This window comes from Methylomonas koyamae (assembly GCF_001644025.1).
Taxonomy (GTDB): Bacteria; Pseudomonadota; Gammaproteobacteria; order Methylococcales; family Methylomonadaceae; genus Methylomonas; species Methylomonas koyamae_A.
This window is the reverse complement of the sequence record NZ_LUUK01000189.1, coordinates 1-56,654: the sequence shown is the minus strand read 5'-3', so window position 1 is coordinate 56,654 and position 56,654 is coordinate 1. Positions and strand designations below refer to the sequence as shown.

Below are 56,654 nucleotides of genomic sequence, written 5' to 3'. Positions count from 1 at the left end.
GCTTTTTTGGTACCCACGAACAATATGGTACCTTTATTAGCGGTCATTTGACCTAAATAGTTCATCGCATCGTTGAACAACGGCAAGGTGTGTTCCAGATTGATGATATGAATTTTGTTACGAGCTCCAAACAAATATGAAGCCATTTTGGGGTTCCAGTAACGGGTTTGGTGACCGAAGTGCACACCCGCTTCCAGCATTTGACGCATTGACACTGCTGCCATTTACTTCTCCTAAAATTGCCGAATAATTCGGCGTTGGGTTACGCCTCCACTGATCCCGACCGGTGACCCGACTTTTCTAAAAAGGCGAGCACCCCACCGATCGTGTCGATAAGTGTGAGTATTGGTTACTTGGTGAACTTACCTTTATACCATGATCGCGTTTTCCCAACAAGCTTAAACCTGCTAGACTGCGCTGCCTTAGCGGCGCACTCCGCGATGCGATCCAGCGCAGCTCCTTGTTTTTTCAACCATTACAACCCTCGAATGACTATCAGCATTAAGAACGCCGACGAAATCGCCAAAATGCGCGTGGCCGGAAAATTAGCCGCCGAAGTACTGGAAATGATTGCACCGCATGTCGTTGCCGGCGTGACCACCGAAGCACTCGATAAAATTTGCCATGATTACATCGTGGACGTTCAACACGCCGTACCGGCACCACTGAATTATCGCGGCTTTCCGAAATCGATCTGCACGTCGGTCAATCACCAAATCTGCCACGGCATTCCGAGCGAAAAGAAACTAAAAAACGGTGACATCGTCAATGTCGATATCACGGTCATCAAGGATGGCTACCATGGCGACACCAGCAAAATGTTTTGCATCGGCGATGTCAGCCCGCACGCCAAGCGCCTGGTGGACGTCACGCGCGAATGCCTGATGCTGGGGATTGCCGAAGTCCGCCCCGGCAAGCATTTTGGAGACATTGGGCATTCGATTCAAAAACATGCGGAGGCCCATCGTTATTCGGTGGTCAGAGAGTTCTGCGGGCACGGCATCGGCAAACAATTTCACGAAGAACCCCACGTCATGCATTTCGGTAAGCAGGGCGAAGGTGCGATGTTCGAGCCAGGCATGATTTTCACGATAGAGCCGATGATCAACCTCGGCAAGCGCCACATGAAAATCCTCGGTGACGGCTGGACCGCAGTCACCAAGGATCACAGCCTTTCAGCACAATGGGAACACACGATTCTGGTCACCGAAACCGGCCACGAAATACTCACCCTGAGGCAAGAAGAGCTGTGAAAGGCATGTGGTTTTCCGAAAACGACTTTCTGAGTTGTTTCGGCGAAGAGAATCCGGTTGCCTCGTTCAAAAGCGCCATCGCCAAGGAAAACGCACATTTAAAGCTTCGCTTCAATCCCGACAAAGCAACCACCGGACTACTGACCGAGAAAGCCCATTTCATCGACAACTTGCTGCAAGCCTGCTGGAAGCACTTCATGGGAGCTTGCGATACTCACCACGGCTTGGTGGCGACCGGCGGTTACGGGCGCGGCGAACTGTTCCCCTACTCAGACATCGATATATTGGTACTACTGGACCCTGCTTGTGCCGAAGATTATCGGGAAGCCGTCGCCGGGTTTGCCAACTTCCTTTGGGACATTGGCCTAAAACCCGGACTAAGCACCCGCAGCGTTGCCGAATGTCTACAAGCCGCGGCAGCCGACCAAACCGTGTTTACCAGCTTGCTGGAGATGCGTCTGATCGCTGGCAGCACAACGTTATTCGAAACCTTGAAACAGCAAGTAAATTCCGACACGCTCTGGCCGTCCGAAAAATTCTTTCCGGCCAAACTCAGCGAACAAGAACGCCGCTACGCCAAGTTTCACGACACCGCTTACAATCTTGAACCCAACATCAAGGAAGGCCCCGGAGGCCTGCGGGATCTGCAAGTCATCAGTTGGGTATTCAAACACCACTACAAAGCCGCGTCGCTACGCGAACTCATCAAATACGGCTTTCTACCCAAATCCGAATACGACAATCTGATCACTGCCCGCGACATACTCTGGCGTTTACGATTTGCGTTGCACAACCTGACCGGCCGCTGCGAAGACCGTTTGCTGTTCGATTATCAACGCGAGCTCGCCGCCCAACTCGGCTATTTCGACGCGAACGACCAGCCGGATGTCGAGCAATTCATGCAATTTTTCTTCAAGACCGTCGTCGATATCGAGCGACTCAACGAAATGCTGTTGCAATTGCTCAACGAAAAACTGATCAGCAACAAGGAAAGCTTGAATCCGATCCCGATTACCGCGAATTTTTCGTCGATCGACGGCTACCTGGAGGCCTCCAACAAAGATGTTTTTCAAAAACAACCGCTGGCGTTACTGGAAATATTCTTGATTTTGCAACAATCGCCGTCGCTAAAAGGTATCCGCGCCAGCACGATACGGTTAATCCGAAAAAGCTTGCCCTTGATCGACGAAGAATTCCGGCAAAACAAGCGCGCCAACCGTTTGTTTATGGACATACTGCGACAACCGCGCGGCATCACCCACCAGCTCAAGCGTATGAACCGCTATGGGATACTGGCGGCCTACTTGCCGGACTTCGCCAATATTGTTGCCCGCATGCAGTACGACTTGTTTCATATCTACACGGTCGACGAGCATACGCTGTTCGTGATTCGTAACCTGCGCCGCTTTTCGCTGGCCAAGCACAACAAGGAATTACCGTTTTGCAACAATATTTTCCTGCTGATTTCCAAGCCGGAAATTTTGTATATCGCCGCGTTGTTTCACGACATCGCCAAAGGTCGCGGCGGAGACCATTCGACATTGGGCGAAACCATCGCCCGCCAGTTTTGCCAACAGCACGAGCTGCCCAGCTCAGACACCAAGATCATCACTTGGCTGGTTCGCAACCATTTGCTGATGTCCATGACCGCGCAGCGCAAGGACATCAGCGATCCCGACATCATTCACGACTTCGCGCTGCATGTCGGCAGCATCGAATACCTGAACTACCTGTATCTGCTGACCGTGGCCGACATTAGGGCGACCAATCCCAGCCTTTGGAATGCCTGGAAAGACGCGTTACTAAAAGAACTGTATATTTCGACACATCAGGCGCTGCATCGCGGTCTGCTCAATCCGATGGCCAGATCGGAACGCCTCGAGGAAAACCGCAAGGAAGCCCGAGAGGAATTGATAAAGCTCGGTTTATCGCCGACATCGATAGAACGTTCTTGGCAACACGTCAGCGACGATTATTTTTTACGATACTCCGGCGACGAAATCGCTTGGCATACGGTCGCGATTGCTGCCTGCCACGACCACGAATTGCCCCTGGTGCTGTTGCGCCCGCAAACCCTGCGCGGCAGCGCGGAAATCTTCGTGTACGCCCGCAACGAAGTTCAGATTTTTTCGATCTGCACCGCGACGCTCGATCAATTAGGCCTCACCATCCTCGACGCGCGGATCATCACAACCGCCGACCAATACGTCCTGAACAGCTTTCAAGTCCTGGAACAGTCCGGCAAACCGATTACCGATTTGCACCGGGAGGTGCATATCTGCACATCATTACGTCACGGACTGCTAACCAAGACCGTCAAATCATCTAAAAACATCCACAAGCAATCGCGGCAAGCCAAGCACTTCCCAATCAAAACCACGCTGACCTATCTGGAAAATCCGTCGCATAAGCATACGATACTGGAATTGGTGACAACCGACAGAGCCGGTTTGCTATCGACCATCGGCCGCGCCTTTACCGAACAAAACATCCAGCTGCACGACGCGAAAATCACCACAATAGGCAGCCGAGCCGAGGATATGTTTTACATTAGCGCACTGGACGGCACGCCCATTACCGATCAGCACCAGCGACAAGCGTTGCGCGATACCATACTGCAACTACTGAGCGGCTAAATGCGCTAACCCAATAACAAACGTTCGCCGCGAGCCAATTTTGGCAGCCGACCATCCAATCCCATCGCCGCCCTCATCACCTTATTCCGAGCCGGAGAGATACGTTGCGCCAACCCGAGGCCCAAATTACGTAAAACCTTTAAAGGCAAGATGTCGTTGCTAAACGATTGATAAAACACATCCATCACCGTCATCATTTTCAGATTTTCGTTACGGCGCATCCGTTCATAGCGCTGCAATACGGCCGAATCGCCGATCGCCTTGCCCTGTTTGCCGGCTTCGATCAGCACTTCGGCCAGCGCGGCGGCATCCAACAAACCGATATTGACGCCTTGACCCGCCAGGGGATTGATCATGTGCGCGGCATCGCCCACCAAGGCGACGCCTTGCTTGAAGTAATGCTGTGCATGTTGGCGCCGTAACGGAAAACTGGCGACACCCAACACTCGCTGGATTTCCCCGAGACAATCCGGGAAGGCACCCGTCAGTTCGCGCTTCAACTCTTCGACGGGCAATGCCTGCAAACGCTTAACTTCGTCGGGCGAGTTATACCAAACCAGAGAAGCAAAATGGCCGGTCAGGGGCAGGAACGCTTGCGGTCCGGACGGGACAAAGCGTTGCCAGGTGATATCTTGTTGGGGATATTGAGTCTCGACGTAGATCACCAGCGCATGCTGGTTATAATCCCAACTGGTGACCCCAAGCCCAACCGCTTGCCTAACCCTGGAATGACCTCCATCGGCCCCGACCAACATGTTTGTGGCGATTTTGGTGCCATCGGCCAACGTCAATTCCGTCCGGCCTGCTAGATAGTCGATAGCCTCGATCGAACACGGCGCGAGCAGCTCGATATTGGCGAAACCCGGCAAGCGCTCCAGCAAGGCCAACTGGGTGACGCGATTTTCGACAATGTAACCCAACTCCGACGCATTGATATCCTTACTGTTGAAGGTGGTGTCGCCCGCTGTTTCCCAAACGCGCATGCGCTGAAAAGGGCAGCATCGCTTGGACTCGATACCCTGCCAAGCGCCCACCATCTCGAGTATGGTTTTGGACGCAATACTCAACGCAGACACTCTTAAATCGTGCGGTTGTTCCGGCGCAAACGGTTCCGGCAAACGGTTTTCGAGCAGAGCCACCTTCAAGGCGCTACCGCCCAGACAGCAGGCGACCGCCGCACCCACCATTCCGCCACCCACAATTACTACATCGTATTGTTGTTTCATCATTTTTTATAGTGTGTTGCCGTTTATGCAATGGATTTGAAGCCGGCTTGGCCGGCCCCAGGAATGACAGGCTCTAGCGCGCATGGTATCATTGGAAAGTTTCACCAACCGAAAGCCACCTTGGCCAACGAGAACTGGTTGCGACGACTAGCGCAAAGCGAACTTCTCAAATATAGTGACTCTATCACGCGGTCGATTTAAAAACCATAAACCTGCCGGCAGGCCACTTCGGGTGGTTCATTAATCAGGAAGACAGGATCTGGATAGCTATGAATACACACGCCCAGAAAAACAACACATTCATGCTCTACGACGCGGACTTATCGCAAGACAGTTGCGGCGTGGGCTTCATCACGCGCAAGGATAGCAAACAGACTCACGAGTTATTGCTGAAGTCGCACGAGGCCTTATGCACGATCCCGCATCGCGGCGGCATGAGCGCCGAGGGCATCGGCGACGGCGCCGGCGTGAATATCGACCTGTCTTTGAAGTTTTTCCGCAAGGTCACCGGCGATGCAACGCTGGAACTGGGTCAATTCGGCGTCGCCAACTTCTTCTTCCCGGAAGATCACGCCCATTACGATTCCGAAGCACAAAAACTGGTCGAAGAACATCTGAAGGAATTCGATCTGCCGGTCATCAAGTGGCGTGAGGTGCCGGTCGACCATTCGGTCTTGAATACAGCCTCTGTCAAGGCTCAACTACCGATCAAACAACTGATTTTCGGCCGCCCCGCATCGTTGAAGGATGCTAGCCACGAGCTGTTCGAAAAACATATTCAGCAAGCGCTCCTGACCATCGAAGTTGACGGTTTCGGCCGCCCGGAATTGCGCGGATTTTATCCGTTGTCGATGAGTTCGCGCACCCAGGTTTATAAAGGCCGTCTGAATTCGTTTGAAGTTATCCCATACTTTATCGACCTATACGACGCCGACCACGAAATCAGCACGCTGTTTTTCCACACCCGCTTTTCGACCAATACCGCGCCGGCGACGATGATGGCCCAGCCGTTCCGCTACATGGCCCACAACGGCGAGTTGAATACCGACAAGAAAAACCGTCTCAGTGAAAACGCCATTGCCCGGCAAAATAACAAACACATCGTATTTCCGTGCGGCCAGTCCGATTCCGGCCGCCTCGACCAAACCCTGACTCGCCGCATCAACGAAGACGAACTCGACATCGTCACCGCGATTCTGGCGATGATGCCGCCAGCCTGGGAAAACGACCCTACTTTGTCCGATGACGTGCGCGCGATGCTGGAATATTTCAGCTTGTACGAAGAGAAAAACGACGGTCCGGCGGCACTGATCTTCAATGACGGCGTCCGTGTCGGCGCTCGCCTCGACCGTCTCGGGCTACGCCCGTTACGTTCGGTGGAAACCCAAGAATATTTGGCGGTGATGTCGGAGGCCGGTCAGATCGATTTCCCGCCGGAACAAGTTCTGCGCCGCGGCCGGATCGAAGCCGGCGGGATGCTGTATTTCGATCACGGCACCGGCGAGTCGTACAACAGCCATCAGGTCATGGAACGCCTGGCGAAACAGAAAGATTACAAAGCCCTGTTGGCCCAGCGGTGCGCTCACATGAACGAACTGCCGAAAGTCGAATTGTCCGAAATCGGCAACGACCACGAACTAAACATTGATCAACGCCATACCGCCTATTCGCTGAATCAGGAAAGCTTCAAATTCCTGCTTGATCCGATACTGCAAACCGGTTTGGAAAAAGTGTCCGCGATGGGTTACGGCCTGACTCCGAACGCGCTCAGCGCGGCCGAAGGCGGCATGTCGCGCTATTTTAGCCAACGTTTCGCCCAGGTCACCAACCCACCGTTGGATTCGTTGCGCGAGAGCGACGGTATGACCCTGCGCGTCGCGCTGGGTGCGAAACCTACCTTCGCGCCGCCGACCAGCAAGCAATTGATGGTCGACTCGCCGATCCTGCAACGCACCCAGCTTGAGCAAATCCGTCGGCAAAACCAAGTTAAAACCGTCACCCTGGACGCGCTGTACACCCCGAATTTCGACGATGCCGCCCAAAACGAGCTGGCTCTGGAACAAGCCCTGCTCGCGGTGTGCGAACAAGTGGAACAGGCCGCGCGCAACCATACCGGCATCATCATCCTTAGCGATGCCAATATCGGCAAAACCAAGGCAGCGATCCCAGCCCTGCTAATGATCGCCGCCGCCAATCAGCATCTGGTCAAACAAGGCTTGCGCTTCAACTCGTCTATCGTCATGGAAACCGGCCAAGCCGCCAGCCCGCACGACGTCGCGACGATCTTGGGCTTCGGCGCGTCGGCGATTTGTCCGCTCAGCGTGCATAACCGGGTGATGACCGAATACGGCGACGAGGCGGGCCGCAAGAAAGCCTTGTACAACTTCCAGAAAGGCGTCGAAAAATCGCTGATGAAAACCATGGGCAAGTTCGGATTGTGCACCGTGGAAAGCTACATTGGCGGCGAGTTCTTCGAATCCAACTATCTGGACACCGACGAGCCGAAACTGAACGCCTACTTCCCCAACATCAACTCGTCGGTCGGCGGCGTGCGCTACGCCGACATCGCCGCCAGCAACACCGAATGGCACCACAAGGCGCTGTCGGTGCAAGGCGAGAACGACATTCCGTTCCTGGGCCTGTTCAAGGAACGTCAGGATGGTGCCGGCCACACCTTCGGCAATACCGCGGTACGCGAATACATCGCGATGACCGACGAACCTATTTTATATATAGCGCGGGAGCAGGCTAACGAAGCGAGCGACACCGCTTACCGCGATTTCGGCTACGATAAACGCACGCCGGAGCAGATCGACGCCTTCGGCATTACCCCTGCGTATCGCAGCTTCGCTCGCAATTTGACGCTGGAACGCGCCAATCGCCCCGCCGCGTTGCGCGATGTGATGGAGTTTCCGGTCGACATCAGCGCCGCCGACACCCAAGCCGAATTCGATCGCCTATTGGGCAGCCAAAATCTGCTTGGCAACAACAATTTTCTGGTTCGGGGCCTGAAAGTCAACCAAATAGATAATTCGGTTTTCAATGTTAATTTTACTGAAAATAGCAGTAAAGCCCGTCTGGAACCGCTAGCGGCACATCTGAAAGCCCGTTTCTCCAGCCAGGATTTCAGCATCAATATCGAAACGGATACGCTAAAAGTAGTGGTCAACGATGGCGACAGTTCGATCTACCGCTATTTGAGTAACGTCCGCACTGCCCGCGAGCGTCTGGATTTGAGTCAAGTCCAACCGGCTCACGAAATTACTCCGACGTTCGCCTCCGGCGCGATGAGTCACGGCGCCTTGCTGGCCGAAGCTCACGAAGCCGTCGCCCAAGGCACCAATATCGCCGGCGCCATGAGCAACTCCGGCGAAGGCGGCGAACATTCCAGCCGCTTCGGCACCCTCCGTTCCAGCAAAATCAAACAGTTTGCGTCCGGCCGCTTTGGCGTCTGGGCCGGCTATCTGGCCGACCCTAATCTGGAAGAAATCGAAATCAAGATCGGCCAGGGGGCCAAACCAGGCGAAGGCGGTCAATTGCCCGCGCCGAAAGTGTCGGTCGAAATCGCCGCACTGCGCGGCGGCACCCCCAAAGTCGAGTTGGTCAGCCCGCCACCCCACCACGACACCTACTCCATCGAAGACTTGGGCCAATTGATTCACGACGCCAAAGCCGCTCGCGTCCGCGTGGTCGTTAAACTGGTGTCGTCGGAAGGCATAGGCACTATCGCGGTCGGCGTCGCCAAAGCCGGTGCCGACGTCATCAACGTCGCCGGCAATACTGGCGGCACCGGCGCGGCGGCGGTCACCAGCCTGAAAAACACCGGCCGTTCGCCGGAAATCGGCATTGCCGAAGTGCATCAAGCGCTGGCCGTCAACGGCCTGCGCGATAAAGTGATCTTGCGTTGTAGCGCCGCCCACCAAAATGGCGCCGATGTGGTCAAATCCGCGATTCTCGGCGGCGACTCCTTCGAGTTCGGCACGACCGCGCTGATGATGTTGCGCTGTGTGATGGCGAAAAACTGCAACATTCGCTGCCCGGCCGGCCTGACTACCGCGCACGAAGAATTCAAGGGCGATCCGCGCGTGTTGGCGCAATTCTTTATGAATTTGGCCCATGAAGTCCGCGAGATCCTCGCCGACCTGGGTTACACCAGCTTGAAAGAAATTCGCGGTAAAACCGAATTGCTGCATTTGATCGACCATCCCAGCATGGTCGGCCAAATTCATTTGCAGAAGTTACTGGCCGAAGTACGGGAAGTCAAAATTGCCCAACCGGTCTATCTGGAAAAAGACTTTGCCATCGACGACCGAATTTTCCCGCAAGTCAAAACCGCGTTGTTCCAGCAAGGACTGAAACAAATCGTCATCGAAGGAGACGAGTTCAAACTCAACAACCGCAATAAAACCGTCGGTGGCCAAACCGCGATCGACCTGGAGCGCTTTTTGGCCTACGAAATGAGCGCCGAGCAAGTCGCCGCCTCCAAAATCGTTTACACCAACCAGCACGGCCGCCGCTATCTAGCTGACGACACGATCATCGTCCGTACCCACGGCTCCGCGGGCCAAAGCTATGCGGCCTTTAATAACGACGGCATGCGAATGGAACACACCGGCACCTGCAACGACGGTGTTGGTAAAACCGCGTGCGGCGGAGTTATCGTCATCAAATCGCCCGGTGGCGGGTCTAAGCTGCCCGGCGAAAACGTGCTGATCGGCAATTTCGCGTTATTCGGCGCATCCGGCGGCAAAACCTTCATCAACGGCGAGGCCGGCGACCGCTTCGCGGTGCGCAACTCCGGTGCGATGGCCGTCGTCGAAGGCGTCGGCGACTTCGCTTGCGAATACATGATCAATGGCGCGGTGTTGAATTTAGGCGGCTTCGGCAAAGGTTTCTGCACCGGCATGTCCGGCGGCAATGCCTACCAATACGACCCGGAAAATCGTCTGGAAGACCTGTACGACGCCACGTCCGTGTCTATCCACGGCCTCACCGACGGCAGTGAACTCGCGGCCAGCCATGAACAGTTCGTTCTGTACATGCTGGAACAACATATCGAACACACCGGTTCGGAAAAAGCGAAAACGATTTTGAACAATTGGGCAGACGAGCGCCAGCACTTCAAATTCGCGCTGCCGTTGTGGTTGAATCGCACCCAAACTGCTGAGTTTCTCAGTAAATCGATGGATCGCAAGGCCATGATCGAGGAATTATCGGTCGCCCTCGCCCAGCAGCAAATCGAGCAAATCAAACAGGCTTATACCCGTGATAAAGCCCTGTTCGATGGTGCGATTCCCGCTTACGGCGAAACCGACGGCGAATTGACCTTGAAATTGATCAATAGCTACGCTGTCATCGACAAGGCGCAACAAATCGCCCGCGACCAGCTCCAAAAAGCAGGGCAAACCGCCACGCCGGCACAGGTCGATCAACAGGCCCGCAAGCTGGTGATGGAACGGCCACGCAAGTTACAAGACGCGCTGATCAAAAATATCCGCGAGGCCTATAGTCAATACGACGACGGTCAATTAGCGGCATTGATGGCGGCAAAGCGCCTGAACGATTACAAGACCACGCTGATGCTGCGCGATGTACAAAGCATCTACTCGATCGGTTCGACTGCCTGGATCATCGAGCAAGACCGTGTCAATCGCGCGGCATTGGTCAACTTACCTTCGGTCGACAAAAACCTGGCCAGCCTGGAAAGCCTGACCATCGTCCAAAACATGCTGGAATGCGAGGCAGCGTAACCGAAATCGAAGTGGACCAGGTTAACCTAGGCCGCAGTCCGGCTATCTCGCCTTTGCGCCGGGTAGCGTTCCCCTCGATCCAAGCTACGTTGATTTATATAGAGACCGGACCGGCGCAAGCCGGTCCCAAGTTGGTAGAGAAATGAAATCACCTTTTATCCCTGAAAACGCCCCCTACTCCGACTCACAACGTGCCTGGCTCAGCGGTTTTTTCGCCGGCATGCACAGCCATATGCTTCACAGCGCCGGCAGCGTCAATTCCGCCAACGCCCGCAACTTACATATTCTGTTCGGCAGCCAGACCGGCAATTCCGAATCCCTGGCTCACGACGCCGCCGCCCGCGCCAAAAGCCACGGTTTGGTTCCCATCGTTAAAGGCATGGACGAAATCGAAATCGGTCAACTAGCAAATATCGAATACCTATTGATCATCACCAGCACCTATGGCGAAGGCGCCATGCCAGACAACGCCGAAATGCTCTGGGAAGCCGCCAGCGGCGACAGCGCCCCTCGCCTGGAAAAACTCAATTACGCGGTATTGGCGCTGGGCGATACCAGCTACGATTTGTTTTGCCAAGCCGGCAAGGACTGGGACGAACGCCTGCAAGCCTTGGGAGCCAACCGCTTGTTCGAGCGGGTCGATTGCGATGTCGATTTCGAAGCGCCCGCCGAACAATGGCTTAGCGAAGTGATTCCGTTGATGGCCGACGGCGCCGAAACCGTCGCGGTTGTCGATACCGAGGCTCAGCCAAGCAAATCTCAATACAACCGCAAAAATCCATTCCCGGCCAAACTGTTGGTCAATCGCTTGTTAACCGCCGGCGACTCGTCCAAGGAAACCCGCCACTACGAAATATCGATCGCCGGTTCCGGCCTGAATTACGAGGCGGGCGACGCAATGTGCGTGGTACCGACCAACTGCCCGCTACTGGTGGCCGATCTGGTCAAGGCCCTGGGTTGCAGCGGCGCCGAGGAAGAACCGGTAAACAGCGAACTGATGACGCTTTCGGAAGCATTGCGCACTCACTTCGAGATCAAAACGCCAAGCAAGGAGTTGATCGAGGAAATCGCCAAACGCTCTGGCGATCAGGAACTCAACGCGCTGCTGCAAGCCGGCGACAAGGACAAACTCGCCGATTACCTGTGGGGTCGCGACACGCTGGATCTGCTGATGCAGTTCCCAGGCGTCGAATTTTCCGCCGCTGAATTTCTGCGTCTGCTAAAGCCGTTGCAACATCGAGCCTACTCGATCTCGTCGAGCAGCAAGCAACATCCCGATGCCGTCCACCTGACCGTCGCCAGTGTGCGCTACGACGCCCACGGCCGGCATCACAAGGGCGTCTGTTCCACCTATCTGGCCGATTTAGTCGATGAAACCACCGATGTGCGGATTTTTTTCACGCCGAACAACAATTTCCGAGTTCCGAGCGACGACAATTTGCCGATGATCATGGTCGGTCCCGGCACCGGCATTGCCCCGTTCCGCGCCTTCTTGCAAGAACGCCAAGCCCGCAAGGCCAGCGGCAAGAACTGGCTGTTTTTCGGCGACCGTAACGCCGCGACGGATTTCATTTACCGCAACGAAATCGAGGCGATGCAAAGCAACGGTCTGCTGACCAAGCTGGATCTGGCCTTTTCCCGCGATCAGGCGGAAAAGATTTACGTCCAGGATCGCATGAAGGAACACGGTGCCGAGTTGTTCGCCTGGTTGGAACAAGGCGGTTATTTCTTCGTGTGTGGCGACGCCTATCGAATGGCCAAGGACGTCGATCAAGCCTTGCACGACGTGATCCGCGAACACGGTAAAATGACATTGGTCGAAGCCGTGGAATACGTCAACCAATTGAAAAAAGACAAACGCTACGTCCGCGACGTTTATTGACAACATGGGCGAGCTGCCGGTTAGAAACCGACAACTCGCCGGTCCAGTTCCTCGAGCCGCCAGCAACGCCGATTCCATTCGAGTCTGGCTAAACCTAGCCGTTGGCAATGCGGCGATTTTCCGCCGGTTTTGGCCGAAACATCCTTCCTCCGCCCGACAAAATCCCGTTCGATCGACCCCGTATTCGGCTAAAATCGCCGGCTGATCCCGGCGCATCCGTGCCGGATACCATCAATTTGATAGGACGGCTAGCGTGGCCCATTCTGCTTACAATTTGAACTTGACATCCGGCCAGGTCGATCTCAGTCACGGCGGTGGCGGCCGGGCAATGGCGCAATTGATCGATGCCTTGTTTATCAAGCATTTCGACAACGACTTATTGAAGCGCCGCAACGACCAGGCTGTTTTTCAGGTCCCGGCCGGCCGGCTGGCGATCAGCACCGACGGCCACGTGATCTCGCCGCTGTTCTTCCCAGGCGGCGACATCGGCGCGCTCGCGGTGCATGGCACGCTGAACGATGTCGCAATGTCGGGTGCCCGGCCCTTGTATTTGGCGGCCGGGTTTATTCTGGAGGAAGGCCTGGCGCTGGCCGATCTGGACCGTATCGTCGCCAGCATGGCCGCCGCCGCCAAAGCCGCCGGCACTCCGGTGGTGACAGGCGACACCAAGGTCGTCGAGCGCGGTAAGGGCGACGGCGTATTCATCACCACGACCGGCGTCGGCATCGTGCCGGACGGCGTTGATATCGCCGGTGACCGCGCCGAGCCCGGCTGCGCGGTGTTGGTCAGCGGCAGCATCGGCGACCACGGCGTGGCGATCATGGCCGGCCGCGAGAATCTGCAATTCGGGACCAGCATCGTTTCGGATTCGGCCGCGCTGCACGGCTTGGTAGCGGATATGGTGGCCGCGGCGCCGACCCGGATACGCTGCTTGCGCGATCCGACCCGCGGCGGCTTGGCCACCGCACTGAACGAACTGGCCGAGCAATCCGGCGTCGGCATCGTCGTCGACGAAAACCGCATCCCTATTAAGGCCCAAGTCAGAGCGGCTTGCGAGATTCTCGGCCTCGATCCGCTTTACGTCGCCAACGAAGGCAAGCTGGTCTGTATTTGCGAAGCCGACGCCGCCGAAACCTTACTGAACACGATGCACAACCATCCGTTGGGTCGGGATGCCTCGATCATCGGTACCGTCGTCGCCGATCAACACCATTTCGTGCAAATGACCACCGGCTTCGGCGGCCGCCGTATCGTGGATTGGCCCGCCGGCGAACAACTGCCGCGCATTTGCTGATGCCCGGCCTGGCGATCCGGGCGCGCGGCGTGGTGCAGGGCGTCGGTTTTCGACCGACGATCTGGCATCTGGCCAAAACATACCATTTGACCGGTTCGGTCTGGAACGATCAGGAAGGCGTGATGATTCACGCCTACGGCCCTGCAAGCGTGTTGGCGGAGTTCGCGGAGGCGATTCCCAAGCACCTGCCGCCGCTGGCCCGATTGGACGCGCTGGAAAGCGCCGAACTGCTCGGCAGCGCGCCGGACGAGTTCCTCATCGTCGCCAGCGCCGGCGGCCGCGCGGCCGATACCGTCATCGCGGCCGATGCCGCCACTTGCCCGGCTTGTCTGGCAGACATTGCCGATCCCGGCAACCGCCGCTATCGCTATCCTTTCACCAACTGCACGCATTGCGGTCCGCGTTTATCCATCGTCCGCCGCGTACCTTACGACAGGCGCCATACCAGCATGGCCGGTTTCGCGATGTGCCCGGAATGCCTAAGCGAATATCAAGACCCGGCCGACCGGCGCTTTCACGCTCAAGCCAATTGCTGTCCGGTATGCGGCCCCAGATTATGGCTGGAAGACGGCAAAGGCCTCCTCCCCGGAGATCCTATCGATCAGGCCGCCGCCGCGATCCGCGCCGGACGGATCGTCGCGATCAAAGGCTTGGGCGGATTTCATTTGGCTTGCGATGCCGCCAATGCCGAGACGGTGCGCCGATTACGCCAGCGCAAGCGCCGCTACGCTAAGCCGTTTGCGTTGATGGCCGGTAGTGAGACGATGTTGCGCCGCTACGCCGAGTGTTCCTCATTGGAAAGCGCCGCGCTGCAATCCCCGGCCGCGCCCATCATGGTGCTAACGGCAGCCGGCGCCGGGCTGGCACCTGAACTCGCCCCCGGCGACGATAAACTGGGCTTCTTGCTGCCCTACACGCCACTACATCATTTGTTGATGGCCGTGCTGAACACGCCCATCGTGCTGACGTCCGGTAATGTTAGCGACGAACCGCAATGCATAGACAACGCGGCGGCCCGCGCCGAATTAACCGACATCGCCGACCTGTGGCTGATGCACGACCGCGATATCGTGAATCGCTTGGATGATTCGGTGGCGCGGCTAGTGGACGGCGAAATTCGCTTGTTGCGGCGGGCGCGCGGCTACAGCCCGCAAGCGTTGATTCTTCCCGTCGGCTTCGAGCAGGCGGACGGCGTTCTGGCAATGGGCGCCGAATTGAAAAACAGTTTTTGCCTGATTCGGCGGGGTCAAGCCATCGTCTCGCAGCATATCGGCGATCTGGAAAATACGGCGGCGCAGCGTGATTACCGGCAAACGATTGATCTATACCGGCAGCTGCACGGCTGCACGCCGACACGGATCGCGATCGACCGCCATCCCGGCTATCTGTCCAGTGCTCACGGCCGAGAGCTTGCCGCCGCGCTACCCGCCGAGCTGAACGAAGTCCAGCATCACCACGCCCATCTGGCCGCTTGTCTGGCCGAGCACGCCGCGCCATTGACCGGGCCGCCGGTGCTGGCGGCGATATTCGACGGCCTGGGTCTGGGTGACGAAGGCAGTCTATGGGGCGGCGAATTTTTCTGGGGAGGCTACCGGACTTGCCGGCGTCTCGCGCATTTTGAAGCGATCGCCCTGCCCGGCGGCACGCAGGCGATTCGGGAACCGTGGCGAAACGCATACGCTCAGCTCGCGCACTATTTCGCTTGGCCCGACCTGATCGCCGAATACGGCGGTCTGGATATCGTGCAATTGCTGAATCGCAAGCCGTTGGCAACTTTGGACGCGATGATCGCAAAAGGCTTGAACTCGCCACCGGCTTCATCGTGCGGGCGATGGTTCGACGCGTTTGCAGCCGCACTTGGCCTTCACGCCGAGTTCGCCGATTACGAGGGCCAAGCGGCAATCGCATTGGAGACCTTGGCCGGCCCGGCATTTTTCGGCGAGCGAGCTTATCCGGATGCTTGGACTTTGGCCCAAACCGGCGAGAGTCGGGTACTCAGTTGGCGCGGGTTGTGGCTGGCGGTACTAACCGATTTACGCGACGGTACCGATCTAGCCCGCGTGGCGGCCCGCATTCATCACACATTGATCGACGCCGCATCGGCAATCTTATCTACGTTGGCAACAACCCACCCGGCGGATACCGTGGTGCTGAGCGGCGGCGTGTTTCAGAATCGTTTGCTATTGGAAGGTCTATCGGCGAAGTTGAGAACCGCCGGCTTTCAGGTGTTGGCACCGCGCGCCTATCCGGCCAACGACGGTGGTCTAGCGCTGGGTCAGGCGGTCATCGCGGCGGCGGCGGCAGCGCGATGACCCGAACGAAGGCTCAAGTATTCAACGTCTCCATCAAATCGATCATGAACTCCATGTCTTCGTCCTCCAGAGCTTGCCAACCGGAAAATCCTAGGCTTTCCAGTACGCCGGGGCCCTTGTCTTCCTCGGCCATCCGCACCAACAGATCGCGAATCTCCTGGCGCCGCTCGGCCAGACGCGGGCCAACCAGCAGTGCGTGGTTGATGACGCTGATCTGACTACGCACCAACACCCGTAGTTGTTTTTTGATCATGCCGGATAAGTTGTCGAAGGCTTCGGCCAAGAAAATGCCGACATCGGCTTCGCCCTTTAGCAGGTGCTTGGCGACCAACACGTAATTGTCGGATAGCAATGCTTGAATGTTGCCGCGGTCCAGATCGGCCGGTTCCAACATGATCATGCCCATCAACCGCACGTCCGGATCTTCGGTGTGGGCGACGCGGATACCCGGCGTCAGATCCGCTACGTCCTGAATCGGGCTGTCGGCGTTGACCGCGATCACCGCCTCATCCGACAAGCCCACCGGCTTGACCAGGGGTAGAAAGCCTTTCTCCCGGACCAGCATCGCCGCGTCGAACGGATTGGCATAGATCAAGTCCACCCCATCGGCCGCGATAGCTTGGTGCAAGCGATGATAATGGTCGTACATCTCCAAATGGATCGCGGCGGCGGTGTGTTTTTGCAGCCACGTATTGAAGATATACCATCCGGACAAACGATCCGGCGCAAAATCGGGACTAACGGTAAACAAATAAGTCATAACGCGTTCCCCTGCTCAGATTAGCGTCGAATAGAGTTGGATGCTGTCTTCGATCTTGCGGCGCGAGGGCTTACGCCTGACCGAGGTATACCCGACCACCTGACCGTTGCGGACGTTGGGAATGACGGTCGCCTTAACCCAATAATAGCCGCCGTCCTTGCGCAAATTCTTCACGTAACCCTGCCATTTTTCGCCGCGCCCGACGGTGTCCCACAAGTCCTTAAACGCGGCGGCGGGCATATCGGGATGTCTTAGCACACTGTGCGGCATCCCGATCAACTCTTGCACGGCGTAGCCTGACATGTCGATAAAGGCTTGGTTGGCGTGGCGAATGATGCCGTCCGGCGTCGTCGTCGAAACAATCAGTTTGCCGTCCGGATACGGGGTTTCCAGTTCGGTATACAGTACTTTACGGCTGCTTCCGTCAAAATAGGTCAGCGTCGTCTCCTTGAAGTCGCCTACGATATCCTCGGGCTTCATATCAGCAATCATGATGCGCTCCACTAGCGTTTGAGGGAATTACAACATTTCGGCGATGCTCTCGGCCGCCCGTTTGACGTCCAGAAATATCAAACCCAACTTGGCGTTAGGCTTGGCCAGCACCGTCAAAACCGCCTCGCGCCCGGCGTAAGTCATTAGCACGTAGCCCTTGTCGCCCTTAATCAACACTTGCTCCAGGCCGCCGCGACTCAACTCCTGCGCGGTGCGGTCACCCAACGACAACATCGCCGCGCTCATGGCGCCAACCCGGTCCTCGTCCATGCTGGCAGGCAATACCGAGGCCATCATCAAACCATCGGTGGAGATCACTCCGGACGCTTCGATGTCCGCCGAAGTGCCGTTCAGCTCGGTCAAGACCGAGGTCAACATGTCTGCTCTCATAGTGTGGTTTCCTCTGTTTTCAGGTGATAAATTAAAACCGCCGGTTTGCCGCCGGTCATTTCAGATAGCGAGTAATCAATGCCCACGCCAACGAGACGAACTCGGCGTGATTGAAATGCGGCACGCCGCTGATCGCCAACACAAAGCGGTGCTTGCCGACGAACATCGGCCAAAAGCCAATTTGGCTATTCCCGAACGGATCGACGATCGCCAAGGCGTGGCTGGCGATTCCCAGGTTATTAACCAGTAGACCGGACCGGCGCTTATGCACTGTCGCCAATTCCGCGCTCAGTGCCGATAACTCTTCGGCGACCTCATGCGCGAATCCGCTGCAAGCCAAGTAAAAACCTTGATCGTCGGCGAGCAAGACTTTTCCGGACTCGGCGATCAAGCCCAACATCGCCGGCAGAATATCCTCCAAAGCCCCTTGCGGCGCCGTTATCGGCGCGTCCAGACCTTGAACCCAACCAAGTTTTTGGCAATACGACAACAATTGCATGGCTTTTTCGGTTTCGTCGGTTTCCATCAAGGCCATTAAGCGACCTTCGGTCAATTCCGGCGTTTGTTCCAGCTTCAACAACTGATTCAGAAAGCGACGCGGCTTATCTTCGGCGGGACTGGCGATCGCGTAATAAGCGCCGGCGGGCGTCGGATATAAATACAAACCTTGTTTTAGTTCGTAACCGGCCATGACTTCAGCCCACCAAACCAGGATCGAGCGAGTACAACAAGGACTGGACCAACAGCGAGACATCGGCCCGCTCGCGAGCGTCGACGGCAAATACCGGCGGATTCAAACCCAAGGTTTGCAACTGTCGATGGTAGTCGTCTATCGCCGGCGTGCTGCTCAAATCCATTTGGGTGACGCCTATGGCCACGCCGGTGGTATCGATAAATTTACCGAAGGCATCCAGAAAGAATTTCATGTCTTGAAACGGATCGGCCCTGGTGTTGTCGAGCAGCAAGACCAAGCCGATACCGCCGACGGTCAGAATCTCCCACATGAAATCGAAGCGCTCTTGGCCCGGTGTTCCGTACAAGTGGATCTTTTCGCCGCCGGGTAAATTCATCACGCCGTAATCCATGGCCACGGTCGTCGATTCCTTGCGGTTCTTAGTCATATCGCTAGCGGCGGCATCGGTCTTGACCGGCGGCAGATCGCTGATCGAATGTATAGCGGTAGTCTTGCCGGCACCGACTGGGCCGGTGAATATGATTTTGTATTGACTCATCGTGGTTCCTTATCGTTATTGCTCGCCGCGCAACTTCCCAAGAATCTTGCTCAACAGACCTTGGTTTTTGGCCGGTCTTGGGGCCGGTTGGGCGACCACCGCGTCGGCTTGGCGTTCGGATTGGCGCAACAAGCCCAGCGTATGACAGGCACTGACGAACACAAAGACGTATTGCATCTTGATCCGCAGCACTTCGGCGATTTCCAACGGCGTGCGCGGTTGCTGAATCAACAAGGCCGCGATCCGCAAAGCTTCCGGGGTAATCACCAAGCGGGTAAAGTTAGGCCAGCGGTCCAGATATACCGGCTTGTAAATATCGATTCCGATCGGAAATCGGCCCTTGGAGGTCCAAATCGCCAGTTTCCAAAGAAAAGCCGACATGTCCTGATGTTTTTCAGCGTCGCGGGGCGCCGGGTCGGTCAAATCGAATACCGACAATGTCATGTTCCCCGCCGAGGCCCGGTTCAGCACCACCCCGGCGAATGCCCGCAATTGCTTGTCATCGGCATCCAACCAGATTTCCTCGGACTCGGGAAAAATCAACAACGGCTTCCAGATCGAGTTCAGCCGTAGTGCCTTATGCTGCAAGCGGGCGGTCTTGAATGCCGATTGCACAAAGCCCAGGAAATAATGTCTCGGATCAAAATACGCGGTGCGCCATTGAGCAGGGTCGTCGAAATCGATATCGGCCAATGTGCCGAGGAAGGTGCGGAACCCGCTATCGCTCAGTTGCGCCGCAGTCCGGTGTTTGCTGGATTTCAATCGCTCCGGGCGAGGTTGTCCGGACGATACCGATTCAGACGCATGCTCGGCTTCCGATCCGCGGCTGGCGGGGTGACGGAGTTTTTCGGCGACCTTTCGAGCCGCCAAAACATCCCGCACTTGCGCGAACACCGACAGCATTTGTTGAGCATTGACCGGCTTCTTAACGAAAAACGCGTTTTCAACCCGCAGGTCATAGAGCGACAACAATACTAACGGTCTACCAGGATTGGCGGCGCGCCGGGCTTTAATGATATCGGCCGCCTTGGCGTGGTCGGCATCGATCAGGTCCAGATCCGCTTCGTCTTCGTTGACGACGACCGCTACTCCGCGGCAAGGTCCTTTCAAATACATGGCCATGGTTTTGCCGGTCCGGCCGTCCATCGCGAATAACGCGGCCCGCAAGGCCGGGGGCACGTGAAGTGTCATGAGCTGATTCCGTCAAAGTAAACCGCAACTTGGCGCCAGCCGTCCACAAGAGCCACGCCGGCGTCGCTCAATGCTCGGTATTGCCGGCGAAAGCGTTCAGCATTTTTGGTAGAGCGATATAACTCCAACAGCGAGTTCTGCAAGTCCTCGCGTTCGGGTTGTTGAATCAATCCGGTTTCCAACGCCTCGATCGCCTGGCTCAATTGGCTGTACTCGATGAAATCGTTAGCCAGTGCCAGATAGTCGTATTGAGTGTCGGTTCTCCGGACCTGTTGAACCAAGTCCGAGCTTCCCAACATACCGTCGGTAAATAACGTGTAACGATTCGCCACGCGCGTACCGGGCTTGAGTAAAGCCGCCGCTTGGGCGGCACTCAATTTACCGCGACAGGCGGCGAGCAATCGGGCGCGTAACGCGGAACCGCGTCCGCCCAAGATAATCGTTAAATCGAGCAATGCGGCAAATAGCTGCTCGGATAAGTCGCTACGGTAACAGCGATAAATACGCCGCAAATGGCCAAGCAGATCGGCGGGTTGTTTGCGGACCGCGAAGACCAGGACATTCAAGGCCTGCTCGCCGTCCGGATCGATGCCAAACGCCGCCAAGCGAGCATCGGACCAGAACTCGGACTCCGCCGCTATGACCGTCCGAGCGGTTTCTAAACCAAAATCGCTTTGAAGCATTGCCACCCTCCGAACCAAGACCGTTCGAAAGGGTAGCAGCGAATCAGATAATTACCGCGATTTAACTAAGGATTTGCCGGCGCGCGTCACAAATTGCCTGACGCACCGTCTCCGGTGCCGTACCGCCAATATGCTTGCGCAAAGCCACCGACCCTTCTAAGCCGAGGATATCGAACACATCTTCCGCAATGGTTGCCGAGAAACTTTGCAATTCGGTCAGGGTTAATTCCGACAAATCCCGACCGGTCCGCAAACCCAGGCGAACCGCCAAACCGACCACTTCGTGCGCATCGCGGAACGCCATGCCCTTACGGACCAAGTAGTCGGCTAAATCGGTCGCAGTCGCAAACCCGCGTTTGGCGGACTGATACATGTTTTCACGCTTGGCCTGGACGCGCGGCATCATGTCGGCAAAAGCCCGTAGACTGTTGACGACGGTATCGACGGTATCGAATAACGGCTCCTTGTCTTCCTGATTGTCCTTGTTGTAGGCCAGGGGTTGGCTTTTCATCAACATCAGCAAGGCCATTAAATGCCCGGCCACCCGGCCGGACTTGCCGCGCACCAACTCCGGTACGTCCGGGTTTTTCTTCTGCGGCATGATCGACGACCCCGTGCAAAAGGCGTCCGGAATATCGATGAAGTCGAACTGAGCACTAGCCCAAAGTACCAGCTCTTCGGAAAACCTGGACAAATGCAACATCACTAGGCTGGCGGCGGCGGTAAACTCGATCGCGAAATCGCGATCGCTAACCGAATCCAGCGAATTGTTGGACGGCCGGGAAAAACCCAGTAATTCCGCAGTCAAGAAACGATCCAGCGGATAACTGGTACCGGCCAGCGCCGCCGCTCCCAGCGGCATCACATTGATGCGCTTGCGGCAATCCTGGAAGCGCTCGGCGTCGCGGCTCAGCATCTCGAACCAGGCCATCAAATGGTGGCCGAAGGTCACTGGCTGGGCCACCTGCAAATGGGTGAAACCGGGCATGATCGTCGCGGCCTCACGTTCTGCCAGATCCAGCAACGCGGTTTGCAGACGCCGCAATTGCCCCAGAATGACGTCGACTTCGTCGCGCAAATACAAACGAATGTCGGTGGCGACCTGATCGTTACGCGAACGTCCGGTGTGCAGTTTTTTGCCGGCGATACCGATCAGGTCGGTCAAGCGCGCTTCGATATTCATGTGAACATCTTCCTGCTTTATCGACCAGACGAACTCGCCGCGTTCGATTTCACCGCGAATTTGCGCCAGCCCACTACGGATGTCGGCCAGCTCCTGTTCGGTCAAAATCCCAATCTTATGGAGCATCGTCGCGTGCGCCAACGAACCCTGAATATCCTGCAGGGCCATGCGTTGATCGAAACCGACCGAGGCGGTGAATTCCTCGACGAAGGCGTCGGTGGCTTCGGCGAAGCGGGCGCTGGAGAGTTTTTCGGAGTTTACATTTGACATAGGCAACGGTCGCAAGCGGCAAAAAACGCCGATTATACCGTCGACGACCGGAATCAAGATTAGGATTTGCGATATTCAGCCGGCCCTGCTTCGGGCATAATCGGCTAAAACCGACACTCAGGAGATCAACAATGACATTCAAATCAGCCATGTTGGCCGGTGCGTTAACCCTACTCGTCGGTTGCGGCCACGGTTACGAAGGCGAATACCGGGCCGAAGGCGGCTCGGAAAACCAGTTCATCGACGCCGTCGCGAAAATCATTGGCGACCAAACCTTGGTCATTGGCAAAAACTACCTGGATTCCAACGGCGAACGCACCGAATTCGCCGAAATTTTCGTTCGCGAATCAGGCAGTCAGTCGTATTTGGTATTCAAGAAAGCCGACGGCTCGGAAGATGCCTGGAAAATCGTCGACCAAGACACATTGGAACGTGGCGGCGGCTTGGTATCGATCAGGATGAAACGGGTTAAATCCTGAGATGATCACCAATTCAGATTTTACCGCTACGTTCCAATTTGGTCTGGCAGGGCAAACAATAACGACAGGCAATCGCGCTCCGGCGCGCCTCGGGGATGGGTTCGCCGCATTCGTCGCAATGCGTCGCCGACTCCCCGGCATACATCGAGCGGCGAGTTTGTTCGACGAATAATTCAGTCATTTGATCCAAGCGTTCGACAATGGCGTCGGTACCGCCGGCCCATGCGGTGGACATACGGGTAATCCTGTGAAAAATTGGAAAAGTCGCTGGCGCCGCTCAAGCCGGAACGGGGAGGTCTAAAGACGGAACGGCTTTGATGGCGGCGGCTAATATATCCTCCGCCGACCCGCTCAGCAAGCGACAGGCGAATTCGACAGCCAGCGCCAGGTTTTGCGCGGCGTCAGGGCTGAGCACCTCGCCGAGCTCGAACGACAAGCCGGCGATGCCCAATAAGAAAGCTGGCGGCGGCTCGCCGTACAGCGCTTGATAAACGTCCAGCAAGGCCGCCGGACTCATCGCATGGCTGGTGTAACTCCGGTCGCGTAGCGGCGCCAGCCGGCCGAATTGGTAGGGCGCCAGAACCTTGACCGACGCATCGACGAATATCGCCACACGCCGCCCCTGTAAATCCAGCGCGTGCTCGATTTGCAACTGAAAATCGACGATGAATTCGACGGTGTTGGTGCCGACTTGGTTTTCCAGAGCCTCCAATAGTAGAGGTCCGAGGGCATCGTCACCTCGGCTCGGGTTGCCGTAAGCAAACACCAGAACTGGTTTGAGCGCCGTCATCAGGCCAAACCGTGCTCGAATTCACCGTCACTATGCCGAATCAACCGATCAATCACTTGGCCTTCGGCATCCACCAATTCGAGTTGCAACGGCATTTTGCCAACCGCATGGGTGGCGCAAGACAAGCAAGGATCGTAGGCGCGTATCGCCACTTCCAGACTGTTCAGCAACGGCTCGGTCAACTCGCGCCCGGACAGGTATTCAGCCGCGACCTGACGTACCGACTCGTTCATGCCCATATTGTTACTGGTCGTCGAAACGATCAAGTTAGCCTTGGTGACGATGTCGTTGTCATCGATCTGATAGTGGTGAAACAGGGTACCGCGCGGCGCTTCGATCACGCCGATACCTTCGTAACGCTTTTCGCCTTGAACCAGCAAATGACTACTCATCACGTCGGAATCGCGCAACAAAATCTTAATACCTTCGGCGCAATGCAATAATTCGATCAACCGCGCCCAATGGAAAGCCAAGGTGCTGTGCACCATGGCCTCCCCACCGTGTTGCTTGAACTCGACCCGCGCTGCTTCGGCCAGCGGCGTATCGATGAAATCGCAGTTGTTGACCCGAGCCAAGGGTCCCACCCGATACCAACCGTCGGCCTTGCCCAATGCGGTCAGATACGGGAATTTCATGTAACTCCAGGAGCGCACCTCTTCATGGATCAAATCGGTGTAAGCGCAATAATCGTAGTGGTCGACTATCGTCGCGCCGCTGTCGGTTTTAGCGCGAATCCCACCGTGATAAAGCTCCATCGCACCGTTCGGCTTGATCAAGCCCAGATAATTGCTGCGTATCGTCGCAAACTCGTCGTAATACGGCAGGTTGGCGGTATGCACCGATTTGATCAAGGCCACCGCCGATTCGGCCCAAGCCAGCACCTGATCGATATCCTGCAACAAATAATCCCGCTCGTCTCGGCTCAAAGCCTTGTTCATGCCGCCGGGTATCGCGCCGGTACCGTGCACCCTTTTTCCGGACACCATCCGTATGACTTCCTGACCGTACTTGCGCAGCTTCACGCCTTGCAGACCGATCTCGGGGTATTCCGCCAGCACCGCGATGACGTTGCGCTTGGCGATGTCGCTATCGAAACCAAACAGCAAGTCCGGGCTGGAAAGATGAAAAAAGTGCAGAGCATGAGATTGTAAAACCTGACCGAAATGCAGCAGACGGCGCAATTTGTCGGCGGCCGGCGTTAAGTCGGCAGGATCGACACCCACCAATTGATCGATGGCCTTGGCCGCCGCCAGATGGTGACTAACCGGGCAAATGCCGCAGAGCCGTTGCACCAACACCGGCAACTCCCAATACGGCCGGCCCTGAATGAATTTTTCGAAGCCGCGAAATTCGACGATGTGCAGCCGGGCTTGCTGGACCCGATTCTCGGCGTCCAGCAACAACGTAACTTTTCCATGACCCTCGACGCGAGAGACGGGATCGACCACGACCCGTTTCAAGCCGGTGGGATTGACGGCGGTTTCAAGATGCTCGTACATAAATATTCTCTCTTTAACGGGACGGCGGGCCGCGCTCGACGTCATTTACTCGGACCGACGCCAAACGGGCGCGCCGCTCAATCGTAATGCACCAATTCGTAAGGCAGGCTGGGTTCGCGGCCCTCGACCAACGCGGTCAGAAAGGTCCAGAACACGTCGGCGGACGGCGGGCAACCGGGCAGGAAATAGTCGATTTTGACAATTTCGTGGATTGGGTGCACCTGGTTCAGTAACAACGGCAATTCCGGATCGCTGGGAATTTGCGGATTTTCAACGCCGATGCCGTCTCGATACGCTTCCAGCAAACAATCTTCCAGATCGATGTGGTTGCGCATCGCCGGTAAGCCGCCGTTGATCGCACAAGCGCCAACCGCCACCAGGATCTTGCAGTTCTTCCGAAATTCGCGCAATACATGCACGTTTTCCGAATTGCAGACGCCGCCTTCGATCAAACCGATGTCGCAGGGACCGCAGTGCTCGATGTCGGTGATCGGCGAACGGTCGAATTCGGCGACTTCGGCCAAGGTCAACAGGCGTTCGTCGATGTCCAGAAACGACATGTGGCAACCGAAGCAACCCGCCAACGAGGTGGTCGCGACCTTAATTTTATTGCTCATGACTTCCCTCCGCGAACAGCGCCACTTCGCTGATTTGGCGATGATCGTAAATACGTTGCCCGATGGGGACTTGATAACCGGTGCGCTTGATCAACAACGCCCCGGTCGGGCACACGTGCACCGCGCTGTCGTCGATGCTGACGTCACTGTCCTTCAACAGCCCGCTGACCGAATTGACAACCAAACGCTTATTGATGCCGCGACCGGCGATCGCAAACACGTTTTTGCCGTCTTTTTCCTTACTCGCCCGCACGCAGAGATTGCAAAAAATGCACCGGTTGTGATCGATCAAAATGTTCGGATGCGAAGCATCCATTTCCCGGTGCGCGAAAAAGTGCGGGAAGTGGTTGTCCGTCATATTCAAATAGTAAGCGACGCCCTGTAATTGGCAGTTACCGGTTTTCTCGCAAGACGGACACAGGTGGTTGCCCTCGACGAACAGCATCTGCGTGATGCGGCGGCGGTCTTGCTGCAGCTCGGCGCTATTGTTTATCACGGTTTGGCCGTCAACGGCCGGAAAGGTGCAAGCCGAGCAGTTCCGACCGTTGACGTTGACCGTGCATAATTTGCAACTGCCGTGGGGCGTGTAGCCGGGCTTGTGGCAGAGATGCGGAATGTAGATGCCAGCCGCGGTGGCGGCTTCGATGATGGTTTGTCCTGCTTGGAACGGGACGATTTGCCCGTCGATGGTGATGGTACCTGTCATGCTCAATCCTCCAGTTGCGACAAATGCGCGGCCGCGTCGTCGCGATGCGCCATGCGGCGGGCAATCGCCAACGCGCCGTCCAAATCGAACCCAGGTTCGTAACTGATCTGCTTCAATTGTTTTTCGTAGACGTCGGGGTAGCGCTCCAATGTGCTCAAGATCGGGTTGGCCGCGGTTTGTCCCAGGCCACAATGGCTGTGGTGTTTCACTAACTGACAAAGATTTTCCAGCTCGACGATATCGCCGGCCGAACCATGACCGTCGACGATTTTATCCAACTGCTTTTTCAACAACGAGGTCCCAACCCGGCATGGCGTGCAAAATCCGCAACTCTCGTGGGCGAAGAAATGGGTGAAATTTTGAACGATCCTTAGGATGTCCCGACTGCAGTTAAAGACAATGAAGGAACCGCCGGTGGCTAGATCTTCAAAGGCTAAGGCCCGGTCCAGTTCCCGATTGGAAATGAACGTACCCGATGGTCCGCCGATCTGAACTCCCAATACTTCAACGGCGCCGCAGTCTTCCAGCACCTGGCGAATACGAGTACCGAACGGGTACTCGTAGATGCCCGGCCGTGCACAATCGCCGCTAATGCTGAGAATCTTGGTGCCGGCGGATTTTTCGGTTCCGACCGCGGCAAACCAAGCGCCGCCGCGTACGGCTATGTGAGCGGCGGCCAAAAAGGTTTCGACGTTATTGACGATCGTCGGTTTATTCAAATAGCCGCTGGTCACCGGATAAGGCGGCCGATTGCGGGGTATGCCGGGCTTACCTTCCAACGATTCGATCAGCGCCGATTCCTCGCCACAAATATACGCGCCAGCGCCGAGACGGATTTCGATATCGAAGTTCAATCCCAGGCCGAGGATATTCTCGCCCAGCAAGCCGGCGGCGCGGCGCTCGGTCAATACCCCCTGCAATTGTTCGTGCAGATGCAAATATTCGCCACGCAGGTACAAAAACCCTTGTTGGGCGCCAATCAGCGCTGCCGCCAGCGTCATACCTTCGAAAACTTGACCGGCATAGCTGTTTAGCAACACCCGGTCTTTGAAGGTACCGGGCTCTCCCTCGTCGGCGTTGCAGACCACGAAACGGGTGTCGGCCGGCTCATCGGCGCAAAACCGCCATTTCACCGCCGTTTTGAAGCCCGCGCCACCGCGGCCGCGCAGACCGGAGCGGTCGAGTTCCTCCAACGTTTCCGGCAGACCGCGCTCAAACGCCGCCCGCAACGCATCGCCAGCGACCAAGGGTTCGCTAAGCAATAGGCCAGGTCTATGAATGTTATCGGCGACCGCAAACAATGTCGCCGGCCACTGCGACAGCGGCGTTTGCTGATTCACCAACTCGACGATTTCCTCGAGCCGAGCTATATCCAGGCTCGTTAAAGCCAATCCGTTGACCAAGCCGGCCGGCCCTTGATCGCACATACCGGTACACGAAGTACGATTTAAACTCACCAAGCCATCCGCCCGGACCTGACCGACCTGAACCGCCAAACGCTCGGCAAGATAATCCAACACAAACTGGTTACCCAACATCCGATCGGTGATCGAATCGCTGATTAACAAGTCATAACGACCTTGCGGGGTCATATGCAAGAAGCTGTAAAACTCGACGACACCGAGAATTTGCGTACGCGGAATAGACAAGCCTTCCGCCAGCAATTCGATGGCTTCCTCGGGAATATGCTGGTAGCGGGCTTGGACGGCTCTTAGGATTTGCAGCAGATTAACCGCTTGAGCATCGGCTTCCGCCAGCACGGTCTGAATAAACGTCTTCATCGTTTCGCACCGTTTGGTTGAGCAAGAAATTTAGCAACTGCCCGGAAAACGCCAGGACCAAGGCTTTCGAAACATGAAACTACCTGGCGAAACTAAGCAATCAATCTGCGTTAATACTAGACAATTTGTGAGGACTATTCGGCAAATTTTTCAAAACGACCGGCGTTTTACTCCAAAACGTCCCGCAAACCCAAGTAAACCCATCGGTCTCGACCTTTCAAGGAGCTCACCAATCCAATTTGATCAGGCCAGGGACACCAGCATACGAAATCTACCGAGCGGCAAGGGTATTTTCATCTGAAATTCGACAAGCCGTTAACCGGCTTCGGTGGATTGACTTACGGAACGCCGAACAACACAAAGCTGACCTGCCGCCCCCTAGGTCGGCCAGGCCAGACGTAAATTGGTGCGAACTTGACGTGCCAAACCATTCGTCACAAATCCGGTCCAAAAAAACCGGGCGAACTGCAAAGTAACAAACAGTGGGAGAACTGCTCCGGATCCCGGAGCGAAGCACTAAAACATCAACACTAAGGCCGCTGTTACAGCAAATCCTTAACGCATTGCCGAGCGAAGGTTCGAATCGGCATGGATTCGCTTAAATATTGGTTGTACAAACTGTTGATCGCCAACGGGTTTAGATACACGTAGACACCGCATCCGGTCATCGACACAAATTGATGACTTAGCATTTCGATGAAATCAGTCCGGGTATCGCCAAACTCGAGATTATCGTTTGAAAAAGTTTCCATGACATTCACCCCTGGGTTTATAGAATTCCTTGAATATCCAGCAGATGTCGCGCCAAGTATTTCATCATTTCCATTCAACAAGTTAGAATCCATGGTCATGCTATGCGCCGCGTTGTCGGACATGTTTGTCAGTTTCGAGTCAGTATTGTCAGCGCGAACAGGTAGCGGCAACTCGGTTTGGATTGGCGCTACGATGCCGCGACTAGATTTCGGCGATCAGTCTACAAGGCCATTATGACAAACCGATTTCAACCGGATCCTTATGATTCCTGGCAAGCCGATGGAAATGACGATCTTACAATGCCTCTCCCCGATTTGCCTGCGCGGCGGACGCCAAGCCCAACACCTGCCGATATACCTCGATTCCACAAACACGAATTCCGGGAGTACAATCAAAAAAACTGAGTCTTGGTTGTGATTCACATCAAGGAAATTGTATGAAAAAACATCGATCACTCGATCTCGACGGCTTGGACGGCATTCTTCGTCCCGCCGCCGAATCGCGCCCGCCGGCGAGCCGGACCTGGGTCGTTTGGAGCTTGCTGTTGTTAGTGATCGCGGCAATCGGCGTGTACTGGATACGCAACCATCCGCTGCCGAAGTTGGAATGGCCGCAGACGCCAGACCGTTCCAGCAATGCCGCTCCGGCTCAACCTGTTCCGCCCCCTCCGCCAACCGAGCAGGCGGAAGTCGTTGCCAAGCAGCAGCCGACCAATGACGCCGCGCCAACGGCACCGGCGGCGAGCAAGACGGAATCGGTCGCCGCCTCACCAGCCCCGGTCGCCGAAGCGCAAACCGAGCTAAAGCTGCCAACCGAACCCACCGCCGCCGGCCCGGCGCCAGCCAACACCGATCCTGTTTACACGGTGTATTTCAAGTTCAATTCCACTAAGCCGATTCGGCTGTCCGGGGCCGAGAAAAACCGTCTGCTCGAACAAGTCAAACAATGCGGCCAGGGTATCCGAATCGTCGGGCATACCTGCAATCTGGGCAACGACGCGTCCAACCGCCAACTCGGCCAAGCGCGCGCGGAAGCCCTACAAAAGTGGCTGACCGCACAAGGTATTGCCGCGCCCATCGAAACCGCCACGGAAGGTTGGAACAGACCGGCGGCTTCCAACGACACGCCGGACGGCCAAAAGTTGAACCGGCGCGCCGAAGTACACTGTTTGACGCCCTAAACGCACCCCCAAGAGGACAAGGCATGCTAACCAATAACAAAACCGACTACCAACTGGCGCAACAACAAATTCTCGAGGGTATTTTGTCCGGGGAATTCGGCATCGAAAACCGCAACGATCTCGGTCCGCTCATCCCGATTCGCCTGTTTCAGGTGTTGCGGATGGTGGCACTGGGCTCCAACGTCGAGGACATCCTCGGCCAGGGCGCACCGTCGCTGGTATACCACTCCGGACAAAGCCTCGGCAGTACGCTGGGCCAAATCGTCGCGGCCAACGTCGACAAGGATCTGGAAACCTATGTCGGCAAGATCCAGCAATTGTGCCGGCAACTTTGCATCGGCTTGGTGGTGCCCGACAAGGTCGATCTATCCAGTGGATTGTTGGAATTGCGGGTGGACGAATGCGTCTCCTGCGCCGGCATCCATAACGTGGCGGCGCCGATTTGCCATTTCGAGGCCGGCATGGTCGGCGGCATCGTCAAGGCATTTTTCAAGCGCAACGTCAAAGCCACCGAAACCAAGTGCAACGCCCTGGGCGACAAAACCTGCCTGATCCGGGTCGACCTACTGTAATTATGACGACACATTGGAGCGTATCATGAACAGCAACATCCACGCTTTGGAGCCCAGAGCCTCGCAATCGGCGGAAATCGAATCGATTCTGCGGAATTTGATGAGCATACAGGGAGTTTCCGCTGCGGCCATCGTCGACAGCGACGGATTCGTCACCCACATCCACCGCGATTACGAGATCAATACCGACGCCATCGGCGCCTCGGTGCAAGTGGTATTCGGCGCCGCGTCCAAAGCCGCCGGACATGTCGGCCATCATCAAACCCAAATGGTGATCTGCGAAAACGCCGAGGGCTATATTCTGTCGACGCCGATCGAAGCCGGTTTCATGCTGGCGTTGGTGACCAAACGCGACGCTTTGTTGGGCAGGGTCCGCTTCGAACTGAAGGAAACCGTGCCGATGCTGAAAAAACTGTTTTCCAGCTACCTATTCAAATAACCCGACGCACCTCAGCCATGCATTGGTTCGAATCGCAACTCGCCGAGCTCGATCGCTTGGCGGCGGCCTACTCGGCGGCCCAACTCCAGCCCTCGGACGATCTGGTAGGTACCAGCGCCTCCCTGCGCACCAAGCGAGGCGAATTCATCGGGGCACTGCAAACACTGGTCGATGGCGTGGTGCGGATCAAAGGCATCGACGCCTGCGCCGCTTACCACGAGGGCTTGATTCTGGCCAGTGCCGGTCAACTGCCGCACGCCGACGCACTGGGCGCGTTGATCGAAGACAGCATCGGCGTCGCCCGCGACAGTTCGACGATTTTAAAGTTGGGCGACATCGAGCAACTGGTCATCGTCGGCTCGGCCAGCAAAGTGGCAGTGCTCAATATCGGCCCGGTCGTGCTATGTATCGCTTGCCCCAAGACCACCAACCTGGCCGCCGCCCTCAGTGAACCGGTAAAGGCCAAGCGCTAAAGTGCCGCCAAACTTACGGACCGGCCTGCTTGTCCTCGGGTACGTAGACGAATGAACCGTCGTCTTTTAGTCGATAGGTCACGCCGGCTTTCATACCCTCGCCCTGACCGATTTTGCCGGTCGATTGGTATTTCTCCATTTTCTCGCCGTCCTTGATCATCATTTCCCTATTCGCTTCACCCGGATTCTTAACGACAATCACCTTGTCGCTGTTAAACGGATTCAGTGGGATTTCCGGCATGGGAAATGTCTTGGCTTTCATTGACCTATCGCTAGCCGTTATCATGGTGAAGTCTGAAAACCGTCCGTCAATCATCTTTAGTCGAGAAGCCCATGTCCTCGTTCCACCTCCACCCGCAATTGCGACAAGATTGCCACGAAGTCGGCCGGTTCGAGCTGGGCCTGCTGCTGATGATGAACGACAGCGCCTATCCCTGGTTTATTTTGGTACCGCAACGCGGCGGCTTGACTGAGTTATATCAACTGAACGATCGGGACCGGTCTTTGTGGCTAGCGGAGTCTTGCCTATTGGCGGAAACGATGACGGCGATGTTTCGGCCCGACAAACTCAACGTCGCGGCGATCGGCAATCTGGTACCGCAACTGCATATTCATCATATCGCCCGCTATCGGACCGATCCGGCCTGGCCGGCGCCCGTCTGGGGGAAGTTTCCGCCGCAACCCTATGCCGGCGATCAGGCGGAACGGCGCATCGAGCAAATGCGCCAAGCTTTGCGAGCACAGTTACTGGATTAGGAATTCGGAGAAGAACACGTCGCGGAAGCCATCCGGATTTTGAATTTTCGTCAACAAACCGGTGATCATTTCCTTGGTTTTCAAACGCAGACCTTCGCGTTGTTCCATCGTTTGCAAGTCGGCGGCATGCAAGCCACTCAACATCATAATCATTTCATGGCGCAGCAACGGCATGTGTTTTTTGATTTTTTCGACCGGCTCGGCCCCTTCCACCAGCAACTGCACGTTCAACAACAGGTATTTTTTCGGCTCGGCCAGATTGACGGTAAAGGCCGGCTTCATCTCCAAATACTCGATGACCGGGCCGGCGCTTTCATCGGCTTTTTTTTCGCCGGAGTTGGCGGCGGACAAACCGGGTAACAGCAACAAACTGATCAACAAAACCAAAGTACGCACGGGGATTCCTCATATAATGTCGGGTTCAAGCTCCAGAAGTATATTCCAATTTAGACATTTATCACCATGAAACCACAAGCCATCGGTCCGGTCATGATAGACATCGACGGGCTCAGCCTGACGGCGGCGGATCGGGAAAAAATCGCCCATCCCAATACCGGCGCGTTGATATTGTTCGCTCGCAATTTCGATCATCCGGCGCAAGTCGAGGCATTGATTGCCGACATACGCAAGGCACGTAGCGGCGACATTTTAATTGCCGTCGATCAGGAAGGCGGCCGAGTTCAGCGCTTTCAGAACGGATTTACCCGCTTACCCGCGGCGGCCAAGTACGCCGACAAACCGGAATTGGCTGAAGCAGCCGGTTGGTTGATGGCCGCCGAATTGCTCGCCATCGACGTAGACTTCAGCTTCGCGCCGGTGCTGGATGTCGATCGCGGCGTCAGCGAAATCATCGGCAATCGTTCGTTTTCCGGCGATCCGACCCTAGCGGCCCAACTGGCAGGAGCCTTCCGTACAGGCATGCGCGCGGCCGGCATGGCCGCGACCGGCAAGCATTTTCCCGGCCACGGCGCCGTCGCGCTAGACTCGCACTTGACCTTGCCGATCGACGATCGCGATCCGGCAAGCATACGCGCCGAGGATTTGGTGCCGTTTAAAGCGTTGATCGAACAAGGGCTGGAAGCCGTGATGCCGGCCCATGTGGTGTATCCGCGCATCGACCGCTTGCCGGCGGGTTTTTCCGGCGTTTGGCTGCAAGACATATTGCGCGGCGAGCTGGGTTTTAACGGTGCGATATTTAGCGACGATTTGAGCATGAACGGCGCCGCCGGTATCGGAGACTACTCCGATCGGGCGCGTTTAGCGCTGGAAGCCGGCTGCGACATGGTGTTGGTATGCAACAATTCGGCGGCGGCCGAGCAAGTCTTAGACGATCTGCCGGTTCGCGAACGCCGTGCCGGCGAAGCGCGTTTGCAAGCCATGCGCGGCCAGCCCAAATTCACCCGAGAACAGCTGCAACAACTGCCGAAATGGCAACAAATTTCCAAACAACTCCAAGAGCTTTATGAATCCCCTGCTTGAAGAAATCGATCAAGTCCAACGGCACGCGCGACAACTGCACGCCGCCGCCGAAGTCGAGTCCGCACTGGACTTGATGGCCGCCAACATCAGCGCCGCGCTGCGAGACCGCAATCCGCTGCTATTGTGCGTGATTAACGGCGGCATCATCGCCACCGGCAAACTGTTGCCGCGCCTGGACTTTCCGCTGATGTTGGACAGCATCCACGCTAGCCGCTACCGGAACGCCACCTCCGGCAGCGAGATTCACTGGCTGTTTACGCCGACCACGCCGTTGGCGGGACGGACGGTGCTAGTAATTGACGACATCCTCGACGAAGGCCATACCTTGCGCGCCATCGTCGATTACTGCCAACAGCAAGGCGCCGAAGCCGTTTACACGGCGGCGCTTTTTGACAAACAACTCGATGAGCCCAAACCGATCGCATTGGATTTTGTCGGTTTGAACGTGGAAAACCATTATTTATTCGGCTACGGCATGGATTACAAGGGTTATCTCAGAAACGCCGCAGGCGTCTATGCCTGCAAGGAAGTATTATGACCTTGGCTATTATCGGCGGCACCGGCCTGACCCAAATCCCGGACCTGCTTATCACCGGCGAACAAAGCCTCGATACGCCGTTCGGCGCGCCGTCGGCCGCTTACGTATTCGGCGAGCTCGACGGCCGTAAACTGGTGTTTTTAGCCCGGCATGGCAACCCACATCGAATACCGCCGCATAAAATCAACTATCGGGCGAATATCTGGGGCTTGCAAGCCTTGGGCGTGACCGAAATTATCGCGGTCGCGGCGGTTGGCGGCATTGGCCGCGAGATGGCACCGGCGGTCATCGCGATTCCCGATCAATTGATCGATTACAGCTACGGGCGAGAACATACCTACTTCGCCGACGATCTGGAACAAGTCACCCACATCGATTTCAGCGAACCCTACTCACCAGCCTTACGGGCTCGTATCGTCGCCGCCGCCGAACAAGCCGGCATCGCCACCGTAAACCACGGCATTTACGGCTGCACGCAAGGACCTCGTCTGGAAACGCCGGCGGAAATCAAACGCATGGCGAACGACGGCTGCGATTTGGTGGGTATGACCGGCATGCCGGAGGCAGCGCTGGCTCGAGAGTTGGGCATCGCTTACGCTAATGTTTCGGTGGTTGCCAATTGGGCGGCTGGCGTCGTCGCCGGCGAAATCACGATGGCGGAAATCGAAAAAAACCTGCACCAAGGCATGAATCAGGCGATCATGTTGCTAACAGCCGTGGCGCAGGCTTGAGGTAGGCAGAAACATATTCGGGAAGGGTTTTGCCGAAGCCCGGACACCTCGGCAAAACCCCAATTGAAAGAAACCACGGTTTCTTTTTTATAGCGGGACCTAACGCAGTTTCCCTGTCACCGCCGCAAACCCACAAGTGGATAGGAGAATGCAGTTCGCGACGTCTCCATTAAATCGTAACGGCCTTATTTGGTCAGACCGTTTTTGTGCAGCACATCCGAACGATAAGCAGAGTTGGACGAATCTTCGGCGATGTTTTTAGCGGCGGTAGCGTATTTATCGTGCTCCGCGTTTTTCACCATGAAAACCGCACCAGCGACCATAACGACGGCCAGAGCGATGTAGAGCCAAAAATTGTCTTTTTCTTGAACTTCATTCATTTTGTACCTTCCTGTATGTTGTTGTAGATGGTGCTGAAACAATTTCAACGGTGCTAACGATAACAAACCGAAATCGAAAAATTTTGATATACATCAAAAAAAGCAAGGTTATTTGGGCATGACTTATGACCGCCGCACTTTCCTGACAACATTCGGCCTAAGCCTGAGCGCTTGCGCGCTCACAACCGACATCAAGCCCGCCCTAGCCGACTCGGCGGCCGGATCGTCGCCGACCAAGACCCGGCTGGAAGAGATCTTGGCGATATTGTCCGATACCGGAATCCAAGATACCCCAACGTTGGAATTGACCTTACCGGCCGTTGCCGAAAACGGCGCTTTCGTGCCGATCACCGTCGCCAGCTCTTTGGAAGAGATTGAGCGGTTCGTCATCTATGTGGCTCACAATCCCAACCCACTGGTCGCCGAAATCGAACTCTCGCCGACGGCCTTGGCCTTCGTGAGTACGCAAATCAAGATGGCGGGGTCCGGAGAGGTGGTGGTCCTGGCCAAGCGCGGCGCGGCTTGGCTACGCAATCGGCGTAGTGTGGAAGTCAGCGTGGGCGGATGCGGAACCGGCTGATGAGTACGATTAAAATTAGAAGTCGAGCGCTGGCGGGATTTTGGGAAATTCGGATTTTGAATCAACATCCGATGGAAAACGGCCGTAACCGCGACACCGATGGCGCACTCATTCCGGCTCACTATATTCAAACCCTGACCTTGACTTTAAACGGCACGCCGACCCTTTCGGTCAACATGGCCGGCAGCGTTTCCAAGAATCCGTTTTTCGTATTTCGGCTGCGTGCTAGTGTCGGTGATCGAATCAGCGTGATGTGGTTGGACAACCTCGGCAATCAAGACCGGATAGAACACCAACTCGTCGAACGCGACGACTAAGCAAGCTCGTCGGAAATCAAGCAGGCCGGCTGGTTGCGCGCACTGGCTACTAAGAAGCTAAGCGGCGATTGAGCGAACTGCGACTCCAGGGCTTGAACCAACTCGGCGGCTCGCCGAGGGGACTCGACCGCGCAGAAACCGGTCGGCCCCCAGGACGTCTGGCCGATCGCCACGGCGCCGGCCTTCTCCAACATCGTCATCGCCGCCGCCACGTCCGGGCTGGTGAAAATTCCACCCTGCACCGGCGCGAAATGCTCGCCGACCGCCCGTTGCAACTCGGTAATCACCGCGCCGAACCTCGGCAAATCTTGTTCCGCCAACGCCGGCAGGCCCTGCATCAACAACAAATAACACAATCGCTCGGCACTGGCTTGCGGAAACGGCGGCAGCCGGCTGAACGCGCTAATCTCCTGTTCGCCGTGCAAACCTTGACCACGCTGATCGAACACCAGGATAAACCGCCAATGGTCCGGAATCGGCATTTGCGCTATCAGCGGCGGCGTTTTGGTCTCAGGACCGCGGCCGCCATCGACAACCAAACCGCCTTTTTCGAAAATCCCGATACCTATTCCGGAGCGGGCGCCGCGTTCGGACAGCAACGCAATATCGCGTACCGTCAAACCCAGACCGTAAAATCGGCTTAACGCGGCGCCGACCGCCAGCGACATCTGCGTGCCGGAGCCCAAGCCGATATGCTCCGGAATCACGGTTTCCAACGCCAGCCGCAGCCGATCGGAAACCCCCAAACGCGCGCACAATTGTCCAAGACAACGGCCGGCCCGCTCGGTCTCCGGGCCGACGACGGTCAGCGTCTCGGCGGCGCTCAGCGTCAAGCGAGTGTTGATTTCCTCTACCGCCAAACCGATGCTGCCGAAATGCCGCCCCAAACCACCGCTCAAATCGATGAAGCCCATGTGTAATCGGGCTGGCGCCACCACCGTGACCGTTTCGAACTGCGCTTTCACCACCGGGATTCCAAGACCAAAAAACGAGGCGGCATTATAACGGAAGCGACCGCGCGGCCGAGATAAAATCGGCGGCTTCCCGTAAGTCGGACAGTACCCGCTCGGCCTGCCGACCGGCCAGCGCATCGACAGGATAGCTGGAGGGCACCAGCCAACAACGGATGCCGGCCGCAACCGCCGCCGCCACGCCGACCGGCGAATCTTCCAGCGCCAGACAGGCCGAAGCCGACAAACCCAGCCGTCCCGCCGCCGCCAAATACACGTCGGGCGCCGGCTTACCGCGCGCCACCTGATCGACCGCGACCAATAACGGAAAGGTCTCGGCCAGACCGGCGTAGGCCAGACTGCGCCGCGCTGCAGCCGCCCGGCTGTTGGTGGCGATACAATACGGGATGCCGGCGGCTTGGGCGACCTCCAGCAATTCCGGTAAACCCGGCTTGACCGCGATACCGTCGGTTTCGACTTGAGCCAACCAAATCTCGCCGCTCAACTGGCGAAAGCGCGCCTGATCGAAACCGTCGCCGGCCAGATTGGCCAACCCGGCCAGCACATCCGGCCCGGACAAGCCGAGCAAGCCCGCCCAGTCGGCATCCGAGTATCGGTAGCCCATTTCCGCCGCCGCCGCTCGCCAGGCCGCCCGGTACGTGGATTCGCTATCGATCGCCAGGCCGTCCAGATCGAGAATCAGGCCGGCAAGCGTTCCGGCCATTAGCGTAATACCTTGATATATTCTCCGAGCGCCTCGCGATTGGAACCGACGACAACCCGCCGCCGGCCGGTATCGTCGACTTCCAGCAAGCCGGCAACCGCCACGACTTCGCCGGTTTGCGCCTGCCCGCAATAGGTCGCGGTATAACAGACTATGCTGTCCGCTTGCGGATGGTCTATCGAAAACACCGCCGGATAATCGAAGGCGTGAAAATCGTCGCTGATTCTGGCTTGCAGTTCGATAGCGCCCAGCTTGCGGTATTCGCGCGTTTCGCCTTCCAGCATCGGCGCCAGCAAAGTCAGATCGAATTTACGGCCGTTAATCATGGCCTTGTTGTATTTCCTCAATTCGTGCCAAATATATTCGTCCAGCGCGAAATCGCAGGCGCGGCGCCGATAGGCTTCCAACCAATCCGCATCGTCGAGAACCTGACAATGGTCCTCGGCGATCAGCCACTGTACGACGTTGCGAGCCCGGTGGAAGATTTCGCGGTCGTAACAGACCAGATCGATATCCGAGCTGTGTTTTTGCATGCCGACCTGCAACGATCCGGTCACGCCGAACTGATCCATGTCCAAACCGCGGCGGCGGAACAAGGTGCAGAGACTGTGCAAATCGGCCAGCACCGGATCGCTGGGCTCTACTTCCAATAAGCCTCGCAGGCTGTGGCGGGGATGAAAATGTCGAATTACCGCGGTTTCCGGTACCGCGTGCAAGCGAGCATCCAAGCGCGCCGAGTAATGTAGGTATTGCGGATAATGCGCCGCTAAATGGGCGTTGGCCGTATCGCTATCGACTTTACGCCAAGCGCCGTCCAACATCGCGTAGCGCAGAAAGCACAGAATACGACCGGCCTCCAAACCGTCGGCGACCACCGCGAAAATCAGCTGCTCGCCTGTTTCGATGAAATCCTTGGGCCTGAACATGTTCAACCTATTTCCACCCGATTCCGGCCCAACTGCTTGGCGCGATAAAGCGCGGCGTCGGCGGCCTTGATCAATTCGTCCGGGGACGAGTATTGGCCGAGGTGCGCGGCCGCGCCGATGCTGAGCGTCACGCGTCCGCACTCGGACGAGGCGTGAGCAATGCCCAGAGCCTGGACCGCATGGCGCATCCGTTCGGCCAATTCGCGCGCTTCAACCAACAAGGTCGCCGGCAAGACCGCGACAAACTCCTCGCCGCCATACCGACAAATTAGATCGGTACTGCGACGCAACTGATCGGACAAGGCCTTGGCGACCTCGACCAGGCATTCATCGCCGCGCACGTGTCCGTAGCTGTCGTTGTATTTCTTGAAGTAATCTATGTCGCAAACCAACACCGATAGTACCGAATTATTGCGCTGCGCCAGCGCAAATTGCAGGGCTAATACGCTATCCAAGCGGCGGCGATTCGCCAACCCGGTCAATTGATCGCTCTGCGACAGCCACTCCAGCTCTTGGTTGGCCAATTGCAGCTGTTGCTGGGATTTTTGCAACTTTTGGCGCATCAAGTAAATCCGTTCCATCGCCACCATCGTGTACCGCAAACGTAGCGGATTCAGCGGCTTTTGCAAGTACGCGTCGCCGCCCGCCAGTATGCCTTGGCAAAACGAGTCGTCGTCGGTGCGCGTGGTCAAGAACACGATCGGGAACCAATCGGATTTTCGCAACTCACGGATGGCCTGAGTCGCCTCGAAGCCGTTCAAGCGGGGCATCTCGACATCCATCAACACCAGATCGACGTCCTGATCGGCAACGTATTGCAGGGCTTCCGCTCCGTTTTCGGCAAAGTCTACTTGATGCCGCAATTCACGGAGGCACTCCGCCACCAATTGCCGTATCGCCTTACTATCGTCGACGACTAAAACTTTCATACGCTCCGCCTAATCCTCCCTTTAACGAACACGATTTTAGTTCAACCTGCCAAAAAGTAGGGTAAGAGGGTCGACGACGCTGTTTGACATCGCTAATCCCTGGGTTTCGGCGGCAGCCAAGCGATGATGTGGTCTTCCATATCGTCGACTTCCGATTCCTTGATCGCGAACCGAGCCACCGAAATGCCGGCCTCCGCCACGGTGTCCTGCCGCCCGGAAACCAGCGGATGCCATTCCGGCAACGCCTCTCCATCCAGCAACAAACGATAGGCGCAGGTGTCGGGCATCCAGTGATAGGCGCTGAAATCGTGTTGTTTCAAGTCCAAACAATCCGGCACCAATGTGCAGCGCTCGGCATAGCGGCTACAAGAACAAGTGTCCAAATCGATCAAATCGCAAACGACGCGAGTCAGCGCGATCTCGCCGGTATCTTCGTCTTCGAGTTTGTTCAAACAGCACTTGCCGCAGCGATCGCACAACGACTCCCACTCTTCGGTGGTCATTTCGGCCAGCGTCTTGGTTTCCCAAAAGTTCATCGCGACTACTCCGGCTTCAGCAAGCGCAATTGATAATGCAACACAACCCAAGCGCCGCAGACGGCCAGCGCCGAAGAAATCGTCAGCAGCAGCAAAAACTCGCCGAAACTCAGAAACAATAATTCGAAGGCGCTGTTATAGAGTACCGACAATTTCTCGACCGGCGACTCCAAGATCAGCAACATCACCGTCACGATCAACCAGCCCAGAAAACCGGCGATGAATCCCAACCAAAACCCGGTGTAGAGAAACGGCCGCTGAATGAAGGCATTCGTAGCGCCGACCAATTTGGAAATATAGACTTCGTCTTGACGATTCTGCAACTCCAGCCGAATCGTGTTGCCGGTAATAAAAGTAACCGCGAAACCCAGCAGCAAACTGACCAACATCACGCCGCGGCTGGCAATCGTCATGATGGTCTGCAAGCGGGCCACCCATTGCATATCCACTTGCACGAAATCGACTTGCGGCAATTGTTTGAACTCCGCCATCAGCGTTTCGATGTCGGCGTTGGATTCCAGGGTATGCTTAGGTTGAACCTGGACCACACTGGGTAGCGGATTTTGTTCCAAGGCATTCAACGCGTCGCCGAAACCGCTATTGGCCTTGAATTCGTCCAAAGCCTGCTGCTTGGTGATCAACTTAACCGCATCCACGCTGGGATTTTGCCGCAGTTGTTCGACCAGCTTCTGACCGGCGGCGTCGGTGACGTTGTCGTGTAAAAACAGCGACATTTGATTGCTGCTCTCCAAATTCCCGGTCAATTGCTGAATGTTGGCGACGCCGATGTAAAAACCGCCGGACAACGACACCGCGATCGCCAGTACCAGCACCGTCATCGCCGACGTGAATGGCGAACGGGTCAAGCGGCCGAGACTGGAAAACAGACCGTGGGCGTGATTCAGCAAATACGCCTGGAAACGGTCGTTCAAGCGCTGGCCGAAATGTTTGCGCTGTACTTGTCTCATCGTCAACTCGCCACCAAATGCCCTTTGTCCAAGGTCAGGACCCGATAGCCGAGCACGTGAACCAGCTCGATATCGTGAGTGGCGATCAACACCGAAACTCCGACTTGCTTGAACTGCTCGAACATATGCATGACTTCGGCCGACAGATCCGGGTCCAGGTTGCCGGTCGGCTCGTCCGCGATTATCAACTTGGGTTTGTTGACGATGGCCCTGGCGATGCCGACCCGTTGTTGTTCGCCGCCGGACAAGGCCAACGGATATTTACGCTCCTTGCCGAGCAGCCCCACTTTGTCCAGCGACGCCCTCACCCGCCTCGCCACTTCATTGGCCTGATAGCCGGACACCACCAACGGCAGCGCCACGTTATCGAACACGGTCCTATCGTTTAGCAGTTTATAGTCCTGAAAGATCAGACCGAGTCCGCGCCGCAAATACGGCACTTTACGCTCGCTGACCCGGTTGATGAGCTGACCGTCCAGGAAAATGTTACCGCGCGTGCATTGCTCCATCATCGCGATCAATTTCAGCAATGTGCTTTTGCCGGCGCCGGAGCGGCCGGTCAGAAACGCCATTTCGCCTTTTTGCAGATGAAAGCTGACGTCGATCAAGGCCTCGCCGGCGTCGGGGTAACGTTTGCTGACGTGTTCGAACTTGAGCATGGCGTTAGTCTTTAGCGAACAAGGCCTCGACGAACTGCTCGGCATCGAAATCCTGCAAATCGTCGATGCTCTCGCCGACGCCGATGAAGCGGATCGGGATGTGCAATTGATTGGCCAACGCGAAAATGATGCCGCCCTTGGCGGTACCATCCAGTTTGGTCAGGGCCAAACCGGTCAAGCCAACCGCTTCGTTGAATATTTTAGCCTGCGACAACGCATTCTGGCCGGTGCCGGCATCCAGAATCAACAACACTTCATGCGGCGCGCTGTCGTCCAATTTGGCCATGATCCGCTTGATCTTTTTCAACTCGTCCATCAAATTGGATTTGGTGTGTAAACGCCCGGCGGTGTCCGCGATCAACACGTCCACGCCTTTGGATTTGGCCGATTGCAGCGCGTCGAAGATCACCGATGCCGAATCGGCGCCGGTGTGCTGCGCCACAACCGCCACATTATTACGCTCGCCCCAGGTCTGCAACTGCTCGACCGCCGCCGCCCGGAAAGTATCGCCGGCCGCCAGCATCACGCTATGCCCTTGTTGCTGCAAGCGCTTGGCCAATTTGCCTATCGACGTGGTTTTGCCGACGCCGTTGACGCCGACCACCAGAATCACGAACGGTCCGTCGCGTTGCGGGATTTTTAGCGCTTGCGAGCAGGGTTTCAGTATCGTCAGCAGTTCCTGCTTTAACGCGGCGAGCAAGGCGTCGCCGTCGGCCAGCTGTTCGCTCTCCAACGATTTTTGCAAATGTTCGATCAATTGCGTCGTCGTTTCGATGCCGAGGTCGGCCATCAGCAAACTCGCCTCCAGATCGACCAATAAACCCTTGGTCACCGCTTTCTTGCCGAATGCCAAGCTGCTAAGCACCGATCCGAAACCGCCGCGGGTTTTTTGCAGTTGATTGCTCAGGCGTTTGAACAGATTCTCCGTCACGGGCACTTCGACGGATACCGGCGCAACCGCCGCCTCGCCGGCGGTTGCCGGAATCGCCGCTTCGCCGGCAATGACTTCGGCTTCGGCTTCGGCTTCGGCTTCGGCTTCGGCTTCGGCTTCGGCTTCGGCTTCGGCTTCGGCTTCGGCTTCGGCTTCGGCTTCGGGAAAACCGTAACGGCTGTACAAGGCAATAGCCAATAACGGCACCATCAACAAAGCCGCCACCGCGTTATGCGCAACCGCCAATCCCAGCGGCAGACTATATTTGACGCTGAAGATCCCTAGTACGATTTGCAGCAACAAAACCAGGCTGACCAGGTTACCTGCCAAGCGTACCGGTTTGGGATAGCGGTCGCCGGTCGCTACCAGCATCAACGCGCTCACGACCAAGAAGGTAAGGCCGGCCGCCAGCCGGTGAACGGTGTGAACAGCCGCTAGCGCGGCGGCGCTCAACAACTGCCCTTGCGGACGGAACGGATTCAATGCATCCCAGTAGTCGGCCGCCGGCAGCCAAACCCCTTGGCAACGCGGGAAATCGTCGCACGCTAGCCCGGCGTAGTTGCTGCTGACCCATCCCCCCAACGCAATCTGCGCCAGCACCACGCACATCGCCAATCCGGTTAGCCACATCGGCCCGGAACTGACCGAACGCCGGCTCAGAGCCGGATCCAAACGCAGATAAGCCCAAACCAGCGCCCAAAAGGTCGTGAATCCCAATAACAAATGTCCGGTAACGACCGCCGGGGTCAGCTTGGAGGCTACGGTCCACATGCCCAACGCCGCCTGGCTGGCAATCAGCGATACGATAACCAGGGTCCAGCCGACCGCGAGGCCGCGTCTTTGCTCGCGCCAAGCGAACGGCAGAGCCAGCAGCGCCAAGACCGCCAGCGCGCCGGCTAAATAACGATGGGCCATTTCCTTCCAGGCCTTGGCGACATCAACCGCTTGCCCGCCGAACGCGGCCGCCGCATCGGCCTTGAATTGGTCGGTATCGGCGACGACGGCTTTGCCGTAACAACCGGGCCAGTCCGGACAACCCAAGCCGGCGTGGCCGAGGCGGACATAGGCGCCGACCACGATGACCAGCAGCGCCAGGATGGCCCCGCACAATAATAATCTTCTGAACATGTTTATTAACCGATTTGGGAAATTCTGAGGAGTTTGCTTAAGTCGTCTCTGACTTGATAGGGATCGAATCCGGGCGGGTATTTCATCATCAGATTGCCGAGAGGGTCCATGATGATCAAGGCACCCTCGACCGGGGCTTGGCCGGCTATCCCGGACAATCCCGACCGCAAGCCATCGGCCGGCAACGCTTTCAGCAGGCGCGCATCCTCGCGCCATTGGCCGGGCAGCGCGACTTGTCCGTCGCTTAGCAAAGCCAAGCGCCGCACTCGGGCGATGTCCTTGCCTATCATCAGACCGATCTGCCGGGATTTATGCAGGGCATCGGCGCACACTTGCGAGCACGCGCCGAATACCGGATTAATGAGTACCCAGTGCCCCTTCAACTCCCCGATATTTTCTTGGGAAAACGTATCTGCGCCGATAAAACTGACCGGTTCGGTCTGAAGCGGCGGTTGAATCAACTCGCCATGATTGGTCCCCAATCTGACGGTGTCCGGATGCGCCGCCAAATACCAAGCGATGCTAAATGGAATCGCCGTCATGGCGAAGATTCCTAAAATGGTGAGACGATTTATTTTTAATTGTTGTTTACTCACGACGTTTACGAAGACTGTTCCAAAACATTAGGGTGCTTAGCGTTAGCGCTAAACCGAACCATTGTACTGCATAGGCCCGGTGTTTTTCCGGCGGAATGACCACGTTGATGCGCCAATCCCGCAGATAGCCGGCGGGTTGATCCGCATCCAATTCCAGTTGGAACGGCGCCAGCGCGTAGCCGAATTTGACGCCGAGCGCAGCCAAATCGACGTACTGAGTGCGAACCGGCCAGCCTTCGCCCGGCGTCCCGCCGCCAGCCAGCCGAATGCCGACGTCGGGAAAACGGTTGATGCGGCCGCGCAACTGTTCGACCGGCGTATCGATGCTTAAATCGGGAACTACTCGCCTATCTCGGCCCAGCGGCAACCAGCCGCGATTGACCAAGACCGCGGCTTGGCCGTTGGCGGGCAAAAACGGCGTGAACACCAAATATCCGGGCCGGCCGTCGTGTACCTGATTGTCGAGCAATAATTGATGGGCGTCGTCGTAATGCCCTTGTAAAGTCGCCTTGCGATACCGAATCGCCTCGAGCTCCTGCTCGCCCGGTATCCGCTGGTTCAAATCCAGTGCAACCGACATTTGGGCTGCATATTGCGCGTCGAGCAAGGCTTGCTTTTCATCCGCGCGGCGCAATTGCCAGAATCCCAGGTTGCATAGCAACACCATCATTGCAAGATAACCTACCAATAGGGCCGGCGACCAGCGCCACTCCCTGCGAAACAGCCGAAATTTAATCATCTAAAACCGCCCTAAGTATTGGCAAGCCATTGGGAATCGTCGAGAATGGCGCTTTTGCGCCGACTTTCCCGCCATGCCGATCAAAATATTCGTTATTGTCGCTTTTCTCGCCATTTTAGTCAGCCTGGGCTCGGCGCTGTTTCATTTGGTCAGACACAAAAGCGACGAAGATTCGCGTAAAACCGCCAAAGCCCTGACGTTTAGAATTGGCTTGTCGCTGGGCTTGTTTATTTTGTTGGTGCTGGCCTTGGCCACCGGCCTGATTCAACCGCACGGCCTGGGCGCCAGAATGCACGCCGACCAAAAACCGGCGTCATCCGCTCCGCAAAATCCCGGCCGCTAAACGCCGGCAAAAAAAAAGCGCGCTCGTCGCCGAGCGCGCTTTTTTTCGTTAACGAAAGCAGGCGTTTACATCAAGTAAACGAAGACAAACAAGCCCAACCAGACGACGTCGACAAAGTGCCAATACCATGCCGCCGCTTCGAAAGCGAAATGATTTTCCGGCGTAAAATGGCCTTTCCAGCTTCTGAACAGCACCACCGACAGAATGATCGCACCGACGCAGACGTGGAAACCGTGGAAACCGGTCAACATGAAAAAGGTTGAACCGTAGATCCCGGAACCCAGCGTCAAACCCATCTCGTGGTACGCTTCGTAGTACTCGGTAGCTTGGCAGGCGACAAACAAAAAGCCCAAGCCGACGGTAGCCAACAGGCCTTTGATCAGCTGGCCGCGATGCTTGGCCAACAAGCCGTGATGCGCCCAGGTGCAGGTAACGCCGCTGGATAACAGCAACAAGGTGTTGATCAACGGTAAACCAAAGGCGCCCATCGGCTCGAAATCGCCGCCGACCTTACCGGGACCGTTGGTCGGCCAAGTCGAGCTAAAGCCGTCCCACAGCGTAAAGGTCGAACGACCCGGACCGCTGACGAACGCGCCGTCGGTCGCGCCCAACCAGGGCACCGACAGATTGCGGGTGTACCAGAGCGCGCCGAAGAACACCGCGAAGAACATCACTTCGGAGAAAATAAACCACATCATGCCCATCCGGTAAGAAATACCGACGCCGTGGTTGTACATGCCGGACTCGCTTTCGGTTGCTTGCAACGCAAACCACGCGCCCAACATCACCAGAAACACCACGAAACCGGCCAACATCATGCCGGAGCCGATCGAGTTGCCGTTCAAATGGTTTGCAAAGCCCGCCAGCGTCAGCATCAAACCGGCGGTGGCCATCACCGGCCAAGTGGCTTTATGCGGGATGTAATAAGCTGTGTTTGTAGACATAACCTTCCCCTTCGTTAATTTTCAGATTTTTCAGTAATTTCAAAAAAAGTGTAAGACAGCGTAATGTTTTTATAGCGCTCGGGCAGTTTCGGATCGACAACCAAACGAACCGTCATGTTCTTCTCTTCGTTCGGATCGAATATCTGTTCCAACTCGCAAAAACAAATCACCTTTGTGACGTATTCCTTGACCAAGCCCGGCGTGTAAGTCGCTACCGCGCGTACCTTAATCCTGCGATCGCTCAAGTTTTTCGCGTGAAATCCCACCGAATAATATTGGCCGGGATGAATCTTCAGACTGGGCGTTTCCACCTTAAAGTCCATCGGCACCGCACGATTCAGCGACGTCAAAAACTCCATCGTGATTTCCCGCGACTCGTCGACCTTGAACTCGGATTCGGTCTTGGCGACGCTTTCCAGCGTGGCGTTTTGTCCGGTGAGTTCGCAAAGCACGTCGTAAAGCGGTACCAGCGCATAACCGAAACCAAACATCAGCACCGCCACGCCGATCAGTTTCGCGGCCAGTCTGCGGTTTTTACCACGCAACTCTTCGCCGCTCATTGCGACATGGCCTTCATCACCGCGAACACATAAATCGTCAACGCAACCGCGACCAAGGCCAGCGCGGTCAAAATATTTTTAGTCTTGATATTCATCTCTATCCTCGCGCCCTCCTGTCGGATCTTACCGACAGGAGGGCCGCCGTCCAAGCCGCTCGCCTAGCGATTAAAAATGCTCTGTCGGAATTTTTTCCGGCGGGGTGGCAAACGTGTGATAAGGCGCGGGAGACGCCACGGTCCACTCCAAGCTGTGCTTGCTGGCGTCTTCCCAGACTTCGTCGGTGACTTTCTCGCCGGTACCGCCGCGAATCGTATCGATGACGATGTAAACGAACAGCAATTGACTGAAGCCATAGATGAACGCGCCAATACTGGACACCATGTTCCAATCCGCGAATTGAATCGCATAGTCCGGAATACGGCGCGGCATGCCGGCCAGCCCCAGGAAATGCTGCGGGAAAAACAGGATGTTGACCGAAATCGCCGACAACCAGAAATGCAGTTTGCCGATTTTCTCGTTGTACATATGCCCGGTCCATTTAGGCAGCCAAAAATAACCGGCGGCCATCAGAATGAAAACCGAAGCGGGTACCAAGGTGTAATGGAAATGGGCCACGATGAAATAGGTATCGTGATATTGAAAATCGACCGGCGCGACCGACATCATCAAACCGGTGAAACCGCCCATCGTAAACAACACCACGAACGCGATCGCGAACAACATCGGCGTTTCGAAGGTCATCGAGCCTTTCCACATCGTCGCTGTCCAGTTGAACACTTTCACGCCGGTCGGAATCGCAATCAGCATCGTCGCATACATAAAGTACAGCTCGCCGGCAATCGGCAGACCGACCGTGAACATGTGATGGCACCAAACGATGAACGACAGGAATGCAATCGCGCCGGTCGCATAGACCATCGAAGCGTAACCGAACAACGGTTTGCGAGCGAACACCGGAATGATGGTCGAAGCCACGCCGAAGGTCGGCAGAATCATCACGTACACTTCGGGGTGACCGAAAAACCAAAAGATATGTTGGTACAACACCGGGTCGCCGCCGCCGGCCGCATCGAAGAAGCTGGTACCGAAGAAACGGTCGGTCAACAGCATCGTCACCGCACCGGCGAAAACCGGCATGATCGCGATCAACAGGAATGCGGTGATCAGCCAGGTCCAGACGAACAGCGGCATTTTCATCAAAGTCATTGCCGGGGCGCGCATGTTGAAAATGGTCGCGATCACGTTGATCGCCCCCATGATCGACGACACACCCAGCAAGTGAACCGCGAAGATCGCGAACGGCAAGGCTTTTCCGGTTTGCAATACCAGTGGCGGATACAGCGTCCAACCGGCCGAGGGCGCGCCGCCCTCCATGAACAGGGTACTGGCGATCAGCAACACGCCGGCCACCAACATCCAGAAGCTCATGTTGTTCATCCGCGGCAGCGCCATATCCGGCGCGCCGATCATCATCGGAATCATCCAGTTGGCCAGACCGACGAAAGCCGGCATCACCGCCCCGAAGACCATCACCAGCGCGTGCATCGTGGTCATCGAGTTGAAGAAGTTGGGATCGACGAATTGCAATCCCGGCTCGAACAATTCCGAGCGGATAATCAAAGCCATGCTACCGCCGACGAAAAACATCGCCAGCGAGAACACCAGATACATCGTGCCGATGTCTTTATGGTTGGTGGTAATTATCCAGCGCAGAATACCCTTATCCGGGCCGTGATCGTGGTGATCGTGATGATCATCATGTTCAGCTACGACAGCAGTCATACGTAATACCTCAAGAAATAATAGATAGTGAGTTCAACCCTATAAAACCGGTTCCAATCAAGAGCCGACTTTGTTCTCGGCGACAACCTTGGGTTTGACTTCGCCGTTCTCTTTACATTGTTGAGCCGCATCGTCGATATCCGGATACAAATCGTCGAAATCGTCGAGCGTCAAGGCCTGACAAGGTTGGAACTCATCGCCGACATTGTTGCCCAGATTCGGAGAATTCCGCAGATAGGTCACCAATTCGGCCAATTCGTCGGCAGGCAATTTCTTGAACGCCGGCATTTTGCTGGTACCGGCTTGCACGAAACCGATCAGTTGATCGACATTGCCGGTCACTTTCGCGCTGGCGCTCAGCGCCGGATACCAACCGCTGATGCCTTTGCCGTCGATTTGATGGCAAGCCACGCAGTTTTTCAAGTAAACCGATTCGCCCTTAATCAGCAGCGAAGACCGGGTCAGCTTGCTCAAATCCGGCGCTTGTTTTTGTTTTTCCAGCGTGGATTTCACCCAGGCGTCGTACTGCTCCTGTTCCATCGCGATGACGACGATAGGCATGAAGCCGTGGTCGCGCCCGCACAGCTCGGTGCATTGGCCACGATAGACGCCGGGCTTGTCGACTTGGGTCCAGGCTTCGTTGACGAAACCGGGATTGGCGTCTTTTTTCCAGCCCAGATCGGGCACCCACCAGGAGTGAATCACGTCGGCGGCGGTAAACAGGAAGCGGATTTTCTTACCGATCGGAATCACCAACGGTTTGTCGACGTTCAGCAGGTAGTTGGGCACCGCGCGCGGGTCCATCGTGCTGACCCTATGGGTTTTTTCGCTGGCTTCGTCCAAATGGCTTTCGAAGTGAACGCCCGAATCCAGGTATTCGTAGTCCCAATACCACTGTTTCCCGGTCACCTTGATGCTCATCTCGGATTCCTGGGTTCCGTCCAGATCGACCACGGCCTTGGTAGCCGGAATCGCCATACCGATCAGAATCAGCGTGGGAATAATGGTCCAAATGATCTCGACCGTCGTATTTTCATGAAACTGCGAAGCTTCGTGACCTTTTGATTTTCGATGATGGAAAATCGAGTAAAACATCGTACCGAACACCGCGACACCGATGAATACGCATATCCAAAGGATCAGCATGTGCAAATCGTACAGCTCATGACTGAGTTGTGTCACACCTTGCACAAGATTGAGTGTGTAGTCCGCGTGTGCCGCCTCCAGGCCCCAGGCCATCAAAACCAGACACGCGAGCAGTTGCTTTGTTTTCTTCACGGAGCAGCCTCCCCACTAGTAGTTATAAACTTGTATGCGTTATATCTTCTGTAACATTGCGCGCCCAACCGGCGAGGCCCGCGGTTCCCTTTACAGATAATTGTCTTAAATAAACTGAGCAATTTTACCCCATCGCAGAGCAGCAAACCAGAAGAGGTTTTCCCGTTTCGGCAATTTACGCGTAAAAAAGGCTTGCGAACATTGCTGCTCGCAAGCCTTTGTGACCGCTTTAGCCTGTCGGCTTGGGACTTATTTCAGCGTATCGGAGTACGACATATCGAAGGTAGGAATATGGCTATCCAACCAGCCTTTGACCAATTGCCCGACTTCCTCGGTCACTTCGGCTTGACCCGCGTGAAATTTCTTTTGCAAATCCGCGCAAATACCGACCATGGCTTCGTGCTCGGCTTTATGGCGATCGTAACCGCCAAAACCCTTGGCCAGCATTTCCCGTTCTTCATGAGCAAAATGATCGACCACATAAGCGATCAAAGCATCCAAGGAAGCGCCGATCGTCGCGCGCGCCGCGCCGCCGGTTGCCTCGTCGTACAGTTTGTTCAACAAACCGAACAAAGTCTGATGCTCCGAATCGGCAAAGCCCACGCCGGTGCCATACTGATCCGCGGTCCAAGTAATTAAAGCCATAAAACGCCTCCAGGTTGTTTTTTTATTTAGGATGCGCCGCGCGAATTCGTCCCGGATTCCGCCAGCGGCAATCAGTCCATACGGACTTTTTAAGTTCAGGCCGCCGGCCCTTCGAACCGGCGCCACCATCGTCTCCTTGCGCCGAGAGGCCCGGCCGGTCGCCGCGCCCTCGGATGGTGGCCGCCATTGTCGTCATCCCCGCTTTAAAAATTTTGACGCAAATCAAACATTTGCCAGTTTGGTGGGCATAGATGTTGCCCCAGCTCGGTGAAATCCGGCTCGAGCCGGTAAGGTAAAACCCCCAATAGCGGGGCCGACAAATGGGTTTGCAAATAGGCCAGATTGCCTTCGAAACCCGGCATCGCCTCGCTCAAGCGGACCGCGAGCCAACCGGCGCAGCGCAGCCCGGTCCGCTCGACCGCCGCGACCGTCAAGCGCGCGTGATTGATGCATCCCAAGCGCATGCCGACCACGACCACAACCGGCAATCCCAAACGACGCGCCAAACCGGCGTTGTCCAACGCGGCGTCCAGCGGCGAATACCACCCGCCGGCGCCTTCGACCACCAACCAGTCGGCGGTCGCATGCAATGCGGCGGCCAGCGCGGCGATACGCTCCGGATCGACCGAGATATCGCCGCAAGCCAGATGCGGCGACATCGCCGCCTCGAACGCATAGGGATTGATGGCCGCATAGTCCGCCGGCGAAGAACACGCCGCCTGGATCAGCAAAGCGTCGCGATTATAGAAACGGCCGTTGCGCCGCTCGCAGCCCGCCGCCACCGGCTTCATGCCGGCCACCGTGTAGCCGTCCGCGCGCAAGCGGCGCATCCAGGCCAGCGTCGCCCAGGTTTTGCCGACATCGGTATCGGTGCCGGTGATAAACACGCCGGCTTTCATCGATATGCCCTGACGAACAGAATCTCCCAACTGGCAACGATCCGCGCGTCGGGCATTAAAGCCTGGTAAGCGGCGATCATGTCCCGCAATTGCAGACGCGTGGTCGGCCCGCGCTTGCGATCGGCGTTGAGATTATGCGCGCCGATGCCCTTCAGTTCCCGCATCAGATCGGCGACCGCCGCATATTCGGTCGAATACGTCCGCGAGACGATGTCGCCATCGTGCCAACCGGCGGCCGCCAACTGGTCGCGTATCTCGGCCCCGGACACGAACGCATTCACGTGCCGGTAATCGTCGACCTCGGCCCAAGCCGCCTTCAACTCCACCAGGGTACCCGGCCCGAAGGTCGCGAACGCCAGCTGCCCGCCCGGCGCCAATGCGCGCCGGCAATCGCCGAACAGCGCCGGCAAATCCGCGCACCACTGCAAAGCCAGATTGGAATAGATTTGACCGAGACCGGCATCGGCCAGCGGCAAGCGCTCGGCGTCCGCGCACACATACCGCACGCCGGCCGGCCATTTGGCTCTGGCCGCTTGCAGCATCGGCAGCGCGATATCCAGCGCATACACCGGCCGATCGGCGGCGCGGCCCAGCAACAAACCGGTCAAAAAACCGGTGCCGCAACCCAGATCGGCAATAGCGCCGGCCGCCGGCGATACGTCGAATCGGGCCAGCAATTCGGCCCCGACCCGACGCTGCAACGCCGCCACGCTATCGTAGCCGGCCGCCGCCGCGCCGAACGAACGGCGAATATCGCGTTTGGCAATCGCGGCACTCATTGCGGCGCCCGCAACAATGCCATCACCTGCTCGGGATGGCTCAGAAACGGCAAGTGGCCAGCCGCATCGAGACAATACACGCCGGCCTCCGGCCTTAAATCGGCCAGCGCCTTAGCGGCGGCGACCGGTACCAGCATGTCCCTTCCGCCGAAAATGGCCGAGGCCGGACAGCGCAAATGCCGCCATTGTTCGCGCAAATCGGCGGTTTTCAAGATGTCCAGCCCGCCGCGCAACGCCGCTTCGGCCGGCGGCGGCGCATCCGCGACCGCTTGTCGCAACTGCGCCAACAACAGCCGTTGCTCGGGCAAGCCTTGCACTTGCAGGGCCAGAAAGCGTTGCAGCGTGGTTTTGGCATCGGCCAGCAACAGCTCGGCAAAGCCGTCCAGCACCGCCGGACGCATGCCCGGCCAAGCGCCGTCGCCGACGAATTTAGGATTGCTGGCCAGCAAGGTCAACTGCTCGACCCGCTCCGGGTAGCGCGCGGCGATGTCCAGCGCGATCGCGCCGCCCAAGGACCAACCCAGCAACGCGAATCGGCGAACCGGCAGCGCCGCGACCAAGGCATCGCCGACCGCCGCCAGCTCGAACGGCGCCAGCGCGCCGCTACGGCCGTGTCCGGGCAAATCCGCGACGATGGTTTGATATTGGCCGGCCAAGCGCTCGGCGAACCCGCGCAACACGCCGCCGTGCATGGCCCAGCCATGCAACATCAGCAGCGGCGGCCCGCCGCCGCGCTTATCCAGATGAATGAACGTCATGCGCCCAGCTCGCTCAAAGCCTCCAGCAAGGCATCGATTTGCGCGTCGTCGTGCAGAGCCGTCAAGGTCACTCGTAAACGGGCGGTGCCGGCCGGCACCGTCGGCGGTCGAATCGCGCCGACCCAAAAGCCCCGCTCGGCCAACGCGTTACTCAGTGCGACCGCGCGCTCGCTATCGCCGGTCGGCAACGGTTGGATCGCGGTTTCGGAAGCCATCAGCGGCAAACCCAATTGCTCGGCGCCTTGCCGGAAACGCGCGATCAGCTCGCGCAAGCGCTCGCGCCGCCAGGTTTCGTCGCGCACGATGCGCAACGCGGTGCGCGTGGCCTCGGCGACCGCCGGCGGCATCGCCGTCGTGAACACATAGCTGCGGGCTTTTTGAATCAACAGCTCGATCAGGTCGTCGGAACCGGCGACAAAGGCGCCGAAGGTGCCGAAGGCCTTGCCCAAGGTACCGATCAAGATCGGCACCTGTTCGGCGCTCAAGCCGAAATGTTCGACGATGCCGCCGCCGCGCGCGCCAAGCACGCCGAAGCCGTGGGCATCGTCGATCAACAAGCCGGCATCGTGGCGGCCGGCCAATGCCGCCAATGCCGGCAACGGCGCCAAATCGCCGTCCATGCTGAACACCCCGTCGCTGACCACCAAGACCTTGCCCGATCCGGTCGCCAGTTTAGCGGCCAGATCGGCGGGGTCGGCGTGATGGTAGCGGCGAAACCGGGCACCGGCCAGCAAACCGCCGTCCAGCAGCGATGCGTGATTCAGACGATCTTCCAGCACCGTATCGCCGCGACCCAGCAAGGCCGAAATCGTCCCGACGTTAGCCATGTAACCGGTCGAAAACAGCAACGCCCGCCGCCGGCTGGTGAACTCGGCCAATGCGTCCTCCAACGCGTGATGCGCGGCACTATGCCCGCAAATTAAATGCGCGGAGCCGCTGCCGACGCCGTAGCGTTCCGCGCCGCGCTGAAAGGCATCGACCAGGCGCGGGTCGGCGGCCAGGCCCAGATAGTCGTTGCTGCAAAAATTGACCATCCGCCGCCCGTCCACGTTCAGCAGCACGCCTTGCGGGCCGTCCACGACCCGGCGGCGCCGGTACAAACCTTGTTGCTCCAGCCGGCCCAGCTCGCCGCTAAAATCGTAAAAACCGGCCATCAAGCGTAACTGGAGCCGCCCATCCGCACGCCCAAGCGCTGAAACAATTGCCGGTCGTGGCTGGTCATCGGATTGTCGGTGGTCAGCAGTTTATCGCCGTAGAAAATCGAGTTGGCCCCGGCCAGAAAGCACAAGGCCTGCATCTCGTCGCTCATCGCGGTCCGGCCGGCCGACAAGCGAACCCGCGATTCCGGCATCATGATCCTGGCCACCGCGACGGTGCGCACGAACACCAGCGGGTCCAGCGTAGCGGTGCCGTGCAGCGGCGTACCTTCGACTTGCACCAGCATATTGATCGGCACGCTCTCCGGATGCTTGGGCAAATTCGCCAATTGCAGCAATAATTTGGCTCGATCGACCTCCGACTCGCCCATGCCGACGATGCCGCCGCAGCAGACATTGATGCCGGCCTCGCGCACCCGTTCCAGCGTATCCAACCGGTCCTGATAGGTCCGGGTGGTGATGATTTCCGAGTAATAGTCCTCGGAGGTATCGAGATTGTGGTTGTAATAATCCAGACCGCCGTCCTTCAAGGCTTGGGTTTGCCGGTCGGTCAGCATGCCCAAGGTCACGCAGGTTTCCATGCCCAGCGCCTTGACGCCCTTGACCATCTCGACGACCCGCTCGATGTCTCTATCCTTCGGGCTGCGCCAGGCGGCGCCCATGCAAAACCGCGAAGCGCCCTGAGCTTGGGCCTGTTGCGCGGCTTGCAACACCGTTTCGACCGGCATCAGCGCTTCCGGCGTCAGATCGGAATCGTAGCGGGCGCTTTGCGGGCAATAGCCGCAATCTTCCGAGCAGGCGCCGGTCTTGATGCTCAACAAGCTGCTGACCTGGATTTCGTTGGGATCGAAGAACGCCCGATGCGCCGTCTGGGCCTGAAAAATCAAATCGTTGAACGGCAATGCGAACAAGGTTTCGACGTCGGCCAATTGCCAATCGTGACGAAGGTTGGCGACGTGGTTCGAAGGTTTCTGGCTGGCGGACATTCTGCTACTCTCCCATGCTCGGCGGCGGCGCAAGCGGTGACCGGGACCGCTTATCAACCTGTTTAAAGAAAAATGGTAAACCATTGGCTAAACATTATACAGAATTTGCTGTTACCGCCGCGCTGCGTATTATGCGGCGCGCCCGGCCACGCCGGCCTGGACTTGTGCGCCGGCTGCCTGGACGACCTGCCCCGTAACGTTTCCTGCTGCTACCGCTGCGGCGAACCGTTCGAAACCCGCCATCCTCAACCGGTGCTGTGCGGGCGCTGCCTGAGCAAAACGCCGGCCTTCGACGAGACCTACGCGCCGTTTTTGTACCGCAGTCATTTACGCTATTTGGTGAGCCGCCTGAAATTCCAGCGCGACTACAAGAATGCCCGCCTGCTGGCCGGCTTGCTGGCGGCCCACGCCGGAACCCAGGCCGAACGGCCGGAATGTCTGATCCCGGTGCCGCTGCATCGCGGACGCTACCGCGAACGCGGCTTCAACCAGGCCATGGAAATCGCCCGGCATTTATCGAAGGAATTGAAGATTCCGCTGGATTCGCGGAGTTGCCAACGAGTGCGGGATACCGGCCATCAAATCGCGTTGCCGGCCAAACAGCGCCGCAAGAATCTGCGCAACGCCTTTCGGGCCACGCGGCCGTTACCTTACCGCCACGTCGCCATCGTCGATGACGTGATGACCACCGGCGCCACGGTCGCCGCTCTCGCAACGGCGTTGAAGCGAGCCGGCGTCGGCCGGGTGGACGTCTGGGTCTGCGCCCGAGCTTAACCATCCGCCGACATCAATCGGGCCGGTAATTACCGGCCC

Annotated in this window: 59 protein-coding genes (1 of these 59 running past the window's edge); 19 read left to right on the top strand and 40 right to left on the bottom strand. The window is 57.1% G+C overall.

The window, feature by feature from the left end:
* A protein-coding gene (gene rpsB / locus A1355_RS17460; RefSeq protein ID WP_064030535.1) for a 30S ribosomal protein S2 crosses the window boundary here: on the bottom strand, positions 1-224 show its start. The gene continues 520 nt to the left of window position 1, outside the view; 224 of the gene's 744 nt are visible here — the first part of the coding sequence; its start codon is at positions 222-224; its stop codon lies beyond the left edge, outside the window.
* 216 nt (positions 225-440) lie between these two features.
* Here rpsB and map point away from each other — a divergent pair, with 216 nt between their 5' ends.
* Positions 441-1,253, top strand: coding sequence for a type I methionyl aminopeptidase (map, locus tag A1355_RS17455; RefSeq protein WP_082885618.1), 813 nt, complete (start codon positions 441-443; stop codon positions 1,251-1,253).
* 5 nt (positions 1,254-1,258) lie between these two features.
* Positions 1,259-3,889 (top strand): [protein-PII] uridylyltransferase, encoded by a 2,631-nt coding sequence (gene glnD, locus A1355_RS17450; protein ID WP_064030531.1) that lies wholly within the window; start codon positions 1,259-1,261, stop codon positions 3,887-3,889.
* Positions 3,890-3,894: 5 nt separating this feature from the next.
* Here glnD and A1355_RS17445 read toward each other — a convergent pair whose 3' ends face one another.
* Positions 3,895-5,115 (bottom strand): FAD-dependent monooxygenase, encoded by a 1,221-nt coding sequence (locus tag A1355_RS17445; RefSeq protein ID WP_064030559.1) that lies wholly within the window; start codon positions 5,113-5,115, stop codon positions 3,895-3,897.
* A gap of 269 nt (positions 5,116-5,384) precedes the next feature.
* Between A1355_RS17445 and A1355_RS17440 the strand changes: the two genes are divergently transcribed.
* The 4 genes from A1355_RS17440 to hypF all read left to right on the top strand — a co-directional run bounded on the left by A1355_RS17440 (position 5,385) and on the right by hypF (position 16,353).
* Positions 5,385-10,865, top strand: a complete 5,481-nt coding sequence (locus A1355_RS17440; RefSeq protein ID WP_064030529.1) for a glutamate synthase-related protein — start codon at positions 5,385-5,387, stop codon at positions 10,863-10,865.
* Between the two features lie 142 nt (positions 10,866-11,007).
* Complete coding sequence (locus A1355_RS17435; protein WP_064030527.1) at positions 11,008-12,747, top strand: sulfite reductase subunit alpha; 1,740 nt, start codon at positions 11,008-11,010, stop codon at positions 12,745-12,747.
* 253 nt (positions 12,748-13,000) lie between these two features.
* On the top strand, positions 13,001-14,041 hold the full coding sequence (gene hypE / locus A1355_RS17425) for a hydrogenase expression/formation protein HypE (RefSeq protein WP_064030522.1): 1,041 nt from the start codon (positions 13,001-13,003) through the stop codon (positions 14,039-14,041).
* Complete coding sequence (gene hypF, locus A1355_RS17420; RefSeq protein WP_064030520.1) at positions 14,041-16,353, top strand: carbamoyltransferase HypF; 2,313 nt, start codon at positions 14,041-14,043, stop codon at positions 16,351-16,353. Before hypE ends, hypF begins: the two co-directional genes overlap by 1 nt.
* Before the next feature lie 13 nt (positions 16,354-16,366).
* On the opposite strand, the gene A1355_RS17415 is transcribed toward hypF, so the two are convergent.
* The 8 genes from A1355_RS17415 to argH all read right to left on the bottom strand — a co-directional run bounded on the left by A1355_RS17415 (position 16,367) and on the right by argH (position 22,554).
* On the bottom strand, positions 16,367-17,113 hold the full coding sequence (locus A1355_RS17415) for a phosphate/phosphite/phosphonate ABC transporter substrate-binding protein (RefSeq protein ID WP_064030518.1): 747 nt from the start codon (positions 17,111-17,113) through the stop codon (positions 16,367-16,369).
* A 15-nt stretch (positions 17,114-17,128) separates the two neighbouring features.
* Positions 17,129-17,605, bottom strand: coding sequence for a PAS domain-containing protein (locus A1355_RS17410; protein WP_064030516.1), 477 nt, complete (start codon positions 17,603-17,605; stop codon positions 17,129-17,131).
* Positions 17,606-17,632: 27 nt separating this feature from the next.
* Positions 17,633-17,995: a roadblock/LC7 domain-containing protein gene (locus A1355_RS17405; RefSeq protein ID WP_064030514.1), complete on the bottom strand. Its 363-nt coding sequence runs from the start codon at positions 17,993-17,995 to the stop codon at positions 17,633-17,635.
* 55 nt (positions 17,996-18,050) lie between these two features.
* Positions 18,051-18,686 carry a hypothetical protein gene (locus tag A1355_RS17400; protein WP_064030512.1) on the bottom strand — a complete coding sequence of 212 codons (636 nt, stop codon included), beginning with the start codon at positions 18,684-18,686 and terminating at the stop codon, positions 18,051-18,053.
* A gap of 4 nt (positions 18,687-18,690) precedes the next feature.
* Positions 18,691-19,227, bottom strand: a complete 537-nt coding sequence (locus A1355_RS17395; RefSeq protein ID WP_064030510.1) for a GTP-binding protein — start codon at positions 19,225-19,227, stop codon at positions 18,691-18,693.
* A 15-nt stretch (positions 19,228-19,242) separates the two neighbouring features.
* A complete protein-coding gene (locus tag A1355_RS17390) occupies positions 19,243-20,418 on the bottom strand; it encodes a hypothetical protein (RefSeq protein WP_064030508.1) in 1,176 nt (391 codons plus the stop codon).
* Complete coding sequence (locus tag A1355_RS17385) at positions 20,415-21,101, bottom strand: FimV family protein (RefSeq protein WP_064030506.1); 687 nt, start codon at positions 21,099-21,101, stop codon at positions 20,415-20,417. The genes A1355_RS17390 and A1355_RS17385 overlap by 4 nt, the downstream gene beginning before the upstream one ends.
* A gap of 61 nt (positions 21,102-21,162) precedes the next feature.
* Positions 21,163-22,554 carry an argininosuccinate lyase gene (gene argH / locus A1355_RS17380; RefSeq protein ID WP_064030504.1) on the bottom strand — a complete coding sequence of 464 codons (1,392 nt, stop codon included), beginning with the start codon at positions 22,552-22,554 and terminating at the stop codon, positions 21,163-21,165.
* Between the two features lie 131 nt (positions 22,555-22,685).
* Here argH and A1355_RS17375 point away from each other — a divergent pair, with 131 nt between their 5' ends.
* Entirely contained in the window at positions 22,686-23,033 is a 348-nt protein-coding gene (locus A1355_RS17375; protein WP_064030502.1) for a hypothetical protein, read from the top strand.
* A gap of 13 nt (positions 23,034-23,046) precedes the next feature.
* On the opposite strand, the gene A1355_RS17370 is transcribed toward A1355_RS17375, so the two are convergent.
* From A1355_RS17370 to A1355_RS17340, 7 genes are all read right to left on the bottom strand, one after another.
* Complete coding sequence (locus A1355_RS17370) at positions 23,047-23,268, bottom strand: TraR/DksA C4-type zinc finger protein (RefSeq protein WP_064030500.1); 222 nt, start codon at positions 23,266-23,268, stop codon at positions 23,047-23,049.
* Between the two features lie 42 nt (positions 23,269-23,310).
* Complete coding sequence (locus tag A1355_RS17365) at positions 23,311-23,823, bottom strand: hydrogenase maturation protease (RefSeq protein WP_064030498.1); 513 nt, start codon at positions 23,821-23,823, stop codon at positions 23,311-23,313.
* On the bottom strand, positions 23,823-25,322 hold the full coding sequence (locus A1355_RS17360) for a Ni/Fe hydrogenase subunit alpha (RefSeq protein ID WP_064030496.1): 1,500 nt from the start codon (positions 25,320-25,322) through the stop codon (positions 23,823-23,825). Before A1355_RS17360 ends, A1355_RS17365 begins: the two co-directional genes overlap by 1 nt.
* A 77-nt stretch (positions 25,323-25,399) precedes the next feature.
* The gene (locus A1355_RS17355; protein WP_064030494.1) at positions 25,400-25,939 is read right to left on the bottom strand and encodes an NADP oxidoreductase; all 540 of its coding nucleotides are present in this window, start codon (positions 25,937-25,939) and stop codon (positions 25,400-25,402) included.
* Positions 25,929-26,645, bottom strand: a complete 717-nt coding sequence (locus tag A1355_RS17350; RefSeq protein WP_064030492.1) for a 2Fe-2S iron-sulfur cluster-binding protein — start codon at positions 26,643-26,645, stop codon at positions 25,929-25,931. Before A1355_RS17350 ends, A1355_RS17355 begins: the two co-directional genes overlap by 11 nt.
* Positions 26,646-26,647: 2 nt before the next feature.
* Positions 26,648-28,426, bottom strand: coding sequence for an NAD(P)H-dependent oxidoreductase subunit E (locus A1355_RS17345; RefSeq protein ID WP_064030490.1), 1,779 nt, complete (start codon positions 28,424-28,426; stop codon positions 26,648-26,650).
* A gap of 542 nt (positions 28,427-28,968) precedes the next feature.
* Positions 28,969-29,178 (bottom strand): hypothetical protein, encoded by a 210-nt coding sequence (locus A1355_RS17340; RefSeq protein WP_064030488.1) that lies wholly within the window; start codon positions 29,176-29,178, stop codon positions 28,969-28,971.
* Between the two features lie 437 nt (positions 29,179-29,615).
* Here A1355_RS17340 and A1355_RS17335 point away from each other — a divergent pair, with 437 nt between their 5' ends.
* From A1355_RS17335 to A1355_RS17320, 4 genes are read left to right on the top strand one after another with little or no spacing between them, the layout of a single operon-like run.
* Positions 29,616-30,359 (top strand): OmpA family protein, encoded by a 744-nt coding sequence (locus tag A1355_RS17335; protein ID WP_064030486.1) that lies wholly within the window; start codon positions 29,616-29,618, stop codon positions 30,357-30,359.
* Positions 30,360-30,382: 23 nt separating this feature from the next.
* Positions 30,383-30,931, top strand: coding sequence for a V4R domain-containing protein (locus tag A1355_RS17330; protein WP_082885617.1), 549 nt, complete (start codon positions 30,383-30,385; stop codon positions 30,929-30,931).
* A 25-nt stretch (positions 30,932-30,956) separates the two neighbouring features.
* On the top strand, positions 30,957-31,370 hold the full coding sequence (locus A1355_RS17325; protein ID WP_064030484.1) for a roadblock/LC7 domain-containing protein: 414 nt from the start codon (positions 30,957-30,959) through the stop codon (positions 31,368-31,370).
* 17 nt (positions 31,371-31,387) lie between these two features.
* A complete protein-coding gene (locus A1355_RS17320; protein ID WP_064030482.1) occupies positions 31,388-31,843 on the top strand; it encodes a roadblock/LC7 domain-containing protein in 456 nt (151 codons plus the stop codon).
* 13 nt (positions 31,844-31,856) lie between these two features.
* Here the strand turns inward: A1355_RS17320 and A1355_RS17315 are convergent, their stop codons facing one another.
* A complete protein-coding gene (locus tag A1355_RS17315; RefSeq protein ID WP_064030480.1) occupies positions 31,857-32,105 on the bottom strand; it encodes a DUF2149 domain-containing protein in 249 nt (82 codons plus the stop codon).
* Between the two features lie 71 nt (positions 32,106-32,176).
* Between A1355_RS17315 and A1355_RS17310 the strand changes: the two genes are divergently transcribed.
* Complete coding sequence (locus A1355_RS17310) at positions 32,177-32,599, top strand: HIT domain-containing protein (RefSeq protein ID WP_064030478.1); 423 nt, start codon at positions 32,177-32,179, stop codon at positions 32,597-32,599.
* On the opposite strand, the gene A1355_RS17305 is transcribed toward A1355_RS17310, so the two are convergent.
* Entirely contained in the window at positions 32,588-32,995 is a 408-nt protein-coding gene (locus A1355_RS17305) for a flagellar basal body-associated FliL family protein (protein WP_064030476.1), read from the bottom strand. The two genes, A1355_RS17310 and A1355_RS17305, sit on opposite strands and share 12 nt — an antisense overlap.
* 66 nt (positions 32,996-33,061) lie before the next feature.
* On the opposite strand from A1355_RS17305, the gene nagZ reads away from it, so the two are divergent.
* Genes nagZ through A1355_RS17290 form a run of 3 tightly spaced genes read left to right on the top strand, consistent with a single transcriptional unit; the run spans position 33,062 to position 35,347 of the window.
* Positions 33,062-34,078 (top strand): beta-N-acetylhexosaminidase, encoded by a 1,017-nt coding sequence (gene nagZ, locus A1355_RS17300; RefSeq protein ID WP_231883710.1) that lies wholly within the window; start codon positions 33,062-33,064, stop codon positions 34,076-34,078.
* Complete coding sequence (locus tag A1355_RS17295; RefSeq protein ID WP_064030474.1) at positions 34,062-34,616, top strand: hypoxanthine-guanine phosphoribosyltransferase; 555 nt, start codon at positions 34,062-34,064, stop codon at positions 34,614-34,616. The genes nagZ and A1355_RS17295 overlap by 17 nt, the downstream gene beginning before the upstream one ends.
* Positions 34,613-35,347, top strand: a complete 735-nt coding sequence (locus A1355_RS17290; protein WP_064030472.1) for an S-methyl-5'-thioinosine phosphorylase — start codon at positions 34,613-34,615, stop codon at positions 35,345-35,347. The genes A1355_RS17295 and A1355_RS17290 overlap by 4 nt, the downstream gene beginning before the upstream one ends.
* Positions 35,348-35,532: 185 nt before the next feature.
* Here A1355_RS17290 and A1355_RS17285 read toward each other — a convergent pair whose 3' ends face one another.
* Complete coding sequence (locus A1355_RS17285; protein ID WP_064030470.1) at positions 35,533-35,727, bottom strand: hypothetical protein; 195 nt, start codon at positions 35,725-35,727, stop codon at positions 35,533-35,535.
* A 118-nt stretch (positions 35,728-35,845) separates the two neighbouring features.
* Here A1355_RS17285 and A1355_RS17280 point away from each other — a divergent pair, with 118 nt between their 5' ends.
* Both A1355_RS17280 and soxZ read left to right on the top strand, forming a co-directional pair.
* Positions 35,846-36,307, top strand: a complete 462-nt coding sequence (locus tag A1355_RS17280; RefSeq protein WP_064030468.1) for a thiosulfate oxidation carrier protein SoxY — start codon at positions 35,846-35,848, stop codon at positions 36,305-36,307.
* On the top strand, positions 36,307-36,624 hold the full coding sequence (soxZ, locus tag A1355_RS17275; RefSeq protein WP_064030551.1) for a thiosulfate oxidation carrier complex protein SoxZ: 318 nt from the start codon (positions 36,307-36,309) through the stop codon (positions 36,622-36,624). The genes A1355_RS17280 and soxZ overlap by 1 nt, the downstream gene beginning before the upstream one ends.
* Here soxZ and A1355_RS17270 read toward each other — a convergent pair.
* From A1355_RS17270 to A1355_RS17225, 10 genes are all read right to left on the bottom strand, one after another.
* Positions 36,621-37,589, bottom strand: coding sequence for a beta-ribofuranosylaminobenzene 5'-phosphate synthase family protein (locus A1355_RS17270; RefSeq protein WP_269454766.1), 969 nt, complete (start codon positions 37,587-37,589; stop codon positions 36,621-36,623). The genes soxZ and A1355_RS17270 overlap by 4 nt on opposite strands.
* Before the next feature lie 34 nt (positions 37,590-37,623).
* Complete coding sequence (locus A1355_RS17265) at positions 37,624-38,298, bottom strand: HAD family hydrolase (protein ID WP_064030467.1); 675 nt, start codon at positions 38,296-38,298, stop codon at positions 37,624-37,626.
* Entirely contained in the window at positions 38,298-39,224 is a 927-nt protein-coding gene (locus tag A1355_RS17260) for a hypothetical protein (RefSeq protein WP_064030465.1), read from the bottom strand. Before A1355_RS17260 ends, A1355_RS17265 begins: the two co-directional genes overlap by 1 nt.
* A gap of 2 nt (positions 39,225-39,226) precedes the next feature.
* Complete coding sequence (locus A1355_RS17255; protein ID WP_064030463.1) at positions 39,227-40,153, bottom strand: diguanylate cyclase; 927 nt, start codon at positions 40,151-40,153, stop codon at positions 39,227-39,229.
* A 92-nt stretch (positions 40,154-40,245) separates the two neighbouring features.
* Positions 40,246-40,689, bottom strand: coding sequence for a YcgN family cysteine cluster protein (locus tag A1355_RS17250; RefSeq protein WP_064030461.1), 444 nt, complete (start codon positions 40,687-40,689; stop codon positions 40,246-40,248).
* 5 nt (positions 40,690-40,694) lie between these two features.
* Entirely contained in the window at positions 40,695-41,657 is a 963-nt protein-coding gene (ftsX, locus tag A1355_RS17245) for a permease-like cell division protein FtsX (protein WP_064030459.1), read from the bottom strand.
* Between the two features lie 2 nt (positions 41,658-41,659).
* Positions 41,660-42,316: a cell division ATP-binding protein FtsE gene (gene ftsE / locus A1355_RS17240; RefSeq protein ID WP_064030457.1), complete on the bottom strand. Its 657-nt coding sequence runs from the start codon at positions 42,314-42,316 to the stop codon at positions 41,660-41,662.
* 4 nt (positions 42,317-42,320) lie between these two features.
* Positions 42,321-44,375: a signal recognition particle-docking protein FtsY gene (ftsY, locus tag A1355_RS17235; RefSeq protein ID WP_064030454.1), complete on the bottom strand. Its 2,055-nt coding sequence runs from the start codon at positions 44,373-44,375 to the stop codon at positions 42,321-42,323.
* Between the two features lie 5 nt (positions 44,376-44,380).
* Entirely contained in the window at positions 44,381-44,917 is a 537-nt protein-coding gene (locus A1355_RS17230) for a hypothetical protein (RefSeq protein WP_064030452.1), read from the bottom strand.
* Positions 44,918-44,963: 46 nt separating this feature from the next.
* The gene (locus A1355_RS17225) at positions 44,964-45,710 is read right to left on the bottom strand and encodes an SURF1 family protein (RefSeq protein ID WP_064030450.1); all 747 of its coding nucleotides are present in this window, start codon (positions 45,708-45,710) and stop codon (positions 44,964-44,966) included.
* Positions 45,711-45,783: 73 nt separating this feature from the next.
* Here A1355_RS17225 and A1355_RS17220 point away from each other — a divergent pair, with 73 nt between their 5' ends.
* Entirely contained in the window at positions 45,784-46,053 is a 270-nt protein-coding gene (locus A1355_RS17220; protein WP_064030447.1) for a twin transmembrane helix small protein, read from the top strand.
* A gap of 65 nt (positions 46,054-46,118) precedes the next feature.
* On the opposite strand, the gene A1355_RS17215 is transcribed toward A1355_RS17220, so the two are convergent.
* The 10 genes from A1355_RS17215 to bioB all read right to left on the bottom strand — a co-directional run bounded on the left by A1355_RS17215 (position 46,119) and on the right by bioB (position 55,841).
* Positions 46,119-46,997: a cytochrome c oxidase subunit 3 gene (locus tag A1355_RS17215; protein ID WP_064030445.1), complete on the bottom strand. Its 879-nt coding sequence runs from the start codon at positions 46,995-46,997 to the stop codon at positions 46,119-46,121.
* Positions 46,998-47,011: 14 nt separating this feature from the next.
* A complete protein-coding gene (locus tag A1355_RS17210; protein WP_064030442.1) occupies positions 47,012-47,557 on the bottom strand; it encodes a cytochrome c oxidase assembly protein in 546 nt (181 codons plus the stop codon).
* 165 nt (positions 47,558-47,722) lie between these two features.
* On the bottom strand, positions 47,723-49,339 hold the full coding sequence (gene ctaD, locus A1355_RS17205) for a cytochrome c oxidase subunit I (RefSeq protein ID WP_064030440.1): 1,617 nt from the start codon (positions 49,337-49,339) through the stop codon (positions 47,723-47,725).
* A 57-nt stretch (positions 49,340-49,396) separates the two neighbouring features.
* On the bottom strand, positions 49,397-50,617 hold the full coding sequence (gene coxB, locus A1355_RS17200) for a cytochrome c oxidase subunit II (protein ID WP_082885614.1): 1,221 nt from the start codon (positions 50,615-50,617) through the stop codon (positions 49,397-49,399).
* Positions 50,618-50,866: 249 nt separating this feature from the next.
* Positions 50,867-51,262, bottom strand: coding sequence for a bacteriohemerythrin (locus tag A1355_RS17195; RefSeq protein ID WP_064030438.1), 396 nt, complete (start codon positions 51,260-51,262; stop codon positions 50,867-50,869).
* Between the two features lie 203 nt (positions 51,263-51,465).
* Positions 51,466-52,161 (bottom strand): dethiobiotin synthase, encoded by a 696-nt coding sequence (gene bioD, locus A1355_RS17190; RefSeq protein ID WP_064030436.1) that lies wholly within the window; start codon positions 52,159-52,161, stop codon positions 51,466-51,468.
* On the bottom strand, positions 52,158-52,940 hold the full coding sequence (bioC, locus tag A1355_RS17185; protein WP_064030434.1) for a malonyl-ACP O-methyltransferase BioC: 783 nt from the start codon (positions 52,938-52,940) through the stop codon (positions 52,158-52,160). Before bioC ends, bioD begins: the two co-directional genes overlap by 4 nt.
* On the bottom strand, positions 52,937-53,698 hold the full coding sequence (bioH, locus tag A1355_RS17180) for a pimeloyl-ACP methyl ester esterase BioH (protein ID WP_064030432.1): 762 nt from the start codon (positions 53,696-53,698) through the stop codon (positions 52,937-52,939). The genes bioC and bioH overlap by 4 nt, the downstream gene beginning before the upstream one ends.
* Entirely contained in the window at positions 53,695-54,852 is a 1,158-nt protein-coding gene (gene bioF / locus A1355_RS17175; protein ID WP_064030430.1) for an 8-amino-7-oxononanoate synthase, read from the bottom strand. Before bioF ends, bioH begins: the two co-directional genes overlap by 4 nt.
* Positions 54,852-55,841 (bottom strand): biotin synthase BioB, encoded by a 990-nt coding sequence (gene bioB, locus A1355_RS17170; RefSeq protein WP_064030428.1) that lies wholly within the window; start codon positions 55,839-55,841, stop codon positions 54,852-54,854. The genes bioF and bioB overlap by 1 nt, the downstream gene beginning before the upstream one ends.
* Before the next feature lie 72 nt (positions 55,842-55,913).
* Here bioB and A1355_RS17165 point away from each other — a divergent pair, with 72 nt between their 5' ends.
* On the top strand, positions 55,914-56,615 hold the full coding sequence (locus A1355_RS17165) for a ComF family protein (protein ID WP_064030426.1): 702 nt from the start codon (positions 55,914-55,916) through the stop codon (positions 56,613-56,615).
* The last annotated feature ends 39 nt before the right edge of the window (positions 56,616-56,654 follow it).

Coding starts and splice junctions, on each gene's coding strand:
- A1355_RS17265 (WP_064030467.1), bottom strand. CDS start 38,298: ATGGCCGGAACGCTTGCCGGCCTGATTCTCGATCTGGACGGCCTGGCG.
- ftsE (WP_064030457.1), bottom strand. CDS start 42,316: ATGCTCAAGTTCGAACACGTCAGCAAACGTTACCCCGACGCCGGCGAG.
- A1355_RS17435 (WP_064030527.1), top strand. CDS start 11,008: ATGAAATCACCTTTTATCCCTGAAAACGCCCCCTACTCCGACTCACAA.
- argH (WP_064030504.1), bottom strand. CDS start 22,554: ATGTCAAATGTAAACTCCGAAAAACTCTCCAGCGCCCGCTTCGCCGAA.
- hypF (WP_064030520.1), top strand. CDS start 14,041: ATGCCCGGCCTGGCGATCCGGGCGCGCGGCGTGGTGCAGGGCGTCGGT.
- A1355_RS17410 (WP_064030516.1), bottom strand. CDS start 17,605: ATGATTGCTGATATGAAGCCCGAGGATATCGTAGGCGACTTCAAGGAG.
- A1355_RS17220 (WP_064030447.1), top strand. CDS start 45,784: ATGCCGATCAAAATATTCGTTATTGTCGCTTTTCTCGCCATTTTAGTC.
- A1355_RS17230 (WP_064030452.1), bottom strand. CDS start 44,917: ATGACGGCGATTCCATTTAGCATCGCTTGGTATTTGGCGGCGCATCCG.
- A1355_RS17165 (WP_064030426.1), top strand. CDS start 55,914: ATGGTAAACCATTGGCTAAACATTATACAGAATTTGCTGTTACCGCCG.
- A1355_RS17325 (WP_064030484.1), top strand. CDS start 30,957: ATGAACAGCAACATCCACGCTTTGGAGCCCAGAGCCTCGCAATCGGCG.
- A1355_RS17360 (WP_064030496.1), bottom strand. CDS start 25,322: ATGTACGAGCATCTTGAAACCGCCGTCAATCCCACCGGCTTGAAACGG.
- bioH (WP_064030432.1), bottom strand. CDS start 53,698: ATGACGTTCATTCATCTGGATAAGCGCGGCGGCGGGCCGCCGCTGCTG.
- A1355_RS17320 (WP_064030482.1), top strand. CDS start 31,388: ATGCATTGGTTCGAATCGCAACTCGCCGAGCTCGATCGCTTGGCGGCG.
- ctaD (WP_064030440.1), bottom strand. CDS start 49,339: ATGACTGCTGTCGTAGCTGAACATGATGATCATCACGATCACCACGAT.
- A1355_RS17255 (WP_064030463.1), bottom strand. CDS start 40,153: ATGAAAGTTTTAGTCGTCGACGATAGTAAGGCGATACGGCAATTGGTG.
- A1355_RS17215 (WP_064030445.1), bottom strand. CDS start 46,997: ATGTCTACAAACACAGCTTATTACATCCCGCATAAAGCCACTTGGCCG.
- A1355_RS17390 (WP_064030508.1), bottom strand. CDS start 20,418: ATGACACTTCACGTGCCCCCGGCCTTGCGGGCCGCGTTATTCGCGATG.
- bioF (WP_064030430.1), bottom strand. CDS start 54,852: ATGGCCGGTTTTTACGATTTTAGCGGCGAGCTGGGCCGGCTGGAGCAA.
- A1355_RS17195 (WP_064030438.1), bottom strand. CDS start 51,262: ATGGCTTTAATTACTTGGACCGCGGATCAGTATGGCACCGGCGTGGGC.
- A1355_RS17310 (WP_064030478.1), top strand. CDS start 32,177: ATGTCCTCGTTCCACCTCCACCCGCAATTGCGACAAGATTGCCACGAA.
- A1355_RS17250 (WP_064030461.1), bottom strand. CDS start 40,689: ATGAACTTTTGGGAAACCAAGACGCTGGCCGAAATGACCACCGAAGAG.
- glnD (WP_064030531.1), top strand. CDS start 1,259: ATGTGGTTTTCCGAAAACGACTTTCTGAGTTGTTTCGGCGAAGAGAAT.
- A1355_RS17335 (WP_064030486.1), top strand. CDS start 29,616: ATGAAAAAACATCGATCACTCGATCTCGACGGCTTGGACGGCATTCTT.
- bioB (WP_064030428.1), bottom strand. CDS start 55,841: ATGTCCGCCAGCCAGAAACCTTCGAACCACGTCGCCAACCTTCGTCAC.
- A1355_RS17285 (WP_064030470.1), bottom strand. CDS start 35,727: ATGAATGAAGTTCAAGAAAAAGACAATTTTTGGCTCTACATCGCTCTG.
- bioC (WP_064030434.1), bottom strand. CDS start 52,940: ATGAGTGCCGCGATTGCCAAACGCGATATTCGCCGTTCGTTCGGCGCG.
- A1355_RS17350 (WP_064030492.1), bottom strand. CDS start 26,645: ATGACAGGTACCATCACCATCGACGGGCAAATCGTCCCGTTCCAAGCA.
- soxZ (WP_064030551.1), top strand. CDS start 36,307: ATGAGTACGATTAAAATTAGAAGTCGAGCGCTGGCGGGATTTTGGGAA.
- A1355_RS17315 (WP_064030480.1), bottom strand. CDS start 32,105: ATGAAAGCCAAGACATTTCCCATGCCGGAAATCCCACTGAATCCGTTT.
- A1355_RS17440 (WP_064030529.1), top strand. CDS start 5,385: ATGAATACACACGCCCAGAAAAACAACACATTCATGCTCTACGACGCG.
- A1355_RS17210 (WP_064030442.1), bottom strand. CDS start 47,557: ATGAGCGGCGAAGAGTTGCGTGGTAAAAACCGCAGACTGGCCGCGAAA.
- A1355_RS17445 (WP_064030559.1), bottom strand. CDS start 5,115: ATGAAACAACAATACGATGTAGTAATTGTGGGTGGCGGAATGGTGGGT.
- A1355_RS17385 (WP_064030506.1), bottom strand. CDS start 21,101: ATGCTTCAAAGCGATTTTGGTTTAGAAACCGCTCGGACGGTCATAGCG.
- A1355_RS17345 (WP_064030490.1), bottom strand. CDS start 28,426: ATGAAGACGTTTATTCAGACCGTGCTGGCGGAAGCCGATGCTCAAGCG.
- A1355_RS17290 (WP_064030472.1), top strand. CDS start 34,613: ATGACCTTGGCTATTATCGGCGGCACCGGCCTGACCCAAATCCCGGAC.
- A1355_RS17280 (WP_064030468.1), top strand. CDS start 35,846: ATGACTTATGACCGCCGCACTTTCCTGACAACATTCGGCCTAAGCCTG.
- bioD (WP_064030436.1), bottom strand. CDS start 52,161: ATGAAAGCCGGCGTGTTTATCACCGGCACCGATACCGATGTCGGCAAA.
- A1355_RS17355 (WP_064030494.1), bottom strand. CDS start 25,939: ATGAGCAATAAAATTAAGGTCGCGACCACCTCGTTGGCGGGTTGCTTC.
- ftsX (WP_064030459.1), bottom strand. CDS start 41,657: ATGAGACAAGTACAGCGCAAACATTTCGGCCAGCGCTTGAACGACCGT.
- A1355_RS17330 (WP_082885617.1), top strand. CDS start 30,383: ATGCTAACCAATAACAAAACCGACTACCAACTGGCGCAACAACAAATT.
- A1355_RS17365 (WP_064030498.1), bottom strand. CDS start 23,823: ATGACGGCGCTCAAACCAGTTCTGGTGTTTGCTTACGGCAACCCGAGC.
- map (WP_082885618.1), top strand. CDS start 441: ATGCGATCCAGCGCAGCTCCTTGTTTTTTCAACCATTACAACCCTCGA.
- A1355_RS17260 (WP_064030465.1), bottom strand. CDS start 39,224: ATGTTCAGGCCCAAGGATTTCATCGAAACAGGCGAGCAGCTGATTTTC.
- A1355_RS17225 (WP_064030450.1), bottom strand. CDS start 45,710: ATGATTAAATTTCGGCTGTTTCGCAGGGAGTGGCGCTGGTCGCCGGCC.
- A1355_RS17400 (WP_064030512.1), bottom strand. CDS start 18,686: ATGGCCGGTTACGAACTAAAACAAGGTTTGTATTTATATCCGACGCCC.
- A1355_RS17405 (WP_064030514.1), bottom strand. CDS start 17,995: ATGAGAGCAGACATGTTGACCTCGGTCTTGACCGAGCTGAACGGCACT.
- nagZ (WP_231883710.1), top strand. CDS start 33,062: ATGAAACCACAAGCCATCGGTCCGGTCATGATAGACATCGACGGGCTC.
- A1355_RS17415 (WP_064030518.1), bottom strand. CDS start 17,113: ATGACTTATTTGTTTACCGTTAGTCCCGATTTTGCGCCGGATCGTTTG.
- A1355_RS17395 (WP_064030510.1), bottom strand. CDS start 19,227: ATGAGTCAATACAAAATCATATTCACCGGCCCAGTCGGTGCCGGCAAG.
- ftsY (WP_064030454.1), bottom strand. CDS start 44,375: ATGTTCAGAAGATTATTATTGTGCGGGGCCATCCTGGCGCTGCTGGTC.
- A1355_RS17370 (WP_064030500.1), bottom strand. CDS start 23,268: ATGTCCACCGCATGGGCCGGCGGTACCGACGCCATTGTCGAACGCTTG.
- A1355_RS17375 (WP_064030502.1), top strand. CDS start 22,686: ATGACATTCAAATCAGCCATGTTGGCCGGTGCGTTAACCCTACTCGTC.
- A1355_RS17295 (WP_064030474.1), top strand. CDS start 34,062: ATGAATCCCCTGCTTGAAGAAATCGATCAAGTCCAACGGCACGCGCGA.
- A1355_RS17340 (WP_064030488.1), bottom strand. CDS start 29,178: ATGGAAACTTTTTCAAACGATAATCTCGAGTTTGGCGATACCCGGACT.